At 63.0% G+C, this 57,671-nt stretch carries 47 protein-coding genes and 1 pseudogene (1 of these 48 running past the window's edge); 20 read left to right on the top strand and 28 right to left on the bottom strand.

Annotated features, from left to right (window positions below):
* The 5 genes from F0185_RS25515 to aptA form a co-directional block, all read right to left on the bottom strand.
* Positions 1 to 599, bottom strand: partial view of an NCS1 family nucleobase:cation symporter-1 gene (locus tag F0185_RS25515; RefSeq protein ID WP_167229244.1) — the beginning only. 883 nt of this gene lie to the left of the window's left edge; only the first 599 of its 1,482 coding nucleotides appear in the window; its start codon is at positions 597 to 599; its stop codon lies beyond the left edge, outside the window.
* Positions 600 to 643: 44 nt separating this feature from the next.
* Complete coding sequence (gene preA / locus F0185_RS25510) at positions 644 to 1,921, bottom strand: NAD-dependent dihydropyrimidine dehydrogenase subunit PreA (RefSeq protein ID WP_167229242.1); 1,278 nt, start codon at positions 1,919 to 1,921, stop codon at positions 644 to 646.
* Complete coding sequence (locus tag F0185_RS25505) at positions 1,914 to 3,287, bottom strand: NAD(P)-dependent oxidoreductase (RefSeq protein ID WP_167229240.1); 1,374 nt, start codon at positions 3,285 to 3,287, stop codon at positions 1,914 to 1,916. Before F0185_RS25505 ends, preA begins: the two co-directional genes overlap by 8 nt.
* Before the next feature lie 196 nt (positions 3,288 to 3,483).
* The gene (locus tag F0185_RS25500) at positions 3,484 to 4,986 is read right to left on the bottom strand and encodes a CoA-acylating methylmalonate-semialdehyde dehydrogenase (protein WP_167229239.1); all 1,503 of its coding nucleotides are present in this window, start codon (positions 4,984 to 4,986) and stop codon (positions 3,484 to 3,486) included.
* Between the two features lie 4 nt (positions 4,987 to 4,990).
* Positions 4,991 to 6,307, bottom strand: a complete 1,317-nt coding sequence (gene aptA / locus F0185_RS25495) for an omega-aminotransferase AptA (protein ID WP_167229237.1) — start codon at positions 6,305 to 6,307, stop codon at positions 4,991 to 4,993.
* 173 nt (positions 6,308 to 6,480) lie between these two features.
* Here aptA and F0185_RS25490 point away from each other — a divergent pair, with 173 nt between their 5' ends.
* From F0185_RS25490 to F0185_RS25475, 4 genes are read left to right on the top strand one after another with little or no spacing between them, the layout of a single operon-like run.
* Positions 6,481 to 7,947, top strand: a complete 1,467-nt coding sequence (locus F0185_RS25490) for an aminotransferase-like domain-containing protein (protein ID WP_167229235.1) — start codon at positions 6,481 to 6,483, stop codon at positions 7,945 to 7,947.
* An 8-nt stretch (positions 7,948 to 7,955) separates the two neighbouring features.
* Entirely contained in the window at positions 7,956 to 8,624 is a 669-nt protein-coding gene (locus F0185_RS25485) for a TetR/AcrR family transcriptional regulator (RefSeq protein ID WP_167229233.1), read from the top strand.
* Positions 8,625 to 8,671: 47 nt separating this feature from the next.
* On the top strand, positions 8,672 to 9,370 hold the full coding sequence (locus F0185_RS25480; RefSeq protein WP_167229231.1) for an SIMPL domain-containing protein: 699 nt from the start codon (positions 8,672 to 8,674) through the stop codon (positions 9,368 to 9,370).
* Positions 9,367 to 10,059 carry a hypothetical protein gene (locus F0185_RS25475; protein WP_167229229.1) on the top strand — a complete coding sequence of 231 codons (693 nt, stop codon included), beginning with the start codon at positions 9,367 to 9,369 and terminating at the stop codon, positions 10,057 to 10,059. Before F0185_RS25480 ends, F0185_RS25475 begins: the two co-directional genes overlap by 4 nt.
* Positions 10,060 to 10,128: 69 nt before the next feature.
* Here the strand turns inward: F0185_RS25475 and F0185_RS25470 are convergent, their stop codons facing one another.
* Positions 10,129 to 10,641, bottom strand: coding sequence for a hypothetical protein (locus tag F0185_RS25470; RefSeq protein ID WP_167229227.1), 513 nt, complete (start codon positions 10,639 to 10,641; stop codon positions 10,129 to 10,131).
* Between the two features lie 205 nt (positions 10,642 to 10,846).
* Here F0185_RS25470 and F0185_RS25465 point away from each other — a divergent pair, with 205 nt between their 5' ends.
* The 7 genes from F0185_RS25465 to F0185_RS25435 all read left to right on the top strand — a co-directional run bounded on the left by F0185_RS25465 (position 10,847) and on the right by F0185_RS25435 (position 15,149).
* The gene (locus F0185_RS25465; protein WP_167229226.1) at positions 10,847 to 11,401 is read left to right on the top strand and encodes a GNAT family N-acetyltransferase; all 555 of its coding nucleotides are present in this window, start codon (positions 10,847 to 10,849) and stop codon (positions 11,399 to 11,401) included.
* A complete protein-coding gene (locus F0185_RS25460) occupies positions 11,401 to 12,141 on the top strand; it encodes a carbon-nitrogen hydrolase family protein (RefSeq protein ID WP_187362649.1) in 741 nt (246 codons plus the stop codon). The genes F0185_RS25465 and F0185_RS25460 overlap by 1 nt, the downstream gene beginning before the upstream one ends.
* Before the next feature lie 131 nt (positions 12,142 to 12,272).
* Positions 12,273 to 12,554 carry a hypothetical protein gene (locus F0185_RS34320; protein ID WP_187362648.1) on the top strand — a complete coding sequence of 94 codons (282 nt, stop codon included), beginning with the start codon at positions 12,273 to 12,275 and terminating at the stop codon, positions 12,552 to 12,554.
* A 4-nt stretch (positions 12,555 to 12,558) separates the two neighbouring features.
* Positions 12,559 to 13,449: a sensor histidine kinase gene (locus F0185_RS25450; RefSeq protein WP_167229224.1), complete on the top strand. Its 891-nt coding sequence runs from the start codon at positions 12,559 to 12,561 to the stop codon at positions 13,447 to 13,449.
* Between the two features lies 1 nt (position 13,450).
* Complete coding sequence (locus F0185_RS25445) at positions 13,451 to 14,209, top strand: LytR/AlgR family response regulator transcription factor (protein ID WP_167229222.1); 759 nt, start codon at positions 13,451 to 13,453, stop codon at positions 14,207 to 14,209.
* Between the two features lie 81 nt (positions 14,210 to 14,290).
* Positions 14,291 to 14,722 carry a VOC family protein gene (locus F0185_RS25440; RefSeq protein ID WP_167229220.1) on the top strand — a complete coding sequence of 144 codons (432 nt, stop codon included), beginning with the start codon at positions 14,291 to 14,293 and terminating at the stop codon, positions 14,720 to 14,722.
* Between the two features lie 34 nt (positions 14,723 to 14,756).
* Positions 14,757 to 15,149 carry a VOC family protein gene (locus tag F0185_RS25435; RefSeq protein ID WP_167229218.1) on the top strand — a complete coding sequence of 131 codons (393 nt, stop codon included), beginning with the start codon at positions 14,757 to 14,759 and terminating at the stop codon, positions 15,147 to 15,149.
* Positions 15,150 to 15,165: 16 nt separating this feature from the next.
* Here F0185_RS25435 and F0185_RS25430 read toward each other — a convergent pair whose 3' ends face one another.
* From F0185_RS25430 to xapA, 7 genes are all read right to left on the bottom strand, one after another.
* Positions 15,166 to 16,386, bottom strand: coding sequence for a nucleoside deaminase (locus F0185_RS25430; protein ID WP_167229216.1), 1,221 nt, complete (start codon positions 16,384 to 16,386; stop codon positions 15,166 to 15,168).
* Positions 16,387 to 16,389: 3 nt separating this feature from the next.
* Positions 16,390 to 16,794, bottom strand: a complete 405-nt coding sequence (locus F0185_RS25425) for a cytidine deaminase (RefSeq protein WP_167229214.1) — start codon at positions 16,792 to 16,794, stop codon at positions 16,390 to 16,392.
* Between the two features lie 125 nt (positions 16,795 to 16,919).
* Entirely contained in the window at positions 16,920 to 18,242 is a 1,323-nt protein-coding gene (gene deoA, locus F0185_RS25420; protein ID WP_167229212.1) for a thymidine phosphorylase, read from the bottom strand.
* Positions 18,243 to 18,283: 41 nt separating this feature from the next.
* On the bottom strand, positions 18,284 to 20,662 hold the full coding sequence (locus F0185_RS25415; RefSeq protein ID WP_370664062.1) for an aldehyde dehydrogenase family protein: 2,379 nt from the start codon (positions 20,660 to 20,662) through the stop codon (positions 18,284 to 18,286).
* A gap of 17 nt (positions 20,663 to 20,679) precedes the next feature.
* Complete coding sequence (gene deoC, locus F0185_RS25410) at positions 20,680 to 21,636, bottom strand: deoxyribose-phosphate aldolase (protein WP_166892934.1); 957 nt, start codon at positions 21,634 to 21,636, stop codon at positions 20,680 to 20,682.
* A complete protein-coding gene (locus tag F0185_RS25405) occupies positions 21,633 to 22,826 on the bottom strand; it encodes a phosphopentomutase (protein ID WP_167229210.1) in 1,194 nt (397 codons plus the stop codon). Before F0185_RS25405 ends, deoC begins: the two co-directional genes overlap by 4 nt.
* Before the next feature lie 195 nt (positions 22,827 to 23,021).
* On the bottom strand, positions 23,022 to 23,864 hold the full coding sequence (gene xapA, locus F0185_RS25400; protein ID WP_167075734.1) for a xanthosine phosphorylase: 843 nt from the start codon (positions 23,862 to 23,864) through the stop codon (positions 23,022 to 23,024).
* A 286-nt stretch (positions 23,865 to 24,150) separates the two neighbouring features.
* Here xapA and F0185_RS25395 point away from each other — a divergent pair, with 286 nt between their 5' ends.
* The 3 genes from F0185_RS25395 to F0185_RS25385 are packed head-to-tail and all read left to right on the top strand — an operon-like array spanning position 24,151 to position 27,146.
* Positions 24,151 to 25,296, top strand: coding sequence for a carbohydrate kinase (locus tag F0185_RS25395; RefSeq protein WP_167229208.1), 1,146 nt, complete (start codon positions 24,151 to 24,153; stop codon positions 25,294 to 25,296).
* Positions 25,297 to 25,298: 2 nt separating this feature from the next.
* Positions 25,299 to 26,228 carry a pseudouridine-5'-phosphate glycosidase gene (locus tag F0185_RS25390; RefSeq protein WP_167229206.1) on the top strand — a complete coding sequence of 310 codons (930 nt, stop codon included), beginning with the start codon at positions 25,299 to 25,301 and terminating at the stop codon, positions 26,226 to 26,228.
* 18 nt (positions 26,229 to 26,246) lie between these two features.
* Positions 26,247 to 27,146: a LysR family transcriptional regulator gene (locus F0185_RS25385; protein WP_167229205.1), complete on the top strand. Its 900-nt coding sequence runs from the start codon at positions 26,247 to 26,249 to the stop codon at positions 27,144 to 27,146.
* On the opposite strand, the gene pcp is transcribed toward F0185_RS25385, so the two are convergent.
* From pcp to F0185_RS25350, 7 genes and pseudogenes are all read right to left on the bottom strand, one after another.
* Positions 27,143 to 27,787, bottom strand: coding sequence for a pyroglutamyl-peptidase I (gene pcp, locus F0185_RS25380; RefSeq protein ID WP_167229203.1), 645 nt, complete (start codon positions 27,785 to 27,787; stop codon positions 27,143 to 27,145). The genes F0185_RS25385 and pcp overlap by 4 nt on opposite strands.
* Complete coding sequence (locus F0185_RS25375) at positions 27,784 to 28,743, bottom strand: DUF979 domain-containing protein (RefSeq protein ID WP_167229201.1); 960 nt, start codon at positions 28,741 to 28,743, stop codon at positions 27,784 to 27,786. Before F0185_RS25375 ends, pcp begins: the two co-directional genes overlap by 4 nt.
* Positions 28,740 to 29,432, bottom strand: a complete 693-nt coding sequence (locus F0185_RS25370; RefSeq protein WP_167229199.1) for a DUF969 domain-containing protein — start codon at positions 29,430 to 29,432, stop codon at positions 28,740 to 28,742. The genes F0185_RS25375 and F0185_RS25370 overlap by 4 nt, the downstream gene beginning before the upstream one ends.
* Positions 29,433 to 29,517: 85 nt before the next feature.
* Positions 29,518 to 31,161, bottom strand: a complete 1,644-nt coding sequence (locus F0185_RS25365) for an ABC-F family ATP-binding cassette domain-containing protein (RefSeq protein WP_167229197.1) — start codon at positions 31,159 to 31,161, stop codon at positions 29,518 to 29,520.
* Between the two features lie 524 nt (positions 31,162 to 31,685).
* Positions 31,686 to 31,898, bottom strand: a pseudogene (locus F0185_RS25360) (5-oxoproline transporter, DUF969 family subunit); the annotation flags it as partial.
* Between the two features lie 60 nt (positions 31,899 to 31,958).
* Positions 31,959 to 32,438: a hypothetical protein gene (locus F0185_RS25355; RefSeq protein ID WP_167229195.1), complete on the bottom strand. Its 480-nt coding sequence runs from the start codon at positions 32,436 to 32,438 to the stop codon at positions 31,959 to 31,961.
* Positions 32,439 to 32,506: 68 nt separating this feature from the next.
* On the bottom strand, positions 32,507 to 34,798 hold the full coding sequence (locus F0185_RS25350; RefSeq protein ID WP_229477185.1) for a TonB-dependent receptor: 2,292 nt from the start codon (positions 34,796 to 34,798) through the stop codon (positions 32,507 to 32,509).
* Positions 34,799 to 35,273: 475 nt separating this feature from the next.
* Between F0185_RS25350 and tal the strand changes: the two genes are divergently transcribed.
* From tal to F0185_RS25320, 6 genes are all read left to right on the top strand, one after another.
* Positions 35,274 to 36,353 carry a transaldolase gene (tal, locus tag F0185_RS25345; protein ID WP_167229193.1) on the top strand — a complete coding sequence of 360 codons (1,080 nt, stop codon included), beginning with the start codon at positions 35,274 to 35,276 and terminating at the stop codon, positions 36,351 to 36,353.
* 79 nt (positions 36,354 to 36,432) lie between these two features.
* Positions 36,433 to 37,428, top strand: a complete 996-nt coding sequence (locus F0185_RS25340) for a BMP family lipoprotein (RefSeq protein ID WP_167229191.1) — start codon at positions 36,433 to 36,435, stop codon at positions 37,426 to 37,428.
* A 97-nt stretch (positions 37,429 to 37,525) separates the two neighbouring features.
* Positions 37,526 to 39,055 carry an ABC transporter ATP-binding protein gene (locus F0185_RS25335; protein ID WP_167229189.1) on the top strand — a complete coding sequence of 510 codons (1,530 nt, stop codon included), beginning with the start codon at positions 37,526 to 37,528 and terminating at the stop codon, positions 39,053 to 39,055.
* Positions 39,052 to 40,134 carry an ABC transporter permease gene (locus F0185_RS25330; RefSeq protein ID WP_166894293.1) on the top strand — a complete coding sequence of 361 codons (1,083 nt, stop codon included), beginning with the start codon at positions 39,052 to 39,054 and terminating at the stop codon, positions 40,132 to 40,134. Before F0185_RS25335 ends, F0185_RS25330 begins: the two co-directional genes overlap by 4 nt.
* A 3-nt stretch (positions 40,135 to 40,137) precedes the next feature.
* The gene (locus F0185_RS25325) at positions 40,138 to 41,106 is read left to right on the top strand and encodes an ABC transporter permease (protein WP_166894292.1); all 969 of its coding nucleotides are present in this window, start codon (positions 40,138 to 40,140) and stop codon (positions 41,104 to 41,106) included.
* A 16-nt stretch (positions 41,107 to 41,122) separates the two neighbouring features.
* Complete coding sequence (locus F0185_RS25320; protein ID WP_167229187.1) at positions 41,123 to 41,998, top strand: alpha/beta hydrolase; 876 nt, start codon at positions 41,123 to 41,125, stop codon at positions 41,996 to 41,998.
* Positions 41,999 to 43,220: 1,222 nt separating this feature from the next.
* Here F0185_RS25320 and F0185_RS25310 read toward each other — a convergent pair.
* From F0185_RS25310 to F0185_RS25275, 8 genes are all read right to left on the bottom strand, one after another.
* On the bottom strand, positions 43,221 to 45,317 hold the full coding sequence (locus F0185_RS25310; RefSeq protein WP_167229183.1) for a peptidase domain-containing ABC transporter: 2,097 nt from the start codon (positions 45,315 to 45,317) through the stop codon (positions 43,221 to 43,223).
* Between the two features lie 20 nt (positions 45,318 to 45,337).
* Positions 45,338 to 46,723, bottom strand: coding sequence for an HlyD family secretion protein (locus F0185_RS25305; protein ID WP_167229181.1), 1,386 nt, complete (start codon positions 46,721 to 46,723; stop codon positions 45,338 to 45,340).
* A gap of 231 nt (positions 46,724 to 46,954) precedes the next feature.
* A complete protein-coding gene (locus F0185_RS25300; protein WP_167229179.1) occupies positions 46,955 to 47,785 on the bottom strand; it encodes a MipA/OmpV family protein in 831 nt (276 codons plus the stop codon).
* Between the two features lie 68 nt (positions 47,786 to 47,853).
* Complete coding sequence (locus F0185_RS25295) at positions 47,854 to 48,906, bottom strand: S1/P1 nuclease (RefSeq protein ID WP_166894310.1); 1,053 nt, start codon at positions 48,904 to 48,906, stop codon at positions 47,854 to 47,856.
* Entirely contained in the window at positions 48,906 to 50,120 is a 1,215-nt protein-coding gene (locus F0185_RS25290; RefSeq protein ID WP_167229177.1) for a phospholipase D-like domain-containing protein, read from the bottom strand. The genes F0185_RS25295 and F0185_RS25290 overlap by 1 nt, the downstream gene beginning before the upstream one ends.
* On the bottom strand, positions 50,117 to 51,805 hold the full coding sequence (locus F0185_RS25285) for a bifunctional metallophosphatase/5'-nucleotidase (RefSeq protein WP_167229175.1): 1,689 nt from the start codon (positions 51,803 to 51,805) through the stop codon (positions 50,117 to 50,119). The genes F0185_RS25290 and F0185_RS25285 overlap by 4 nt, the downstream gene beginning before the upstream one ends.
* 136 nt (positions 51,806 to 51,941) lie before the next feature.
* Positions 51,942 to 55,361 carry a TonB-dependent receptor gene (locus F0185_RS25280; RefSeq protein WP_167229173.1) on the bottom strand — a complete coding sequence of 1,140 codons (3,420 nt, stop codon included), beginning with the start codon at positions 55,359 to 55,361 and terminating at the stop codon, positions 51,942 to 51,944.
* A 662-nt stretch (positions 55,362 to 56,023) separates the two neighbouring features.
* On the bottom strand, positions 56,024 to 57,523 hold the full coding sequence (locus tag F0185_RS25275) for an amidohydrolase family protein (RefSeq protein ID WP_167229171.1): 1,500 nt from the start codon (positions 57,521 to 57,523) through the stop codon (positions 56,024 to 56,026).
* Positions 57,524 to 57,671: the final 148 nt, after the last annotated feature.

Here is a 57,671-nt window from a genome sequence, read left to right as displayed (position 1 = left end):
TGGACCCAGCCGAGCAGCACGAAGCAGATCAGGATCTTGAGCGGCGCGGTCCAGGTTTCGAGCTTGCGGATCGACTCCATGCCGTGCACGATGTAGTAGAACTGGATCGCCCAGAAGGCGAGAAAGCACAGCAACTGCATGCCGTTGATGCCGAGGCCCACGATTTTGGCGCCGCCGATTTCGGCTCCCATCATCACGCCGAGCAGGGTGTAGATCATGCTGCCGCCGAACCAGGTCTGGATGCCGTACCAGCCGCAAGCCACGATGGCGCGCATCAGGGCGGGAATACGGGCGCCGGTGGTGCCGAACGAGGCGCGCGCGAGGACGGCATAGGGAATGCCGTATTTGGTGCCGGCGTGGCCGATCAGCAGCATGGGCAGCAGCACGATGGCATTGGCGATGAAGACCGTGAGCACCGCCTGGTAGCCGGACATGCCGCCTTCGATCAGGCTGGCCGACAGCGTGTAGGCCGGGATGCACATGACCATCCCCACCCACAGGGCGGCGAAGTGATACCAGCGCCAGGTACGCTGCGCGTCGGAGGTGGGCGCGAGGTCTTCGTTCCAGAGCTGGGTGTTGGCGGACAGGTCGTTGCTCACAGTGGGGATCTCCTATTGATGACACGGGAACGACGGCTCAAGGGCTAACTAAGCACTTCCGCCCTCGGATTACGCGGATCCTGCGTCCAGTTCATGTACGCCTTCCCGGTCTCCTGCGGCACCATCGTGATGCACGCTTCCACCGGACAGGTAATCTCGCACAGATTACACCCGACGCACTCGGATTTGATCACTTCGTACGTGCGCGTGCCCGCCGCGTCGATCAACTGGGAGATCGACTGGTGCGACGTATCTTCGCACGCCACATAGCATTTGCCGCACTTGATGCACTTGTCCTGGTCGATCTGCGCGATCACCTGGTAGTTCATGTCCAGGTATTTCCAGTCAGTCGTGTTGGGTACCGCCTTGCCCGAAAACTCCGCAATGGTCTTGTAGCCCTTCTCGTCCATCCAGCGCGACAGGCCGTCCTTCATCTCCTCCACGATCCGGAACCCGTGCAGCATCGCCGCCGTGCACACCTGTACCGAGCCTGCGCCCAGCGCGATGAATTCGGCCGCATCGCGCCAGTTGCCGATGCCGCCGATGCCAGAAATCGGCAAGCCATGCGTCTCCGGATCGCGCGCGATTTCGGCGACCATGTTCAGCGCAATCGGCTTGACCGCCGCGCCGCAGTAGCCGCCGTGCGTGCTCGCATTGCCCACGATCGGCAGCGCCACCATGCGGTCCAGGTCAAGGTGGGTGATCGAGTTGATGGTGTTAATCAGCGAAACCGCATCGGCCCCACCGGCCTTGGCGGCGCGCGCAGGTTTACGCACGTCGGTGATGTTCGGCGTGAGCTTGACGATCACCGGCAGCTTCGAGTGCTTCTTGCACCAGCGCGTGACCATCTCCACGTATTCGGGCACCTGACCCACCGCCGCGCCCATGCCGCGTTCCGGCATGCCGTGCGGGCAGCCGAAATTGAGCTCGATGCCGTCCGCGCCGGTTGCCTCGACCTTGGGCAAGATTTCGGCCCACAGCGCTTCTTCGCATGGCAGCATGAGCGAGACGATCATGGCGCGGTCCGGCCAGTCCTTTTTCACCTGCGTGATTTCGCGCAGGTTGATCTCCAGCGAGCGGTCGGTAATGAGTTCGATGTTGTTAAAGCCGATCACCTCGCGGTTCTTGCCGTACAAGGCGGAGTAGCGCGACGACACGTTGACCGCGGCCGGGTCTTCGCCGAGCGTCTTCCAGACCACCCCGCCCCATCCCGCCTCGAAGGCACGCACCACGTTGTAGGCCTTGTCGGTCGGTGGCGCGGAGGCCAGCCAGAACGGATTGGGGGACTTGATGCCGCAAAATTCGATGCTCAGGTCAGCCATGGGAAGCCTCCACCTTGAATTGGATGTCATTGTGAATGGCCATCGCCGCCAGCTTGCCATGCTGGACTGCTTGAACCGTCAAGTCCTGCCCCGGCGCGACGCAGTCGCCGCCCGCGTAAATGCCCGTCAGCGCCGTGCGGAACTGCGCGTCGACGTGGATCTTGTCGCCCTCGCGCGTGATCTGCTGCGCCATCTGGTCCGACAAACCCACCGGGTCCATGCTCTGGCCGATCGCCTTGAACACGGCATCGGCGGCGATCTCGATAAAGGCGCCGGTGCCGTTCAGGCGTCCGCCATCCAGGCGCGTTTCTTCAAAGCGCATGCCGCGCACGCGGCCCGCATCGTCGAGCAGCACTTCCAGCGGCGCCGCCCAGGTGCGGATACGCACCATATTGGCCTTGGCGATATCCTGTTCGTGGTGCGTCGCGCTCATCGACTCCGCACCGCGCCGGTAGACCAGCGTCACGTCTTCCGCGCCGAGGCGCTTGATCTGCACCGCCATGTCGATTGCCGTGTTGCCGGCGCCGATGACGATGGCGCGCTTGGGCACCGGCAGCGTCGCCAGGTCGGCTGCCTGGCGCAGGTCGGCGATGTAGTCGACCGCCGCCATCAGGCCCGGCGCGTCTTCGCCCGTCAGTCCAAGCTGGCGGCTGGCGTTCAGGCCCAGGCCAAGGAATATGGCGTCGTACTGCGCGTGCAGCTCGTGCAGGTGCAGGTTCACGCCGAGGATGCGGCCGTGCTGCACGTCGATGCCGCCGATACTGAGCAAGAACTCCACCTCGCGCTGGGCGAAGTCGCCGGTCAGCTTGTACTTGGCGATGCCGTATTCATTCAGGCCGCCGGACTTGGCGCGTGCTTCAAAGATGACGACATCGTTGCCCAGCATGGCCAGGCGATGCGCGCACGACAGGCCGGCGGGGCCGGCGCCGACCACGGCGATCTTCTTGCCGGTGCGCTCGGCGCGCTGGAAGGGATAGGAGGTAAAGGAGGCGTGATCGAGCGCATGGCGTTGCAGCAGGCCGATTTTGACGGGCTGGCCTTCTTCATCGTGATTGCGCACGCAGGCGTCTTCGCACAGGATCTCGGTCGGGCACACGCGGGCGCAACTTCCGCCCAGGATGTTCTGCTTGAGGATGCCCGCCGCCGCACCGTTGATGTTCTGGTCGTGGATGTTGCGGATAAAGCTGGCCACGTCGATTTCGGACGGACAGCTGCGCGTGCACGGCGCGTCGTAGCAGTACAGGCAGCGCGCGCTTTCGATGGCGGCCTGGCGGCTTGTCAGCGCCGGTGCGAGGTCGGTGAACTGTTCGGCCAGTGCGGTGCTGGAACTGGCCGCGTGCGGCAGGTGCTTGAGAGATTCGATCATTTTTACATCCCTGTTTTTGTAATGTGTTCACCCACTTTGCGGAGCGTCGACGCTAACCTGATCGCCGTCACCCCCGCGCAGGCGGGGGCCCAAGTCCGATGCTCAGTCGCTGGCTACGGAGCTAACTTGGGCCCCCGCCGGCGCGGGGGCGACGGTTTATCGGCTAACCGTACGCATCACCCGCTTACAGGGTCTTCTACTTCATCTGTGGAAAAGCAAATTCCACGCCAGCACTCGCCGTGTTCGGCCAGCGCTGCATCACCGCCTTGTGCCGCGTATAAAAGCGCACGCCTTCCGGACCGTAGGCGTGGTGGTCGCCGAACATGCTGCGCTTCCAGCCGCCGAAGCTGTTGAACGCCATCGGCACCGGCAGCGGCACGTTCACCCCCACCATGCCGACCTGGATCTGGCGCACGAACTCGCGCGCGGTGCCGCCGTCGCGCGTGTAGATCGCCACGCCGTTGCCGTACTCGTTGGCGTTAATCAGCTTGACCGCCGTGGCGACGTCCGGCGCGCGCAGCACGCACAGCACCGGCCCGAAAATCTCTTCCTTGTAGATCGTCATATCGGGCGTCACGTGATCGAACAGCGTGCCGCCCACGAAGAAGCCGTTCTCGCGCTCCGGCACCTTGCAGTTGCGCCCATCGACCACCAGGGTCGCGCCCTGCTCCACGCCTTCGCCAATCAAACGCTCGATGCGTTCCTTGGCTGCGGCACTGACCACCGGCCCCATTTCGGCATCCGATGCCATGCCGTCGCGGATCTTGAGCGCGGCGGTGCGCTGGCCCAGCGCGCCAATCAGTTTGTCGCCGGCGTCGCCCACCGCCACCACCACCGAAATGGCCATGCAGCGCTCACCGGCCGATCCGAAGGCCGCGCCAATCAGGGCGTCGGTCACCATGTCCATGTCGGCGTCGGGCATGACCACCATGTGGTTCTTGGCCCCGCCCAGCGCCTGCACCCGCTTGCCGCTAGCGCTGCCGCGCGCGTAAATATACTCGGCGATCGGAGTCGAGCCAACAAAACTGATCGCCTGCACATCCGGGTGATCGAGCAGCGCGTCGACGGTGACTTTGTCGCCCTGGACCACATTGAACACGCCGTCCGGCAGGCCCGCTTCCTTGAGCAGCTTCGCATGCAGCAAGGAGGCCGACGGATCGCGCTCGGACGGCTTGAGTACAAAGGTGTTGCCGCAGGCGATCGCCACCGGGAACATCCACATCGGCACCATTACCGGGAAGTTAAACGGCGTGATTCCCGCCACCACGCCGAGCGCCTGGCGCATCGACCAGGCGTCGATGCCGCGCGAGATCTGGTCGGTGAATTCGCCCTTGAGCAGTTGCGGAATCCCGACCGCGAATTCCACCATCTCGATACCACGTGCCACTTCACCCTGCGCGTCGGAAAACGTCTTGCCATGTTCGCGCGTGAGCATGGCCGCAAATTCGTCGGTATGCGCCTGGCATAGTTGCAGGTACTTGAACAAGACCCGCGCGCGCGTCAGCGGCGGCGTGGCCGACCACGACGGAAAGGCCGCGGCGGCCGCGGCGACGGCGGCATTCACATCGTCCGCCGTACCCAGCGCCACGCGCGCGCATGGTTCGCCCATGGCGGGATTGAACACGTCGGCGTAGCGGCCGCTGGCCGTATCGACCTTGGCGCCGTTGATGAAATGCGTGATGGTATCGAGATTGCTCATGGGGTCAGTCCAGGTTTTTGAGGATGGTTGCCAGCTTGCCGAACAACTCGTCGATGTGCTTCTTCTCGAGTACCAGCGGTGGCGACAGGGCGATGATGTCGCCAGTGGTGCGAATCAACACGCCATCGGCAAACGCTTTTTTGAAGGCGCTGAACGCGCGCGCTCCCGGTTTGCCGTCGATCGGCGCCAGCTCGATGCCGGCCACCAGCCCGATCGTGCGGATATCGATCACGTGCGGCAGGCCCTTGAGCGAATGCACCGCGTCGGTCCAGTATTCCTGCACGGCCTTGGCGTTATCGAGGATTTTCTGCTCTTCGAACACTTCCAGCGTGGCCAGCGCGGCGGCGCAGGCGAGCGGGTGACCCGAATAGGTATAGCCATGAAACAGCTCGATGCCGGCCGGGCCGTCCATGAAGGCGTCGTGGATATGCTGTTGGGTGAACACCGCGCCCATCGGCACCATGCCGTTGGTCAGGCCCTTGGCGGCGGTAACCATATCCGGAATCACGTCGAAGTAATCGAACGCGAACGGCGTGGTCAGGCGTCCGAAGCCGGTAATGACTTCATCGAAAATGAGCAGGATGCCGTGCTTGGTGCACAGTTCGCGCAGGCGTTTCAGATACCCTTTCGGCGGAATCAGCACGCCGGTGGACCCGGCCACCGGTTCCACGATGACGGCGGCGATGGTCGATGCATCGTGCAGCGCGACGATGCGTTCCAGTTCATCGGCCAGGTTGGCGCCGTGTTCCGGCTCGCCGCGCGAATATGCGTTCTTCTCAAGGTTGTGCGTGTGCGGCAGGTGGTCGACACCCGGCAGCAGCGGCCCGAAGGTACGCCGGTTGCCGCCGATGCCGCCAACCGAAATACCGCCGAAACCGACGCCGTGATAGCCGCGTTCGCGCCCGATCAAGCGCGTGCGCCCCGCTTCACCACGTGCGCGGTGGTACGCCAGCGCCATCTTCAGCGCCGTATCCACCGCCTCCGAACCGGAGTTGGTGTAGAAGACGTGGCCGAAACGGTGGCCGGTGTAGTCCATCAGCTTTTCGGCCAGGTCGAAGGCGGCCGGGTGGCCCATCTGGAAGGTGGGGGCGAAGTCGAGCTGGCCGACCATCTCGCGCACGGCGGCCACGATCTTCGGCTGCGCATGCCCGCAAGGCACGCACCACAGGCCGGCGGTGCCGTCGAGCACGGTGTTGCCGTCGACATCCTTGTAGTACATCCCCTCGGCCGAGACGAGCAGGCGCGGGTTGGCTTTGAAGTCGCGATTATTGGTAAATGGCATCCAAAACGACGACATCGATGCGGGTCTGGACTCGTTCATGCGACTCTCCGATAGTTTTTACAACTAAAAAAATAATTTACCAGTTGGCAAAATGATGATGCAATAATAGTCAGCAGATCAACTATGGCACATATACACAAATCGCAAAACCCGCCAACCGTATCGGTAGCGCAAACAATACAGTTTGCGGCACCGCAGCAAAGGACATGTGGATGGATGAGAGCGACGTTCTGCGTGACGAAGTGCCTCCTGGCAATTGCGGGGATGGCTGGCCGGTGCTGGCGATCGAGCGCAGCAAGCGCGGCGGCCTGGTCGACCAGATCGTGGCGGCCATCACGCTGATGGTAAACCGGCGCGAACTGCGCGTGGGCACAAAGATGCCCTCGGTTCGACGTTTCGCAAAGTGTAATGGCGTGAGCACCTTCACGGTGGTGGAATCGTACGACCGCCTGCTCACCCTGGGGCTGTTGAGTTCGCGCCGTGGTTCCGGCTTCTTCGTGGCGCGCAGCGAGGCGGCCAGCGCGCCGCAGCAACTGGCGCTGCAGCCCACGCCCGCCGCCATCGACGCCCTGACCCCGGACCTGTATTCCGGCGTGTCGGACGCGCTGCCGGTCGGCGCTGGCTGGCTGCCGCCCGAATGGTATGGCGACGACACGGTGCTCGACGCGGTACGCCACGCGATGAAAATTCCGGCCAGCCGCCTGCGCGGCTACGGCCATCCGCTTGGTTTTCCCACGCTGCGCCAGCACTTGGCCGGCACCCTGGCCGATGAGCTGTTCGCGGCCAGCCCGGACCAGATCTTGCTCACCAACGGCGCCACCCACGCGTTCGACCTGATCCTGCGCACGCTCACCAAGCCGGGCGACACGGTCTTTGTCGAGGACCCGGGCTACAGCAACCTGCTCTCGCTGATCCGCCATCACGGCTGCATTGCGGTCGGCATTCCACGCGGCCCGGACGGGCTGGATATGGACGCCCTGATGGCGCAGGCGGCAAGCACCCAGCCCAAGCTCATGTTCGTCAACACCGTGCTGCAAAATCCGCTCGGCACCTCGCTCACGCAGGCGCAGGCGCACCGCCTGCTGCTGGCGGCCGAGCAGTTCGACTTCTGGCTGGTGGAAGACGACATCTACCGCGAACTGGCAGCCGGCGGCGACGCCTCGCTGGCCGCCATGGATGGACTGCGGCGCGTGATCCGGGTCGGCAGCTTTTCCAAGACCCTCTCGCCGGTGCTGCGGGTCGGCTCGATCTGCGCATCGAATTCGCTCATTCCCGAACTGCTGCGCGTGAAGATGCTGACCGGGCTGACCACCTCCGAAATCAACGAGCGCGCGGTGTACCACGCCATTTCGGCGCGGCCTTACAAGCGCATGGTCGAACGCCTGACCGATCAATTGCGCTCGGGGCGCGAACGCACCATCGAGCGCTTGCAGGAGGCGGGCATGGAGCCGCTGGCCCGGCCGCGCGGCGGCATGTTCGTCAGCGCCGGCTGGCCGCTCGCGCCCACGCCGGAGTTCAACGGCAAGGTCATCGCCGACCGCGCGCTGCGCGCCGGCATCCTGCTCTCGCCGTACGAATTTTTCATGCTGCGCCCTTCCCCGAGCATCTGGTTCCGCTTCAACGTGGCGTACGCCGCCGATGCGCCCGCGTTGATCGGCTTCTTGCAATCGCTACGCTGAAAGTGACCATGGCCGCCACCAAGACTCCCGCCGTCAAGCGCCGCATCCTCAATCGCGACAAGCTCGAAGCCGACATCGCCGGCGTGGCCGTGCGCGTGTTCGCCGAATGCGGCTACGAAGGCACCTCGATCGCCACCATCGCCGAGCAGGCCGGCCTGTCGAAGCAAAACCTGATGTACTATTTTCCGACCAAGCAGGCGCTGTACGAACGCGTGCTCGATGGCGTGCTCGATGACTGGCTGGCGCGCATGGCTACCCTGGCCGATCCGACCCAGGAGCCGCACGACGTGCTGCGCGCGTACATCCAGGCCAAGCTGCGCTTTTCGCGCGACCAGCCGTGGGCTTCGCGCGTGTATGCGATGGAGGTGATCAGCGGGGCGCAGCTGTACGGCCAGCAGATCCAGAGCCGCGTGGTGCCGCTGCTGCGCAAGGATATCGAGGTGTTCGAACGCTGGATCGGCGAAGGCCGCATCGGCCCGATCAACGCCACCCACCTGCTGTTCGCCATCTGGGCCATGACGCAGTCGTACGCCGATTTTTCGGCGCAGATGGCGCTGGTGCTGAACCGCAGGCAGCTAACGCGCAAGGACTTCGACGACGCCGAAGCGATGATCACGCACATGGTGCTGGCGGCGGTGTCCATGCCCGGCACGGCCGCCCGCGCCGATGCCGTATGATTCTCATCGGGACAAGCCCATTTGAAAACAACGCCCATAAAGACACCATGACGGAATCGTATATCGAAGTAACCGGCGAGTCTTCGCTGATCGAACAAGTGACCACCTACCGCGCCGACCTGTCGATTTCGGTGCGCGCCACCACCACCGACAACGCCATCACCGAAGCGGGCGCGCTGCGCGACGACTGCATCCGCGTGCTCAAAAGCTCGGGCATCGCACCGGACGAAATGAGCGAGGGCGGCAACGCCATCTGGCAGCCTTGGTTCTGGAAAAAGAACAAACCGGGGCAGGAACGCACCTTCAAGATTTTGCTCGCCTGTGCCGAAGCGAAGCGCCTGTATGTTGCGCTCGACGCGCTGCAGCCGATTTTCGAACACCAGCGCTACACCCTGAGCGTGTCCATGCTCGCGCCCAAATTTGACGCGTCCGAGGCCGAGCGCACAGCCGCCCATGCTGCGGCGATCGCCAACGCGCGCAATGCGGCCAGCATCATCGCGGCGGAAGCGGGCGTGCGGCTGGCGTTCGTCTCGCAGGTCGAGTCCCTTGGAGCGCACATCGAGCATTCCGGCGCCTTCGGCGACCAGGGCTGGGCCAGGGCCGGCGCCATGCGTTCGATCGGAGGCGCTTCGGGCGACGATAACGAACCGGCGTACATCGAACTCGAAGGCGCCAGGCGGGTCAGCATGCTGCGCTACCGGGTGCGCTTCGGCATTGCCGCTGTCGCGCCGGCCGATGGCGCATGACAGTACCCCGGTCGCGCCGGCTGCGCCAGAAGGGCAAGCGTGTACGCAGCGCGCAAGCGCAGGTGGTAAAAGCGCAGGCGGTGGCAGCGCGCAAGGCCGTCAAGAAGCCTGCACCGCCCGCCGCCCCTGTCATACTGGAATGGTGCGCCGAGCACCACGATAAAAACGCGCCGGAAGACGCGCCGCCAAGGTTTCCGGCCTTGTCGTTTATCACTGAACGGCCCTACAAGACGACTTTCGTGCTCATCCATGTATTCTTTTTCGGGGCGCTACTGGCCAGCGGCAAAACCCAGGCCTGGTTTGCGAACAATTCGGGTGCGGCCGTGGCGTGGTTCATGGTTGCGGGAATGATAGGACTTGGCATGATCTGCGGGCAGTCGCTCGGGAACGTGACGTTTTACCAGATCGACCTGGAGGGGGAGCGGATCGTGCTGCATCTTCCAGGCTCGGGCGACCGGATCAGGATCATGAGGCTGTCGTTTGACGCGATCACGTCGGTTTGCCCATTTCAATACAGCAGTTACAACAACCCTTGCGGCATCGACATCAGCTATCTCGATGATCGGCTCAAGCTGCGCAAAGTGCGGGTGCCCAACCTCGTGCCTGAAGCACTGGTCGATGCGCAGATGGATGCGCTGCGTCCGGCACTGGGCTTCAAGATCGAAGAAACGGTCTGTCACGACACCTGACCGTACCGTACATGCCACCGCCGGGAACACCGTAGCCGGCGTTCCTGGCGGCGTGCTCGCCAGTTGAAGTTACCTCACTGGCGGCACCGCCGATTTGTCGGTCGACCCCGTGGCAGGGCCGGCTCCGGACATGCCGCCGGTGCGCGGCGAAGGCACATCGCCATTGCGGGCCGGTTCATTGGTGCTGGTCGTGCCGTTGTTATTGACGCCATTGGTGCCGGTGGCGCCGCTGGCGCCCGACGAACCGCGCATCTCGCTGCCGCCGCTGGTCGACGAGCGGTCGGCATCGCGCGTCGCATCGCGGGCGGCAGTGTTGCCACTGTTGGCGCCAGTCCCGGTGGCCGTGGTGCTATCGCGCGGATCGTTCGCCACGTCGCGCTCTTCCGGCGCCTTGTCGCGGTTTTGCGGCGCTTTGGTGCGGTTGCGATTCTGCCGGTCCGGATTGGCCCTCGACGCATCGCCGCGTGCGGCCGTGCCGGTATTGGTGGCGCTCGATCCGGTCGTGGCGCCGCCCTGGGTTTGCGCCAGCGCGGCGCCGCCGACCATGAGTGCGACGAGCGTCATTGCGATCTTGGTTTTCATGCCTGTCTCCTGATGAGGATATCGAACAGACATTCTTACATTGCAAGCTATGCATGCGAGTAGGACCATGCCTTGGGTGCGCGTGGGATCAGGTCGTGCTGTTTTTGTCACGTGGAAACAATCAATGCCGCAAGACGACGCAGCGGCATGCCCGATTTGCGACATTGGTGTATTCTTGTCAATTACCCATCCAGCAGGCTGTCCCATGTCCGAAATTGCTCCCATCACCCTCCAGACCGAACGCCTGACGCTGCGCTTCCTGCACGCCAGCGACGCGCAAGCGCTGTACACCATCCACTCCGACCCGCTCGTGATGCGCTACTTCAGCGGCACCGCCTGGACCGACCCGGCCCAGGGCGACGCCGAAATAGCGCGCGCGCTGGACGGCTACAGCGACGGCAGCAGCATGAAAATGGCGCTGGTCCTGCGCGAGACGGGCAAGCTGATCGGCACCATCAACCCGCATGCCTTCCATGCGCAGAACCGCCGCTGCGAAATCGGCTACGCGCTGGCCAGCGCCTTCTGGGGCCAGGGCTACCTGAGCGAAGCGATGCGCGTCACGCTCGATTACCTGTTCAAGGAAATGAACATGAACCGCATCGAAGCCGATATCGACCCGCGCAACCTGGCCTCGGCCAAGCTGCTCGAACGCATGGGCTTTCAAAAAGAAGGCTACATGCCGGAACGCTGGATCGTCAACGGCGAAATCTGCGACACCGCGTTCTACGGCCTGCTGCGGCGCGGCTGGGAGAGCATCTGATGGCCGGCCTGCGCTACGCGGCGGCGCAGTATGCCTGCGCGCCGCTCGATATCGCGGCCAACGTCACGCGCCATCTGGCCTTCATCGACGCCGCCGGCGCGGCCGGCGTGCAGCTGCTGGTGTTCCCCGAACTGTCCCTGTGCGGCTACGAGCTGGCCGGGATGGGCGCCAGCGCGCTCAAGGCCGACGACATCCGCCTTGCGCCGCTGCGCGAGCGCGCCGCCAGCGCCAATATGACCATCGTGGTTGGCGCGCCGCTGACCAACGCCGGTGCGCTGCCTTCCATCGGCGCGATCACCTATCATCCGGTCGGGCGCACATCAAGCTACCGCAAGCACTTCCTGCATGCGGGGGAGGAACAGCACGTCACGGCCGGCAGCGCCATCAGCCAGTTGCACGATGTGCGCGGCACCAGGGTGGCGCTGGCGATTTGCGCCGACACCGGCCAGCAGCAGCACGCGCACGCCGCGGCGGTGGCCGGGGCCGAGCTGTACGCGGCCGGCTCGCTCATTTCCGCAGGCGGGTACGACAAGGATACCGGGCAGCTGGCCGGCTATGCGAAGCTGTTCGGGATGGCTGTGCTGATGGCCAATCACGCGCACGCATCGGGCGGATACCAGAGCGCCGGCCGCAGCGCGATCTGGGCCTCCGGTGGAGAGCTGATCGTCGCCGCGCCAGGTCCGGGCGAGATGCTGGTGATCGCAGACGACCATGGCGGCAAGGTCGTGGCGCTGGCGTAGGGATGCCGGCCCGCTTATCGCCCCTCCACGCCAATCACCCCCCATTTCATGCACTTCGTCGGACAATCGTAGAGCATTCCCCGTACGCTTGCTACAGTCTCTCCATCGACAACCCTCCCCTGGAGAAGCAAATGAACAACCCTGCCTTTACGTCCTTTTTTGCCAGCCTGGAAGACCTCGGCCGCACCCTGGTCAAGGCAGCCAAATACGCCGTCGGCGCCATTTCCACCATGTCCTGGCCGACCCTGATGCTCAGCGCCGTCGGCCTGGCCTTGCTGCTGACCATCGTGCCGCTGGTGCTCACCTTGTTCGTGTTGTTCATGGTCATCAAACTGGTGAACGGCTACGTGAGCGACCGCGCCACGCGCGGCCCGGCCACGCCCTACACCCCGGTCAAGACCGAAGGCGAATAACAGCGTGAAAGCAAGCCAGCTGAACAAGATAATGGATTTCCTGCGCGATTCACTTGCGCAAGCCACAGTGTTATGGTGGAACTTCTTCGACTGGCTTGCCTTGGTGGAATGGCGGCAACTGTTCATCACCTGGTTCCTGGCCATGGCCTTCGGCCTGATCCTGACCCTGCCCGAACCGGCGATCTGGTACATCATCATCTCGTACGGCGTAAAAGTGCTCGCCGGCGGCAAGCGCAAGGCTGAACTGGTGGCCAGGGAAGCGACCGCCGAAGCCAATGTCGCCGTGCTCGAACGGCGCCTGCTCGAAGCGCAGATGGCAACCCTGCAGGCGCAGGTCGAGCCGCACTTCCTGTTCAACACCCTGGCCCTGATCGGCCAACTGATCGAAACCGATCCGCCGCAGGCCGCGCGCATCCACATGCACCTGATCGAATACCTGCGCTCCACCCTGCCGCAGATGCGCGCGACCGGTGGCGGCACCCTGGGGCGCCAGGTACAGCTCTCGCGCGCCTACCTGTCGATCATGCAGGCGCGCATGAAGGAGCGGCTGGCGGTCAGCTTCGACGTGCCCGCGCACCTGGAACACACGCCCTTCCCGCCGATGATGCTGCAGATCCTGATCGAAAACGCCATCAAGCACGGCCTCGAACCAAAAATCGAGGGCGGCCGCATCGACGTCGGCGCGCGCCTGGTGGGCGACGCCATGCACGTCGATGTGCGCGACAATGGCGTTGGCTTTAACATGCATGCCGGTGACGGCGTGGGCCTGGCGAATATCCGCGAGCGCCTGTTCCTGCTGTTCGGGTCACGCGCGGAACTGGTGATCGAAATGCCGCTCGAGGGCGGCGCGCTGGCGTCGCTGCGCGTGCCCTATTCATCTCAAGAGGTCAACTGACATGGCAAGCGCCCTCATTGTCGACGACGAATCGCCCATGCGCGACCAACTGCGCGCGCGCCTGGCCGAGGCCTGGCCCGAGCTGGTCATCGTCGGCGAGGCAAGCAACGGCCTCGATGCCGTTACCATGGCGGAACGGCACCAGCCCGACATCGTCTTCCTCGACATCCGCATGCCGGGCCAGGGCGGCATCGAAGCGGCGCGCCGGTTGTACAACCGCTGCCACATCGTGTTCGTAACCGCCTACGACCAATACGCGCTGGATGCCTTCGAGCAGGGCGCGATGGATTACCTGCTCAAGCCCGTGGTGGCCGAGCGCCTGCGCGTGACGTGCGAGCGCCTGCGCACGCGCTTGACCCAGGCACCCGATAACATCGGCGAACAATTGCGCCAACTGACGCAGATCCTGCAACAAGGCGAAACCAAAAAACCCGCTTACCTGCGCTGGATCCAGGCCCAGGTAGGCAGCAACCTGCGCATGATCAGCACCCGCGAAATCCTGTATTTCCAGTCCGACGACAAGTACACGCTAGTGCAGACGGCGCAGGCCGAACTGCTGATCCGCAAAACGCTCAAGGAACTGGCCGACGAACTCGATCCCGACGAATTCTGGCGCATCCACCGCTCCACGCTGGTGCGGGTCGACGCCATTGCCGAGGTCACGCGCGACGAGCGCGGACGCCAGATGCTCAGGGTGCGCAACCACCCGACGCTGCTGGAAGTGAGCCGCAATCACGCGCATCTGTTCCAGCAAATGTAAGCGCCACGGCCCCGATAATCCAGTACCATAGGGAGCTTGAAAAACCCTGCTTTTCCCGATTACCTACCCAGGAGAAGGAATATGTCAGCAACTCCCAAGCAAACCCGCGCCAACGTCATTCCGTGCCTGCGCTACCGCAACGCCCCGGCCGCCATCGAATGGCTCTGCAATAACTTCGGTTTCGAAAAGCAACTCGTCGTCCCCGGAGACAACAACACCATCCTCCACGCGCAATTAACCTTCGGCAACGGCATGGTGATGCTGGGCTCGACCTCGGCCATCGACTCCGAATACAGCAAACTGATGAAGCAGCCCGACGAGATCGGCGGCGCGCAAACCCAGACCATCTGCGTGGTCGTGGCCGACGCCGACGCCGTCTACGAGCGCGTGCTGGCGGCGCGCGCGCAGATCGTCATGGACCTCAAGGATGAAGACTACGGCGGGCGCAGCTTTACCTGCCGCGACCTGGAGGGCCACGTCTGGACCTTCGGCACCTACGACCCGTTCGAATAATCGAGCCACATAAGCAGCCATCGAGGAGCACACCATGTCACGTGCAGTCCACTTCGAAATCCAGGCATCCGAGCCGCAGGCCATCATCGACTTTTATCAGCGCCTGTTCGGCTGGACCTTCAACAAATGGGCGGGCGGCGAGTACTGGATGGTGCACACCGGGCCGGAAGACCAGCCGGGCATCAACGGCGGCCTGCTGCCGCGCCGCGGGCCGCTGCCCGAGAGCCAGGCGGCGGTCAACGCCTTCGTCATCACGGTCGATGTGGAAGATATCGACGCCTCGCTCGCGAAAGCCGCCTCCGGCTCGCCGCATGGCGTGGTGTGCGTGCCCAAGGTAGCGGTGCCGGGGATCGGCTGGCTGGCCTACGTCAAGGACCCGGACGGGAATATCTTCGGGATGATGCAGGCAGATATCACGGCTGCATGAAGGTCCGCGGCTGTGGCTATGGCTGCGCCAGCGCCGCCACCAGCGCCCGGTCGGCCACCTGGTGCGGACGGATGCGGATGATGTCGCGGTACAGCGGCGGCATGTGCGCGCAGATCGCGGCGAGGTCAAGCTCGTCCAGCGCTGCCGTCACGTACTGGAACTGGGCCGGATTATCCTCCGGCAGCGGGCCTTCCATGGTCGATCCGTAGGCGCCCAGGTTCATGTAGCTCTGCGCGCTGGCGTTTGGCCCGCGCGCGAAGACGAACGTGCCTTCGCGGGGGTGGGCGAGGTACTGGCGCACCTCGGCCTGCGCCTGTGCGTCCAGGCCCTGCATCAGGGTGTAGCGCAGCTGCGCATACTGGCGCGTGCATTCCATGAACGCGGTGCAGATGGCCGACAGCGCGCGCCGGCCCGGTGAACACAGCAGCAGGTTGCCGAAAGAATCGAGCAAGGCCACCGCATCGCCCTCCCCGCCCTGCTGGCGGTCGCGTTCCATGGCTGCGCGCAGATAAGGCGCCAGGCCCGCATCGGGCTTGTGCGGCGCGCAGCGGTAGGCCAGCGCGTCGGGGTACAGGGTTTTGAGCTGGCGTACCAGCGGGTGGCCGGGTTCCAGCAGCGCTGGGTTTTTCAACTGTGCGCGCGGACGGTCGCCATTGAGCAGCAACTGGACTTTTTCGGAGGTCGCTTCGAACACCAGCGAGCAAAGCGCCTGGGTGGCTTCGGCGATGGTTTTCCCGATGAAGAAAGACTTGGGCGCGGCGCCGGCGCTGTCGCGCGCGAACGGGGATGCACCTTTCACGGCCGGGTAAAAGAAGGTGGCGGCGGCCTGGCCGCGCAGGCCGGCGGGCAGGCAGTCGAACGTGAAGCTGGCGTCGTGATTGATGCCGGCGCTGGCGTCGCGCGCGGCGACGACCACGTTGAACCCGGCCGACAGGATCGCGCCGGTGCACATGGCGCAAGGGTCGAGCGAGGTGACGAGGGTGATTTCTTCGGGCGGCGGCATGGCGCGGCCCTTGGCGCGCTCGGCGAAGTACCAGTCGATCAACTGGCGTTCGCCGTGCGCGGTCGGGTCGAAGATCAGGCCTTCGCGCACCACGTTGTTCTGTAGTGATTTCAGCACGTTGCCATGCTGGTCGAGCAGCACGCCGCCGACCCCGAACGTTCCCTGGGTCTTGGCGGCGATGGCTTCAATGGCCGCAAGTGCTACCGCGGCCTGTACATCAATGGTTTTTTTCAAAGCTTACTTCTTCAGGTCCCAGCTTCCGAACGCGTTCGGAAGCTGGCCGGCCGCCGTCGTTTCGAGAATGTCGCCATTGAGGTTGGTGAGTACGATCGGCAGGTCGTTGCCGCCCAGTTCCAGGATCACCTGGCGGCACGCGCCGCATGGGGCGATCGGGCCGTCGGTCTGGCCGATGACAGCGAGCGCGGCGAAGTCGCCCGGTTTGTAGCCGTGCGCGATGGCGCTGAAAAAGGCAGTGCGCTCGGCGCAGTTGCACAAGCCGTAGGACGCGTTTTCGACGTTACAGCCACGGAAGATGCGACCGTCCTTGCATTCCAGGGCGGCCCCGACCTGGAAGTTCGAGTATGGGGTGTAGGCCAGCAGGCGGGCTGCGGTGGCTTCGGTGATGAGTTTTTCGTAGTTCATGGGTGGTCCCTGTTAATTCTTACGCACTCAAAACCGTCGCACCCGCGCAGGCGGGCGCCCAAGTTTTCAGCGTAGCCGTTGGCGTCGGAACGAACTTGGGCACCCGCCTGCACGGGTGCGACGATTTAAGGACGGATCGTACGGTAAATGATCGGATTCGCAGCCGGCTTCGTATCGCCAACCTTGTACGCAGCCTGCACCTCGCGCACCGCCTGTTCGGCCGCAGCCTGCGTGCGCGCGTGCACCATCGCCAGCGGCTGGCCAACGGCAATCGCGTCGCCCAACTCCACCAGCCCGGTCAAGCCCACCGCGAAGTCGATTGCGTCTTCCGGACGACGACGACCGCCGCCCAGGCTGACCACCGCCAGGCCCAAACCACGGCAATCGGTCGCCGTCGCAAAACCCGCCTGCAGCGCCGGCACCGGCACCACGATCGGCGCCTTTTCCAGATACGCATCCGGACGCTCGACCAGATCGGCCGGGCCGCCCAACGCCGCCACCATGCGCGAAAAGCGCTCAGCCGCTTCGCCGGAGTCCAGCCCCGCCTGCAGCTTGGCGCGCGCCTCGGTTTCGTTGGCGGCCAGTTTGCCCAGCACCAGCATCTCGGCGCACAGCGCCATGGTCACTTCGTGCAGGCGCGCCGGACGCGAACGGCCGGTCAGGTAATCCATCGCCAGGCGCACTTCCAACGCATTGCCGGCTACCGGACCGAGCGACTCGTTCATCTCGGTCAGCAGCGCCGAGGTGCGCGTGCCCGCGCCGTTACCGACAGCGACGATACTCTCGGCCAGTTCGACCGACTTGTCGTAACTCGGCATGAAAGCGCCGGTGCCGACCTTGACGTCCATCACCAGCGCGTCCAGGCCAGCGGAGAGCTTCTTCGACAGGATCGAACCGGTGATCATCGCCACCGATTCCACCGTCGCGGTGGTGTCGCGGATGCTGTAGAAACGCTTGTCCGACGGCGCCAGTTGCGCGGTCTGGCCGATGATGGCCACGCCGACGTCCTTGACGACGTTGCGGAACAGTTCCGGATCGGGCACGGTGCAGTAGCCGGGAATCGAATCGAACTTGTCGAGCGTGCCGCCGGTGTGGCCAAGGCCACGGCCGGAGATCATCGGCACGAAGCCGCCGCAGGCGGCGATCATCGGTCCGAGCATCAGCGAAACCACGTCGCCCACGCCGCCGGTGGAGTGCTTGTCGACCACGGGACCGGGCAGGTTCATCGAACGCCATTCCATGACCTGGCCGGAGTCGCGCATGGCCAGGGTGAAGGCGACGCGTTCATCCATGTTCATGTCGTTGAAGAAGACGGCCATCGCGAGTGCCGCGATCTGGCCTTCGGTGACGCTGCCGTCGGTGATGCCGCGTACGAAGAACTGGATCTCTTGAGCTGAGAGAGCCCCGCCATCGCGTTTTTTGCGGATGATTTCCTGATTTAAGAACATGTGCTGCCTTTACTTGATATTGTTGTCACTGAGCCGCAGGCTTACACGCCGTACGGAATCCAGACATTCTTGACCTGGCTCGCGTGCGCCAGCACTGCGCGTCCCCCGGCCTGTTTGGTGTCGTACCAGTCGCGCCCTTTGCCGCCGCCCACCCAGGTGCGCTTGAGCGATTCGGCCGACAGGCGCTCGACTTCGGCGCAGCCCTCAAGCGAACCGTCGTGGCGCCACACGGCGTCCACGTCCGAGTGCGTCGCCAGCGTCTTGGCCAGTTCGTCGGCGCTGCCGGTGATGATGTTGAGCGCACCGCCCGGCAGGTCCGACGTGTCGAGTACCTGATACAGGTCGGTCGCCGCCAGCGGATACGCTTCCGACGGCACCGCGATCACGCGGTTACCCAGCGCCAGCGCAGGCGCCACCAGCGAGATGAAGCCGAGCAGCGGCGACTCGTTCGGGCAAATGATGCCGATCACGCCAACCGGCTCGTTCAGCGCCACGGTGATGCCGTGCATCGGTGGCTGGTGCGCCAGGCCGTCGTACTTGTCGGCCCACGCCGCGTAGTAGAACAGGCGTTCGATCGAGGCCTGCACTTCCTTCTCGGGATTTTTGGCGCCGGTCATGGCCGCCAGGCGCGCCGCGAATTCGTCGGCGCGGATCGCCAGGTTCTCGGCGATGTAATACAAGACCTGCGCGCGGTTGTGCGAGGTGGCCTTGGCCCAGCCGGACGCCTTGTGCGCCGCTTCCACGGCGTTGCGGATGTCCTTGCGGCCGCCCTCGCCCACGTCGCCGACAAACACGCCATTGGCCCCGGTGATCGCGCGGGTGTAAGCGCCGTCAGGGCGCGCCTGCTTGCCGCCGATGTACATCTTGGCGGTGCGGTCGATGGCGAACGGACCTGGCGCCTCGGCCGGCCTGGCCTTGCCCTTGGCTTCCACCACGGGCAGCGCAGGACGCGCGTCTTCCGACAGCGCCGTCATGTATTCATACATGCCTTCCTTGCCGCCTTCGCGCCCGAAACCGGATTCGCGGTAGCCGCCGAAGCCGCATGCGGCGTCGAACTGGTTGGCGGTATTGATCCACACCACGCCAGCCTTGATCTGCGGCGCCACGTCGAGCGCGAGGCTGATCGACTCGGACCACAAGCTGGCAGCTAAGCCATAGACGGTGTTGTTCGCCAGCTGGACCGCTTCGACCGGCGTGCGGAAGCTCATCGCAACGAGTACCGGTCCGAAGACTTCGGTCTGGGCGATGCCGGCCGAGGTGGATGCGCCGGTAATCAGGGTCGGCGGGAACCACGAGCCGGTCGCCGGAATGTCGCACGCTGGCTGGTAAATGGTGCAGCCTTCGGCGCGGGCCGCTTCGACCAGGCCTTCGATGCGCTGGCGCTGGATCGGATCGATCAGGGCGCCGATGTCCACCGATTTTTCAATCGGGGAACCGAGACGCAGATTGTCCATTCGTGCGCGCAGCTTGGCGAGGAAGCGCTCTTCGATCGATTCCTGCACCAGCAGGCGCGAACCGGCACAGCAGACCTGGCCCTGGTTGAAGAAGATCGAATCGACCACGCCTTCGACGGCGGCATCCAGGTCGGCATCTTCGAACACGATGAAAGGCGACTTGCCGCCCAGTTCAAGCGAGAGCTTCTTGCCGCTGCCGGAGGTGGCCTTGCGGATGATGCGGCCAACTTCGGTGGAGCCGGTGAAGGCGATCTTGTCGATGCCCGCATGGTTGACGATGGCTTCACCCACGCGGCCGTCGCCGGTGACGATGTTGACCACGCCGGCCGGCACGCCGGCCTGCTGGCAGATTTCGGCGAACAGCAGCGCGGTCAGCGAGGTGAATTCAGCCGGCTTGAAGACGACCGTGTTACCGGCGGCCAGCGCCGGTGCGATTTTCCAGGCCAGCATCAGCAGCGGGAAGTTCCAGGGGACGATCTGGCCCACCACGCCCACGGCGCGGTAATCGGCAAATTCTTCCGATTGCAGTTGCGCCCAGCCGGCGTGATGGTAGAAGTGACGCGCGGCCAAAGGCAGGTCGGCGTCGCGCGTTTCGCGGATCGTCTTGCCGTTGTCGAGCGTTTCGAGGACCGCGAACAGGCGCGCATGCTTTTGCAGCAGCCGCGCCAGCGCGTACAGTACGCGCGCGCGGCCATGGCCGCCCAGCGCCACCCAGCCCGGCTGGGCGCGACGCGCCGCTTCCACTGCGCGATCGACATCGTCGCCGCTGGCCTGGGTTACTTGGGCCAGTTCCTTGCCGTCGGCCGGATTGGTGGACGCAAAGGTGTCGGCGGGTGCAAGCCAGGCGTTATCGATGAACAGCCCAAAACGGCGCTCATGCTGGTCCAGCCATGCTTGCGCTTCTTTGGTGCTCTCGGGTGCAGGGCCGTAGTCCATAGTTTGAAGAATCTCGTTAATTGTTGGCATGACGAATCCGTTGAGGTTTATGGTTGCGCGTGGCGATGGTTGGCCGAGTAGTTCCCGGTGACGTAATGTTCGAGCTGGCGCTCGATGTCGGTCAGCAGGCTCGATGCGCCGATGCGGAACAGATGCGGCTCCAGCCACTCACGTCCCAATTCCTCTTTCATCAGGGTCAGGTACTGCAACGCGCTCTTGGCGCTCGACACGCCGCCGGCCGGCTTGAAGCCGACCTGGAAGCCAGTCTGCTCATGGTATTCGCGGATCGTGCGCACCATCGTCAGGGCCACAGGAATGGTGGCGTTGACGCCTTCCTTGCCGGTCGAGGTCTTGATGAAGTCCGAGCCCGCCATCATGCACACCCACGAGGCCTTGGCCACGTTTTCCAGCGTGAGCAGGTCGCCGGTGGCGAGAATGGCTTTGACGTGCGCCTCGCCGCAAGCTTTGCGGTAAGCGACCATTTCGTCGTACAGGGCCTGCCAGTTACCCATCAGGACATGCTGGCGGGTGATGACGATATCGATTTCGGTGGCGCCGGCGGCGACCGACAGTTCGATCTCGCGCACCTTGGTTTCCATGCTGGCCAGGCCGGCCGGAAACGCGGTCGATACCGCGGCGATCGGCAGGCGGCCTTGCAGGATCTTCGCCGCAGGGGTGATCATCTCGTGGTACACGCACACCGCGCCGGTGGTCAGGTTGGACACGCCCAGCGCTTCCATCAAATCGGTGCGCAGCGGACGCATGGCCTTCATGCACAGGCGCTCGACGCGGCCCGGCGTGTCGTCGCCGCCGAGGGTGGTCAGGTCGATGCATTGCAGCGCCTTGATCAGCCACGCGGCCTGGTATTCTTTTTTGACGGTGCGGCGATTGGCCAGGCTGGCGGCGCGGCGGTCCGACGCATTGCGATTGACTTTGATCTGGTTGACCCAGCCGAGATCGAGGCCAACCACCTCGTTGCGTTTGAATGCGGAATTGTGAGTCATAGCAGAGCGGTTCCGTTGGAAAGGGGTTTGACGCCGAGGTGCTTGGCCAGGGTGGCGCCGATGTCGGAGAAGGTGTTCGATACCGGCAGCGCGCGCGCGCTAACGCCCGGCCCGAAGAAGATCATCGGAATGTGCTCGCGCGTGTGGTCCGAGCCCGGCCAGCTTGGGTCGCAGCCATGGTCGGCGGTAATGACCACCAGGTCGCCCTCTTTGAGCTTGGCCATGAATTCGGGCAGGCGCGCGTCCATTTCGTGCAGCGCGTTCGAGTAACCCGCCACGTCGCGGCGATGGCCGAAGGCCTGGTCGAAGTCGACGAAGTTCACGAACGTGAGCGACTTGTCGCCGGCTTCGTCGGCCACCTTGAGCAGCGCGTCGAACAGGGCCATGTTATCCACGCCCTTGACCACGCGCGAAATGCCCTGGGTGGCGAAAATGTCGCTGATCTTGCCCAGGCCGATGACTTCTCCGCCTTCGTTTTTGACGTGATCGAGCAGCGTCGCGCTTGGGGGCGGCACGGCGTAGTCGTGGCGGTTGCTGGTGCGGCGGTAGTTGCCGTTCTCGCCCAGGAACGGTCGCGCGATCACGCGGCCGATGTTGTACGGCTTGACCAGCTCGAACGCCGCTTCGCAGACCGCGTACAGGCGCTCCAGGCCGAAGTGTTCTTCGTGCGCGGCGATCTGCATCACCGAGTCGCCCGAGGTGTAGACGATGATTTTGCCGGTGGCGACATGTTCGTCGCCGTGCTTGTTGATGATGTCGGTGCCGGATGCGTGGCAGTTGCCGAGGTAGCCGGCCACGCCGGTCAGTTCTTGCAGCTTGTCGGTCAGTTCGGCCGGGAACGATGGCACGGTGCGCGGGAAGTAGCCCCAGTCGAATTCGACGGGGACGCCGGCGATTTCCCAGTGGCCGCTCTGGGTGTCCTTGCCGGTGGAGCGCTCGCGCGCCACGCCGTAGGCGCCGGTGAAGCCGTCGCGCTGGTTAAAGCCGGCAGCCCATTCGCCGCTGGCCAGGTGGGCGGCGGCGGCGAGGCCGAGGCGTTCGAGGTTCGGCAGCTGCATAGGCTTGCCTTGTTCGGCGGCCCAGGCGGCGATATGGCCGAAGGTGTTGGCGCCAACGTCGCCGAATTTGTCGGCGTCTGGCGTGGCGCCAAGGCCGAAGGAATCAAGCAGGAGGATAAATGCGCGTGACATGGGATCGCTCGCTTCAGAAAGGTTCAGGTACGGGAAGAGGGACGCACCATCCGCCAACGCTAACTTGCGAGCCGTCTCCCCCGCGCAGGCGGGGGCCCATAGCACCGGTGAGCAGAGGTGCTATGGATCCCCGCCTGCGCGGGGACGACGGCCTTGGGGCTAGTGGCATCGGGACAGCGACAGCGACAAATCGAATCAGGCAGCGGCGCGCGGTTGTTGCGCAACGCGCTCCAGGAACGCCGGAATCAACTCAACCAGGTCCTTGGCGCCGATGGCGGCGTACTTCAAGGTCTGCTCGTGCGACAGCGGGAACGGCGACATCCCTTCGGCCAGGTTGGTAATGACCGACACGCCAACCACCTTCAAACCGCAATGACGCGCCGACACCACTTCCGGCACCACCGACATGCCCACCACGTCCGCACCCAGCTTGGCCATCATGCGGATTTCGGCGGCGGTCTCGAAGTTCGGGCCCGGATACGCAATGAACACGCCTTCGTGCAAGGTGATGCCCTTGGCCGCCGCGGTCTCCTTGACCACGTTGCGGATATCGCTGTCGTAGGCATTAGCCATGCTGAAAAAGCGCGGGCCGAAACGGTCGTCGTTCGGGCCGACCATCGGCGTGCCGGGCAGCCAGTTGATATGGTCGGTCAGGGCCACCAGGCTGCCCGCATCGACTTCGGTGCGCAGCGAACCGGCGGCGTTGGTCACGAACAGCATCTCGCAACCGAGCAGCTTCATGGTGCGCACGGCGCTGGTCATCACGCCCATGCCGTAGCCTTCATAAAAGTGGCCGCGGCCCTTCATGCACACCACATTCACACCTGCCAGGGTGCCCAGGACCAGCTCACCGGCGTGACCGTGCACGGTGCTGATCGGGAAGCCAGGCAGTTCGTCGAAACCGATCGAGACCGCGTCGGTCATCTGCTCGGCCAGTACGCCAAGGCCGGAACCGAGGATCATCGCCACGCGCGGCTCAAAACCAGGTTTGCGGGCGCGGATGATATCGGCGGCTTCGAAGGGGGTGTTGTTCGACATGTGGATTCCTTATCTGTTCGGGGAGGGCGCTGCCGCGCGGCGTGCATGCTGCAAGCGGCGCGGAGAATGAGTTCGCTGACTATTATAACTATGCATGATCGGTGATATGTATGGCAAATACCATTTTTCTTCCTCATTTATACGCGCAACATATAAATCCACGCTAGAATCAGTTGAACCCCAGCATTCGTTCGAGCGCACTATAGGAGAGCAGGACACAATCATTGATTGACAGCACTAAGACATTTGTCTACTATCAAAAACAATTGTTTAATGATTGCTTATTGTGACCGAACTCTCCAAAAAAGACCAGTTGTACGAACTGATCCGCGCCAATCCTTTCATCTCGCAGCAGGACTTGGCCAGCGTGCTCGGTTTGTCGCGTTCCGCCGTGGCGGGCTACATCGCGGGCCTGATCCGCGACCGCCGCCTGCTCGGGCGCGCCTACGTGCTGCCCGATAACCGGCCCATCGTCTGCCTCGGCGCGGCCAACCTCGATCGCAAGCTGCGCTCCATCGCCACGCTCAAGATGGGCACCTCGAACCCGGCGCGCCAGGACGAATCGTTCGGCGGCGTGGCCCGCAACATCGCGGAAAACCTGGCGCGCCTGTCGGCCCCCGTTGCACTGATCACCGCCATCGGCGACGACTCGTCCGGCAAGGCGCTGCTGGCGCATGCCGAGGCGGCCGGCATCGACACCCGCGCCACCCTGCACCTGACCGGCGTATGCAGCGGCACCTATACCGCCGTACTCGACGACCATGGCGAAATGCTGCTGGCCCTGGCCGACATGGCCTTGTACGACGCCATAACGCCGGCCTTCCTGGACACGCGCCAGCCGCAGCGCGCCGTCGGAGCCCTGATCGTGGCCGACCTGAACCTGCCGCGCGAGACCCTGCGCGCGCTGCTCGACGACGCCGCGCGCGGCTCGGTGCCGCTGGTGCTGGTGGCCGTATCGCAGCCGAAAATGGCGCACCTGCCGGACGACCTGCGCGGCCTGCGCCTGTTGATCCTGAACCAGGGCGAACTCGAAACGCGCATTGGTGCGCGGCTCGTGACCGACGCCGATTTCCTGGCCGCCTGCCGCACCATCCAGGCGCAAGGCGCGCAGGACGTCATCGTCACGCGCGGCGCCACCGGCGTGGTCTACACCACTGCCGGCGGCATCGCGCAGCTGGACGCGCCGCCGGCGCAGATCGTCGACGTCACCGGTGCGGGCGACGCCTTTGCCGCTGCGGTATGCTGGTCCCTGTTCCATGGCAGCGACGACATGACGCTGGCCTGCAGGCGCGGCCTGCAATTGTCGGCCATGACGCTCGCCTGCGAAGAAACCGTATGCCCTTACCTGACGGCGGAAGTGCTCGCCGAGATTCCGAATCCCGACGCCCTGCCCGGCGCCCAGCAACCGTTCAACGCTCTTTACCAGGACTGACCATGCACCAATACCTCTTGTTCTCGCCCGAAGTCGCCGCCGCCCGCACGGCCGGCAAACCGATCGTCGCCCTCGAGTCGACCATCATCTCGCACGGCATGCCGTACCCGCAAAACGTGACGATGGCGCAGGAAGTCGAGCATGTCATCCGCGCCGCCGGCGCGGTGCCGGCCACGATTGCCATCATCGAAGGCAAGATCTGCATCGGCCTGGTGGCCGAGCAGCTCGAATTACTGGCCACGTCGCCCGACGCGATGAAGGTCTCGCGACGCGACCTGCCGTACGTGCTCTCGCAAGGCCGTCTGGGCGCCACCACCGTGGCCGCCACCATGATCTGCGCGCAGCTGGCCGGCATTCACGTTTTTGTGACCGGCGGCATCGGCGGCGTGCACCGCGGCGCCGAAACGAGCTTCGACATCTCGGCCGACCTGCAGGAGCTGGCCCGCACCAACGTGGCGGTGGTATGCGCCGGCGTGAAATCGATCCTCGACATCGGCCTCACGCTCGAATACCTGGAAACCCACGGCGTACCGGTGATCAGCGTCGGCCAGCCGGCCTTCCCGGCCTTCTTCACGCGCGACAGCGGCTTCAAGGCCGACTTCCAGCTCGATTCTGCGCTGGAGCAAGCCGCCTTCATCCAGACCAAATGGCAGCTTGGCCTCAATGGCGGCATCGTCATCAGCAATCCCGTGCCGGAAGCGTTTGCGATGCAAAAGGATGAAATCGACAGCATCACCGAACAGGCATTGCGCGAAGCGCGCGATGGCGGCGTGGCCGGCAAACTCGTCACCCCGTTCCTGCTGGCCCGCATCAAGACCTTGACCGAAGGGCGCAGCCTGATGACCAACATCGCGCTGGTCAAGCACAACGCGCAGGTGGGCGCCGAACTGGCCGTGGCCATGCGCGACCTGCCAGGTTTGCAGCCGATCTAACCCCCGACCCCATACGCCATGTCCATCGACCTGAAACAGCTCAAGTACTTCCTCGCGGTAGCTGAAGAAAAGAGCTTCAGCCGCGCCGCCGAGCGGCTGCACATCTCGCAGCCGCCTTTGAGCCAGCAGATCATGAAGCTCGAAAGCGAATTGGGCGTGCGCCTGTTCGCGCGCACCACCCGCACCTTCGAGCTGACGGTGGCGGGCAAGGCGTTGATGGGGGAAGCATCGGACCTGCTGGCCAAGATGCGCATGACGATCGACACCATCCGCCAGATCGACCGGGGTGAAGTCGGACGCCTGCGGGTGGGCATCGTCGGTTCGGCCATGTGGGGGCCGATTCCGAGCCTGCTCGAAGAATTCCAGACCAAGTTCCCGCGCGTGACCTGGACCCTGCACGAGTCGGGACCGAACGTGCAGTACGAGGCGCTGCGCGCCAAGCAGATCGACGTGGGTTTCTGGCGCGAGCCCAAGCTCGATGAAGATGAACTCAAACACGACAACCTGCGCCAGGAGCTGTGCTTCCGCGAGAACGTATGCGTGGCCGTCAACGAGCACCATCCGCTGGCCACGCAGCCGTGGATCGAACTGGCCGACATTGCGGACCAGCCGATGCTCACGCTGGCGCTGGACAAGTCGGCCTTTCCGCGCTACCTGATCCAGTGCTGCATCAAGGCCGGGTTCCAGCCGACGATTTTCCAGGAAGCGTCCGAGCCGCAAACCTTGCTGGCGATGGTGGGCGCTGGCCTGGGCGTGGCCTTGATGCCGGAGACGACCAGCCGCATCGGCTGGCCGGGCGTGATCTTCTTGCCGATCAAGACCAACCCGCCATCGGCCAATCTGTACATCACCTACACCACGCAGGACGATGCGCCGGTGGTGCGGGCGTTCCTGAATATCCTCAATCCGACCGCCTAGTCGACTGCCCCGCCGGCGACGCAGATGTCGTCGCCGACAAGCAGCGCCGCTTCCAGCGCCATCGTCAACCCCCGCACCACCTCGGCCAGCGCCATGCTGGGCGCACCCGGGTGCGCTGCCGCCTGCTGCGGCAAATACGGAATGTGAATGAAGCCGGCCCGGATATCGCGGCCCACCGTCTGGTGCATCAGGCTATAGAAAACGTGATTGCATACAAAAGTGCCGGCCGTCTGCGACACCGACGCCGGCAAACCACTGTCGCGCAAGCGCGTCACGATGGCCTTGATCGGCAGGGTCGAAAAGTACGCCGCCGGTCCGCCTTCGACCACCGGCTGGTCGACCAGCTGGCACTGGGCGTTGTCGGGAATGGGCGCGTCGTCGATATTGATGGCGATGCGTTCGACCGACAGGTCCACCCTGCCCCCGGCCTGCCCGACCGCGATCACCACCGCCGGCCGCAGCTCGTCGATGGCCGCGCGCAGCACCTCGCCGGCGGCGCCGAACACGCAGGGCAACTGGCGCACTTCGACGCGGTAGCCATCGCCCTCGACTCCGGCCAGCGCGCGCACCGCCTCCCACGCCGGGTTGATAGTCTCTTTATTGAACGGCTCGAAGCCCGTCAGCAGCACTGTTCTCGTCATTTCTGACCCATCAAAAAATACAGCAGGAAGATATTTGCCACCAAGAGCGGCAGCGCGGTCGGTATCTGCGCCTTGATCACCGCGTGCTTGTCGGGCAGTTCGAGCAGCACCACCGGCACCACGTTGAAGTTGGCCGCCATGGGCGTCATCAAGGTGCCGCAGTAGGCGCTGAACATGCCGATGGCGGCCATCACCGCCGGGTTGGCGCCGTACTGGCCGATCAGGACCGGAATGCCGACGCCGCCCGCCATCACCGGAAAGGCCGCGAAGCCATTGCCCATGATGATGGTAAACAGCGCCATGCCGACGCAGAACACCACCACCGCGACAAACCGCGAATCCATGTTGATGTAGGAGGTGGTGATGTGCGCAACCGCCTTGCCCACGCCCGCTTCGGCGAACAGCAGCCCGAGCACGGCCAGCATATGCGGCAGCACCACCGCCCAGCCGACGGCATCGGTCAGGCGGCGCCATTCGCGCATGCCCTGCAGCGGCGTGGAACGGGTCAGCCAGCAGGCCGCGCCGACCGCCAGCACCGAGGCGCAACCCAGGCTGACCAGCGTAATGTGCTTGGTTTCGAGCAGCAGCAGGCCGCCGATCTGCACATCCTTGAGCAGGGTCGAACCGATCATGGTCACGACCGGGATGATCAGCGCGGGGATGAACAGCAGGTGGCCGAGGCGGCGCGCGCTGGAGGTCTTTTCCTCAGTCGTGCGCACGCCGTACTTGCCGAGGGTGACGCCGCCGCAGCCGGCGATGAGCGCCATCGTGATCATGATCACGCCCACCAGCGCTGGCGGCAGCCGTTCGCCAACCAGGTAGACCGCGGCGTACAGGCCCCAGAACAAGGCGCTCGAATAGCGGCGCGGATTGTCCTTGTCGCGCAGCGACATGACAGCCGACGCGGCCAGCATGGCGCCCAGCGCCAGGTAGAAGTAGTCGAGCAGGATGATCATGCGGCCCCTCCGTCGCGCGCGATCTCGGCGTCGAAGCGGTGCAGGCGCCAGGCATGAATGATGAAGGCGGTGATCGCGGTGGGAATGCCCCACAGCGCCATGTGCAGCGGATTGACCAGGATGCCTTCGGCCGCGAGGATGGTTTGCATCAGCACGATAGCCCCGAAGGCGACAAAGACATCTTCGCCGAAAAACAGGCCAACGTTGTCGGTGGCGGCCGACATGGCGCGGATGCGGTAGCGCAGCTTGTCGCTGATGCTGCCCTTGCGCGTTTCGGCGGCCGCTTCGGCCATGGGCGCGACCAGCGGGCGCACCATCGACGGGTGCCCGCCAAGACTGGTCAGCCCGAATGCGGCCGAGACTTCGCGCACGGCCAGGTAGACGATCAGCAGGCGGCCGGTGGTGGCCGATTTGATCTTGGCGATGCTGGCCTGCGCGTGTTCCTTCAGGCCGAAGCGTTCGAGCAGGCCGATGGCGGCCAGCGGCAGCAGCAGGATCATCGGCAGGTTGCGCGTTTTGATGAAAGCGGTGCCGAGCGAGGCGAAAAGCGCTTCGACCGGCATCGACACGGCCAGGCCGGTGGCCCCGCACGCGGCGACGACCACCAGCACGGGATGCACGCGCAGCACGAAGCCGACGATGATGACGGCGACGCCGATGAGCGGCCACAGGTTGACTGCTGATTGCATGAACTCTCCGGCGGTGAAGCGCCGCCCCTGCGGACGGCAGGAACGGCGGCGGTATGGTGGCGCCACATACGAGGGCCGGCCAATCTTACCCGATGTCGCTGCCGCTGCGAAGGCCGTCTTGCGCCAGTGCCGGCAACGCCACGTAACGCTCCACGTTCACCCTTTCCAGGAACGTGGCGTCGTGCGACACCACCAGCAGCGCGCCCCGGTACTGGTTGACGATGTCTTCCAGCGCCTCCAGGCTCGCCATGTCCAGGTGATTGGTCGGTTCGTCGAGCAGCAGCAACTGCGGTGGGGTGCTGGACATGAGAACGCACGCCAGGCCCGCGCGGATCCGTTCCCCGCCACTGAGCTGGCCGGCCAGTTTTTGCGCATCCTTGTTGCGGAACTTGAACTGCGCCAGCGCATGGTGGCAATCGTTGTGCGACAGGTCCGCGTTGAGACGCTGGAAATTGTCGAGCACCGTTTGCCCGGCCTGCAGCATGCCGATATCCTGACTCAGGTAACTGTATTGGCCCACGCCGATGGTGGCCGTGCCGCCCACCGGCGCCAGCTGCGCGCAGATCAGCTTGAGCAGCGTCGACTTGCCGGCGCCGTTGCGGCCCACCAGCGCCACCCGCTCCGGCCCGAACATGCTCATCGAAAAATCCGAGAACAGGCGCTGCGCGCTCCCGGGATACCGGTACGCCAGGCGCTCGACCATCAAGACCATTTTCCCGTTCGGGACCGAGGTCTTGTCCATGACCACATTGATTTCCTCCTTTACTTCGCGCAGTTGCCTGGCGCTGTCGAAGCGGCTGTTGGCGGCGGCCAGCAAGCGCTCTTGATGGGTGCTCATGCGCCCCAGCGTGCGCTCGCTGGTGCCGCGCTTGGCGTTCGCTTCATTGCGGTCGATCCGGCCTTCGCTAAACAGCTTGCGGCCTTTGGCGCGCTTCCTGTCGAACGCTTCGAGCGCCTGCTGGGCGGCGCGGCCAGCCTTCTTGCAGCCTTTTTTGGCGTCCTCGTAGTGACGCTCGATGGCATCTTCGCGCAGCTTTTTCTGTTCGCTGAAAGCGTCAAAATTCCCACCGTGGACGTGGATGCCGTTAGCGGTCAATTCGATGATCTCATCGCAATACCCCAGCAGCGTGCGGTCATGGCTGACCATCAGCAGGCCGGTCTCGGTGGTGGCGACGAAGTCGTAGAGCGCCTCCCTGGACTGGCTATCGAGGTTGTTCGTCGGTTCGTCCAGCAGCAGGAAATCGGCCCCGCTCAGGACCGCGCGGATCAGCAGCAGCCGGGTTTTCTGGCCGGCGCTGAGCGTGCCGAAGGAGCGCGCCAGGCCGAGCTGCGCCAGGCCATGGCGCTCGAGCTGCAGGCGCACAGTGCGCTCCACATCCCAGTCGTCATCCAACGCGGCGAGGTCGGCCTGCTCCACGCTGCCGGCGCCGATGCGCGCGAGTGCGGCGATCTTGCCGGCCACGCCGAGCACGCAAGCGACGCTGTCGCCGTCGAACGCGCCGCTCTCCTGCGGGCAGTGGCAGATGCTGCCCGTGACCGCGATCGATCCAGCCTGCGGAAGCAGCGTTCCGGCGATCAGCTTGAGCAAGGTGCTCTTGCCGATGCCGTTGTCGCCGATGATGCCGATTTTGCGTTGGTAAAAAGTATGCGTGAAGCCGGCGATATTGAGCGCCGTCCCCTCGATCGTGTAGCTGGTGTTGTAGGTGGCGATACAGCGGGTAGTGTGCATGCGGTCGATTCGATCTGTTCAACGGAAGGTGGGCGAAGGCGTAGCGCGTGGACCGCATGCGGCGCCGCGACGCGGCAAGTGCGTCTGGCGGGGCTGGAAAGGCGGTTTCGCCGGCTGTTACGCCGCGCGTCGACACACTGGCGCGCACCCGGGATCGGTGCGGCACCGTTCGGGCGCGGAAACAAGCTTGCTGCGGCCGCAGTGGTGACTGCGCGGCCGCACACGGATACGCCGCTGGTCGTGAGGGTCACGAGGGCGGTCGGTACATCGGGCGGAGGGGAGTTATTGCTTGTACATGGCGTGCGCCGGAACGGGTGGGAAGGAGGACTATTAATCCGCTGTCAAGATTAGTTTAACATCAATAGTTCTCAAATTCAACCCTGTGCGAGGGGGAGGCATCCTGGGCCACCACGCGTGACATAGTGTGGTCCATGAACTCGAACGAGCTGTTCTTTATCATCCACTCGCAGATTGCGCGGCCTTGCGCATCCATCGCGGATGGCTTGCGGCTCTTCGATGCTACCTGCCAGTGGCAGCAGCAGGATCATCGGCAGCTTGCGCGTCTTGATGAAGGCGGCGCCGAGCGAAGCAAGCAGCGCTTCGACCGGCATCGCCACGGCCAGGCCGGTGGCCCCGCAGGCGGCGACGACCACCAGCACGGGATGCAGGCGCAGTACGTAGCCGACGATGATGACGACGACGCCGATGAGCGACCACAGATTGACAGCTGTTTGAATGGTTTCTACGGTAGACCCGTCAGGGGGCCGGGGAATCTTACCCGATACCGGGGCGGCGCCCTAGTCTTCTTCGGGCTCCACGCCCTTGATGCGAATGGCGAAGAAATTGCGCTTGTCATGCGGGGAATTGAACTGGTATGTCACCTGGATGTCGGCCTGCGGCCGATAGACCGAGAATTCACCGGACAGCGACTTGACGTAGACATCTTTGCGGATCAACTCCATGCCCTTGGTCACGCACTTGACGACACGCGAGATGTTATGCTCCATGAACTCGAACGAGGTGTTCTGCATCATCCACTCGCAGATTGCCCGGCCTTTCGCATCCATGACGGATGGCTTGCAGCTCTTCGATGCGATCTGATTGACGCTACCACCATATTGCGTCTCCAGTTCCATCGAGCGCGTTTCGCCGACTGCGATGCCTTCGGCAAAACTGTCGATCACCGCGCACATTGCATCTGTTTTGGTCTGCGCCACTGCGACCGAGCATATGCCGCACAGCGCTGCGCCGGCGACCAGGGCATGGATCGATTTCATGTTCTTCCTAAAAAAACAGCCCCGCACATCTTGCGACATGCGGGGCAGGTTGCGGCATCAGTCGATGCTTAGAACGTCGCTTTCACCTGCACGCCCAGGGTGCGTGGCTCGTTGACGATACCGGTCAGGTTATCGAAGTCGATCGCGCCGACCGACTGTACCTTGTCGGTGATGTTGCGCGCGAAAGCCGCCACTTCGTAGTTATCCCACTTGTAGCCCATGCGCAGGCCACCTTCGAGCAGCGACTTGGCCTTGTATTCCTTGGCTTCGTACAGGAACATATTGTAGGTGCTGCGGTACGCCCAGTCGGTGTACGCAAAGAATTCGCCATTCGCCACCGGCACGCTGTAGCGCAAGGTGAAGTTACCTTGCCACTTCGGTGCGCGCGGCAGCGGATTGCCGTTCAGTTTTTGCGTGTACGCAAACGGGCCTGGCACGCCGGTCGGGGTGCAACCATTTACACCCTTGGTGTTCGGCTCATTGCCGCAGGTCTGGACGAACAGGTCCGAATCCTTGATCTCGGTGTTGTTGTAGCTGCCGCCCAGGGTCATGCGCAGTGCATCCGACAGGTTGGCCTGGAAGTCCAGCTCCACGCCCTGCCCGGTCACCTTGTCGGCGTTGATCAACTGGTTCATGTTGATCTGGCCCGAACCGGCGGTCAGCTGCTTGTCCTTGACGCGGTACTGGAACACGCTGGCCGACAAACGCGCGCGGCGGTTGAACAGGTCCTGCTTGATACCGGCTTCGTACGACAGCACTTTTTCGGCTTCGGCGAACGATGGACGATCGGCCAGGCCGTTCAGGCGACCCTGCATGCTCGGTGCGCGATAGCCGGTGGCGATGCGGGCGAACAGGTTGGAATCGGCGCTCAGGGCGTAGGTGCCGGACATATCCCAGCTGACGTTCTTCGAGTCGTTGCTGATGCCGAAAGGACCGGCAGTGGTCAACTCAACCCGCTTGGCGGCGAAGTTCTTCTTGTCGTTGGTGTAGCGCAGGCCGCTGCGCAGCTTGAACTTGTCGGACACGGTGTAGTTCAGCGAACCGAAAGCCGCCCACGATTTGGTGTCCTGGGTCTGGGTCGCGAAGAACGGGTTCTGCGGATTGCCGGGCGCGAGCGAATCGAAGCTGATGCTGTCGATCTGGATGTCTTCGTTGAAGTAGAACAGGCCGGCGATCCACTGCAGCGGGCCGCTGTTGACCGACTCCGCGCGGAACTCCTGGGTGAACTGGCGATGCTTCGGCAGCACATCCGCGGTTTCGACCACGAACGGGATGAACGCGGCCTGGTTGGCGTAGCTCGGACCCATTGGCTGCGCGTACACGGCGCCGTAGCCGCCGTCGACGTCGGCGCGGCTGTAGAAGTCGGCCGACTCGTAACCGGTGATCGAGTGCAGCGTCACGCCGGAGAGGTCCAGGCGCAGGCGCATGCTGGCGCCTTCGGTGCTGAGGCGCTGTTCGTTCACGCCGTCGGTGTCGTAACGGCCGTATTCGAAGCCGTCGACCAGTTCATTGCTGCCCTTTTTGAGGATATTCGAGCGGAACAGGGTGGCGCTGCCATCCATGTCGCGCGCATGCACGTTGAACAGGGCGCTGAAGGCGCTGGTCGGCTTGACCAGCACTTGCAGGCGCAGCGCGTCATCGTGGTAGCCTTCGAAATTCTTGGTGCCGTTGCCCGGACGGCCGTTGTGAACGCGGTCGTCGCGGTTCTGCGACTGCACCGAGATGCGCGCGGCGACAGTGTCGCTGATCGGCAGGTTGACCGCGCCTTCCAGGTTGCGCGCGCGGTAGTTGCCGATGCCGATGGTGGCGTAGCCGTCGGACTTGCCGATCTGCGGCTTGGCCGAGTCGAACTTGATCACGCCGGCCGGCGAGTTACGGCCGAACAGGGTGCCCTGCGGGCCGCGCAGCACTTCGACCTGGTCGACGTCGAACACCGGGAAGCCCTTCAACATCGGGCTTTCCTGCACGATGTCGTCGACCACCAGGCCGACCGGCTGCGATGCGTTCAGGTCAAAGTCGGTATTGCCCTGGCCACGGATGTAAAAACGCGGGAACGAACGGCCGTAGTCGGATTCGATGTTCAGGCTTGGCGTGCGGCCCGACAGGAAGCGGATATCCTGCCCGCCCGAGGTCAGCACGTCGAGCTTTTCGCCTTTGAGCGTGGTGATCGCCATCGGCACATCCTTGATGTTCTCGGAACGGCGCTGCGCGGTCACGATGACGGTTTCCAGCTGGCCGGCTTGCGGCCTGGCTTGTTCGGCTGGCTTGTCCTGTGCCATCGCAACGTGCAACGGAAAGGCGCTGGCGACGGCCAGGGCGATCAGCGAACGGGTGGCGAACTGCTTGCTCTTGATTGTCATGTAGGTAATTCCTTAGGTCGATGAACCATTTGATGAAACCTGCGTCCCGGTTCGCATCGGCATGGGCCAACCCTGGCTTTCAAGCGCCTTGCAGCGCACAAAATGGCCCTGATCACCCTGCTGCGACTGCGCTCCCGTCCGTATTTTGTTGCTGCTTGGGCATCGTAGCATGAAAAGAATTGACCCGAAATCATGGCAATTGCGTTTTCATTTATATTTCGATCATATAAATGACGAAGCAAAATCGTATTTGCCATACATATTAGTGCTGATGCATAGTTCTAAAACTGTGCCTGTGCCATTTGGCGCAGCGCAATATTCCCTAGCCATACGCAATCCCGGGCATAGCGAACATGGCGATACCACCGGCCCGGCCAGAGGGGGCCTGGCGAGCAAGGTTCTGCACAAAAAGACGCGTAATTTTCGCCACATGAGTTGTTGCAACAATACGACATAGTTCGCCAGGAAAATTGCCATGAACCAACTTAGTGCATCCGCCAGCCGCCTGAAGGCCGTTGCCGGCCTCGGCCAGCAAATCTGGCTCGACAACCTCAGTCGCGATTTGATCGCATCGGGCCAACTGGCGCGCTGGATTGCCGACGACGGCGTTCAGGGCGTGACCTCGAATCCCGCCATTTTCTACAACGCGATCCGCAGCGACCCCGCCTACCGGGCCGCGCTGCCGGCGCTGCGCGCGGCCTTCCCTGAGCCGGAAGCGCGTTTCGAAGCGCTGGCGCTGCCCGACGTGCAAGCCGCGTGCGACCTGTTCGCGCCCCTGTATACCGCCAGCGGCGGCCGCGCCGGTTTTGTGAGCTTTGAAGTCGCGCCGCGCCTGGCGCACGATTGCGCTGGCACGGTGGCCGATGCGGTGCGCCTGTGGGCGGCCATCGGCCGGCCGAATGCGATGATCAAGATTCCCGCCACCGAAGCGGGCATCGCGGCGCTCGAAGAAGTGATCTATGCCGGCATCAACGTCAACGTCACCCTCATTTTCAGCGCCACCCAGCTGGCCGCCGTGCGCGCGGCGCACCGGCGCGGACTGGCGCGCCGCCTGGAAGCGAAACTGTCGGTGCAGCGCATCGCCAGCGTGGCCAGCATGTTTATCAGCCGGGTCGACGCCGCCGTCGACGCGCTGCTGCCGCCAGCCGCGGCGGCCCTGCGCGGCAAGGCGGCCATTGCCGCCGCGCGCGTGGCGTATCACGAGTTCAGGAACGACGCCGGCTTTGCCATCTTCACCGCCTTCGGCGCCACGCCGCAATGGCTGCTGTGGGCCAGCACCGGCGTCAAGGATCCGGCCATGCGCGACGTGACCTACGTTGAAGAATTGATCGGCGCGGACACCGTCAATACGGTGCCCGATGCGACCCTGACGGCCTTTCGCGAGCACGGCGAAGCGCGCCTGTCGCTCATTGAGGACGTCGACCAGGCGCGCGCCGTATTGACGCAACTGGGGCGGCACGGCATCGCACTCGATACAATTGGTAACGACCTCTTGCGCGCCGGCCTGACACAATTCGAGCAAGCACACGCCAATTTGCTGGCTTTGCTTGCTTAGTGTCGTTAAGCTTACGCATTCCTTTCGCCCCATCGCAGCCGGTGTGCCGGGTACAATATCGCTTTCCAGGAGTTAAGTCATGAAATTAAAGCAACTTAGTATCACGATCGCGGCGCTGTGCGTCGCCGCCAGCGCCACGGCTGCCGACCCGAAACTGGGCATCGTGTACGACGCCGGCGGCAAGTTCGACAAGTCGTTCAACCAGTCCGCTTTCGAAGGCGCCGAGCGCTTCAAGAAAGAGACCAACATCAAATACATCGAGGCGCAGGCCAGCAGCGATACCCAGGCCGAACAAGTGCTGCGCGGCCTGGCGCGCAAAAAGCTCGACCTGATCGCCGCCGTCGGCTTCTCGCAGACGCAGGCCGTGCAGAAGGTCGCGCAGGAATTCCCGAACGTGCGCTTCGTGCTGATCGACGCCGTTGCCAAGGGCGCGAACGTCAACTCGATCCTGTTCAAGGAAGAAGAAGGCTCGTACCTGGCCGGCGTGGCCGGCGCCATCGCGTCGAAGTCGAAGAAAATCGGTTTCGTGGGCGGCATGGACATTCCGCTGATCCGCACTTTCGCCTGCGGCTACAGCCAGGGCGCAAAAGCGACCAATCCGAAAATCGAAGTCATGCAAAACATGGTCGGCACCACCAGCGCGGCCTGGAACGACCCGGCCAAGGGCGGTGAGCTGGCGCGCGCGCAGTTCGACCGCGGCGTGGACGTTGTCTTCGCCGTTGCCGGCGGCAGCGGCATGGGCACCCTGCAAACGGCCAAGGAAAAAGGCAAGCTGGCCATCGGCGTCGACTCGAACCAGAACTACCTGCATCCGGGTACCATGCTGACCTCCATGGTCAAGCGGGTCGACCTGGCGATCTACGATTCTTTCATGCAGATGAAGAACAACACCTGGAAAGCCGGCGTCACCTACAAAGGCTTGAAAGAAGGCGGCGTCGATTGGGCGCTGGACAAGGATAACCGTGCGGTCGTCACGCCGGAAATCGAAAAGCGCGTCAACGAAGCCAAGGCCAATATCATCAGCGGCAAGGTCAAAGTGGTCGACTACCGCGCTGGCAGCAGCTGCCCGGTCTAGATTCTCCCCCGCTTCTCAGAAAAGCGCGCCGCACCAGTCTTGACTGGTCCGGCGCGCTTTTGAACTCATTTACCTTTATCTCTTACCACTGACCGCTATGCAGCCAGCTGTAGAATTTCGCAATATCTGCAAAGCCTTCGGGGCCGTGCAGGCGAACGCCGACGTCAGCTTCTCCATCGCCAAGGGCTCGATCCATGGCGTGATCGGCGAGAACGGCGCCGGCAAGTCGACCCTCATGAGCATCCTGTACGGCTACTACAATGCCGACAGCGGCGAACTGCTGATCGACGGCCAGGCGCAGGATATCCGCACCAGCCAACAGGCGATCGCCCTCGGTATCGGCATGGTGCACCAGCACTTCATGCTGGTCGAGAATTTCACGGTGCTCGACAACGTCATGCTGGGCGCCGAAGGCGGCTTCAAGCTGGCCTCGCAGCGCGCCGCCGTCGAAGCGAAGCTGCGCGAGATCTGCACCCGCTACCGCCTCGACGTCGACCCGCTGGCCAAGATCGAAGACCTGTCGGTCGGCGCGCAGCAACGCGTCGAGATCCTCAAGCAGATCTACCGCAGCGCCAATATCCTGATCCTGGACGAGCCGACCGCCGTGCTGACCGCGCAGGAGACCGCGTCGCTGTTCGAAATCCTGCGCCTGTTCAAGGAACAGGGCAAGACCATCGTCCTGATCACCCACAAGCTGGGCGAAATCATGGACATTACCGACCAGGTAACCGTGATGCGCGCCGGGCGCGTGGTGGGCGCGGTACAAACCGCGACGACCTCGAAAGAGGAACTGGCCAACATGATGGTGGGCCGCCCGATCCAGGGCGAACTGCCGCGCGCCCCCTACAATCCCGGCGCCACCGTGCTGGAAGTGGCGGGCCTGCAGTTGCAGGACGCCGCTGGGGTGCGCCTGCTGGCCGATATCGACTTCACCCTGCGCGCGGGCGAAATCGTGGCCATTGCCGGCGTGTCGGGCAACGGCCAGAGCGAATTGATGCAGATCTTGTCGGGCATGCGCCTGCCGAGCGGCGGCAAGGTCGCCTTCCTCGGCGCCGAACTGCCGTTCGCCAGGCGCGCCGACGCCGACGGCTTGCCGGCCACGTTCCGCAAGCTCGGGATCGGCCATGTGCCGGAAGACCGCCTGCGCGATGGCGTGATCAAGGATTTTTCGGTCATGCAGAACACCGTGTTCGGCTACCAGGACCGGGTCTGCAACCGCTGGGGCCTGTTCGACTTCAAAGCCATCGCGGCGCGCTGTGCCGGCCTGCTCAAGGCCTTCGACGTGCGTCCGGCCAATCCGGACCTGCGTATCGGCCTGCTCTCGGGCGGCAACCAGCAAAAGGTGGTGATCGCGCGCGAAGTGTCGGCCAAGCCGAAGCTGATGCTGGTCGGCCAGCCGACCCGCGGCGTCGACATCGGCACCATCGAAAGCATCCACACCCAGTTGCTCAAGATGCGCGACGAAGGCGTGGCGATCCTGCTGGTATCGGTGGAACTGGAAGAAGTGCGGGCGCTGGCCGACCGCATCATCGTCATGTCCGGCGGACGCATTACCGGTGAACTCAAGATTGAAGAATTCGACACTACCCGCATCGGGCTGCTGATGGGCGGGATGCACAAAACATGAAAACGACCGAACTCCCACGCTGGGCAAGCGCGTTTGTCCTGCCTGTACTGAACCTGTTATCGGCTTTGCTGGTGGCCGCGCTGGTGATCCACCTGCTCGGCGAAAGCCCGACCGAATCGCTGCGCATCCTGATCGACAGCGCCGTCATCAACCCGGAGGGCCTGAGCTACACGCTGTTCTACGCCAGTACCTTCATCTTTACCGGCCTGTCGGTATCGATCGCCATGAAGGCGGGCCTGTTCAACATCGGCAGCGAAGGCCAGATGTACGTCGGCGGCCTGGGACTGACCGTGGTCATGCTCACGCTCGACCACTCGCTGCCCGCCTGGCTCCTGATTCCCGCCGCCATGCTCGGCAGCGCGGTGTTCGGCGCGGCCTGGGCCTGGCTGCCCGGCTATCTGCAGGCCAAGCGCGGCAGCCATGTGGTGGTCACGACGATCATGTTCAACTTCATCGCGGCCAGCCTGATGAACTTCATCATCGTCAAGTACCTGATCCCGGAAGGCCAGCAAAACCCCGCCAGCCGCGTGTTCTCGGACGCCGGCGCCATGCCGCGCCTGAACGAATGGTTCCCGGTCCTGGGCGATACTCCGCTCAACGTCAGCTTCCTGATCGCCATTGCCGCCCTGGTCATCTACGGCGTGATGGTGTGGCGCTCCTCGTGGGGCTACCAGCTGCGCGCCACGGGTCTGAATCAAAGCGCGGCGCATTATGCGGGCGTCTCGATCAGCCGCATGATCATCGTGGCGATGCTCATTTCGGGCGCGCTGGCCGGCCTGGCCGCGGTCAATTCGGTCATGGGCTCGACCCATTACCTGAGCCTGAACTTCCCGGCCGGCGCCGGTTTTATCGGCATCGCGATCGCGTTGATGGGACGCCAGCACCCGGTCGGCATTTTCCTCTCGAGCGTCTTGTTCGGTGCACTGATCCAGGGCGGCTTCGACCTGTCGCTGGAAAAACCGAACATCCCGCAGGAGACCTTCATCTTCATCCAGGGGCTGATCATCCTGTTCTGCGGCGCGATGGAAAATCTGTATGCGCCCGCTGTCCTGAAGCTGCTTAACATTCGCAAAGGATAAGCCATGTTCGAAGACCTCCATTTAGCCAGCATTGTCGTCTCCACGATCCGCAATGCACCCGTCCTGATTTTTGCCGCCATGGCCGGCCTGTTCGCCGAACGCAGCGGCGTGGTCGACATCGCATTAGAGGGCAAGATCCTCGCCAGCGCGTTCGTCTCGGCCGCTGTCGCCTTCACCACGCAGAACGCCTGGTACGGCGTGGCTGCCGGCGTGGCCGTATCGGCCGCACTGGCGCTGTTGCAGGGTTACGTGAGCATCACCCAGAAGGGCAACCAGCTGGTGGGCGGCATTGCGATCAACATCGCCATGAGCGGCCTGACTTTCGTGCTGGCGCAGTTCTTCTACCAGCAGGGTGGCCGCACGCCGGACCTGGGCCAGGCGCGCCTGTTCGACATCGTCTTGCCTGGCACCCAGGCGCTCGAAGGCATTCCTTTCATCGGCTGGTTCTACGGGCACGTGATCGGCGGCCATTCGGCGCTGGTGTACCTGGCGTTCGCGCTGATCCCGCTGGTGCACTGGGTGATCTACCACAGCCGCTTTGGCCTGCGCCTGCGCGCCTGTGGAGAAAACCCGCACGCGGCCGACGCGGCCGGCGTCAGTGTCGCCACCACGCGCTACATGGCGATGCTGGTGGCCGGCATCCTGTGCTCGTTCTCGGGTGCTTACCTGGCGATTGTGCAAAGTGGTTTCTTCCTGCGCGATATGTCGGCCGGCGCTGGCTACCTGGCGCTGACGGCGCTGGTGTTCGGTAACTGGCGTCCGATGTACACGGCGCTCGGCTGCATGATGTTCGGCTTTTTCAGCGCGGTGCAGATCCAGATCGAAGGCGTGGACTTGCCGGGCATCGGCCGCATTCCGGGCTCGCTGATCCAGATGGTGCCGTACGTGGTCACCGTGATCGTGCTGGCCGGCCTGATGGCCAAGTCGGTGGCGCCGAAAGCGATCGGCAAACCGTTCGTCAAATCGCGTTAATGTGCTGACAAGGCGCATGGCGAAGCGCAGCCTGGCCGCCTTCGCCTGTCTGCTCTCACTGGGATTCGGGGCGCTGTTCGGCGCTGGCGAATACCTCAGTTCTCCCGCGCGGCGCCAGATCGGCGCCGCGCCGCCCGACTTCCCTGCTTCCTCGGTTACCATTCCCAGCGCCGCCGGTCCTGTGCGCGGCTGGATGGTGCGCGGCATGCCCGGTGCCGGCACGGTCCTGCTGCTGCACGGCGTGCGCGGCAACCGCCTGCAGATGCTGGACCGGGCCCGTTTTCTCTCTCGTCTGGGCTACGGCGTGCTGCTGATCGACCAGCAGGCGCATGGCGAAAGCGCCGGTGAGCGCATCAGTTTCGGCGTGCGCGAGGCCGAGGGGGTGCGCGCGGCGCTGGGGTACCTCAGGCGCGAACAGCCGGGAGAGCGGATCGGCGTCATCGGCATGTCGCTCGGCGCGGCCGCGCTGGTGCTGTCGAAACCCGGTCGCGCCATCGATGCGCTGGTGATCGAGGCGATGTATCCGACCATTGAAGAAGCGATCGAAAACCGGCTGCGCCTGTATATGGGCGGCGCGGGTGGTGCGCTGGCGCCGCTGTTGCTATGGCAGGTGCCGCTGCGGCTGGACCTGACCCTGGAGCAGCTACGGCCGATCGACGCCGTCGGCGCGCTGGCCTGCCCTACCCTCGTGGTGGGCGGAGAGTTCGACCGCCATACCAGCGAAGCCGAGACACGCCGCATCTACGCCGCCGTGCCGGGACCGAAGCAGCTGTGGATCGTGCCCGGAGCGGCGCACACCGACTTCCATGGGCTGGCGAAGTACGAGTATGAGGCGCGCATCGGCCAATTCATGGCGCAGCACCTCAGAGGCATTAACCCGCTCAAAAAATGAGCACTCGCAGGACAGGGACTGATGGCGTTTCGTTATTGATTCGGATAAAAATTCTCAAGTAAAGCGCCTGCGATAAAGGGAGGAAGTAACGCAAGCTTCGGAAGTCAGAGGTCATTCTCGGTTCTTAAGTCTCCTTCATTAACTTCTCTCTCACCCTGCCTAGAATGGCACGCGGGCCGTCTATAACGATAACCCCGGGGGTTGGACGAACCACTACTTCCCCCTCTCTCCAGCGAAGAAACCTAGGCAGTTTCTGGCGATAGACAATGGAATCGGGTGTCCGATGGCTTTCAACATAGTGCATACCTTCAATGACCCTATACAAGATTACAATAGAGTTCATAGTGTTAGCGTCCACTCTAAATCGTGCGGGCACAACCATAAAGACGGACACTAGTGAACCCAGTGCGACACCAAGCAAGAGTCCCTCAACTGGTAATGACTCCTTAAGCCCCCCAAAAAAACCATACATCAACAGAGTCGTTAACAAAACAATGATTAGCCATGAGCTCAACTGGGACCATGACTGAAAAACCAGCATATAGCGCCAGGGCGGCTGAGGATAGGAAATTGTCGAAATATTGCGGCTGGTTTTTTCGTTAGGCGACATTTAATCCCCCAATATTGAAAAATTTAAGTAAACCCGGGCGGGGCGATTTCAAATTGCCGCCGCCCGGAAAATTTTTCCGGCAATAATATTTACAGTTATTACGCGGCAAACGTTATGCAACTCTCAACACGTTCAGTTCCGAGCAAACCCTAATTTTTTGTTCGAAGATATGCGTAAGTCACTCCACCACCAACCATGGCGCCTATAACTGCACCTATAGGGCCGGCTGCGGAACCGAACATTGCCCCTAGTCGTGCACCGCCAAGAAACGCACCAATCTGCGCTGAGCCTACTGTCGTGCCTGCTGTGACTACTGCTTTGGAAATGTCTCCGCCAGATACATGATCAACTTCACTGGTTGTCAGGGCTCTCATACTTTCTCCTTTAAGTACAATACGCACCGCTCGCTACTTACGGTGGGCTAGCAGACTTATCAATAAAGGCTGTTCAAACCGATTTCAGTTCCCCTCCCGTATCGATCGTTGACTTTCTACAATCAACATCTTTTTCTTATCTAATTTTTTTGATTGTTCGGCCTGAGTCACGATGAAATTTCTATCTTATCAGTCGCGTAATGGCTGAATGGTTACCAAAAACCGCAGTTTTCCTGAGTTATAAGAATGAGGAATTAACTGTTCGCAAATCCGATGCCTTACCAGCATTTAAGCCAACAACCCGATCCGCAGAGTTGATCGTTTCCGGGCGGTGCGCCACCATGATGCGCGTCAGTGCCATTGCACTCAGCGCTGCATTGACGAGCTGTTCATTTTGAATATCGAGATGACTGGTCGCTTCATCCAAGGCCAGGACTTTGGGAGATTTGTATAACGCGCGTGCCAGGAGAATGCGCTGTTTCTGCCCCCCGGACAAACTGCTCCCCATATCGCCAACGAGCGTCTGATACCCCATCGGCATGGAAGCGATTTCCTCGTGTACAGCCGCCATACGGGCGCACCGCTCGACATCCGCGTATTCACATCTGCTGTCGAAAAAACTGATGTTGTCGATGATGGAACCTGCCAGGAGAACATCATCTTGCATGACTGTGCCGACGAGTTGTCGATAGGCCTGCAAACCAAGCTGCTGAATCGGGATTCCATCGATCATCACCTCCCCTTCGGTGGGCGCAAGCAGTCCGAGAAGGATCTTGCACATTGTCGTCTTGCCACATCCGCTGGGACCGACGAGCGCCACGTTCTGCCCTGCCGGGATGTGCAGATTCACCCCATCCAGAATCCAAGGTTCGCCGTCCGCATAGCGAAACTTCACATCGCGCAGGGTGATGCTGGGAGAAATGCGGCTTAGGTCGCTTTCCGACATGGTCGTGGGCTCCGCCGGCTCAAGAACGATATCGGACAGACGTTCGGCGTGCAGCCCAAGCATCTTCAGGTTGATCAACATATCCACGAGGCTGACCATACGGCCTGCGAATGTCGTCGCGTAACTGATGAATGCCATCAGCATACCCACCGTCAGCGCATTTCGCAGCACCAGCCCTGCCCCAATGTAGAAAACGATGAGACTTTGCAAGCCGATGATTGTGCTGTTCCCCGCCTTGATCAGGATGATGAGTTTTTCGGTTCTGGCGTCACGATTGACGACATCCTGTTTGAGGTTTTGCCAGCGCGCCTTGCGCTCGGTCTCCCGCCCGAACAATTTGAGGGGAACGATGGCGCGTACGGTTTCCACAAAATGCGTATTTTCCTTTGCCGCGAGGATCAGGCGTTCCTGCGATGCGATCCTGAGCGGCTGGTAAAAAATCCACCTCAATGCGGCGTACAGAGCGACGCTGATGGCGACGATCAGCGTGAGCTCAGCGCTGTACATCAGCATCATCCCCACGGCCAGCAACGCCATCAAACCATCGAGTGCGCTTTCCACAAAGACACTGGTTAACGTTTGCTGGATCGCGGCGATACTGCCAAAACGAGAGAGCACGTCGCCCAAGTGACGTTTTTCAAAAAACACTGTCGGCAGACTGACCAGATGCGAGAAGACACGGGCCGACCATTGCAGGCCAACGTCGATGCTCCATCTCATGAGCACCAGGCTGCGCGCGATACCAATCAGCGTCTGCGTGACCAGCAAGAGAGCAAAGCCGACAACCAAAATCTGCAGCAGTTGATGATCGCCGCTGACGATCACCTCATCGATCACATATTGATTGAACAGCGGCGATACAAGCGCAAACACTTCCAACGCAAGTGCCAGCGCAAACACTTGCAATAAGGCCCGGCGCAATCCCACGACCGGCCCGGTCAACTGCTTGATCGACATCTTGCGGGTGGCGTCCTTCTGCTCAAATTGCGCCGTCGGCACAAGTTCCAGTGCGACACCGGTGAAATGATCCGACACCTCAGCCATCGTCAGAACACGTTCGCCAACAGCGGGATCGAGAATAACCACAGTCGTCATGCCGCGCAAGCTGCGCTTGATCTTTTTAAGTACGACAAAATGATTCAGGTTCCAGTGCAAGATGCAAGGGCACTTCAAGGCACCCAACTCTTCCAGCGCCAGTTTTAAAGGCCGCGGGGCCAAATGCATCGAGCCGGCGTGACGCATCAATTGAGCCAGGCTTGCGCCCTTGAGGCTGATCGAAAAACGCCTTCGTAAATCCGCAAGGTCCATATGACTGCCGAAGTGGCTTGCCACCATGGCGAGACACGCAAGGCCGCATTCGCTCGATTCGGTCTGCAGAATGGTTTTCATCACCGCCTCCTCAGATTGACTCAGCGCTGCGTCGCAGCCAGCAACGGGGCCGCGATCCATTCCCAGATGCGTCGCCGGTCCTGGACGATATCGGCATCCAGCGTCATCCCGGCAGGCAGTGGCTGCGCTACGCCATAGACATCGATGCTCTGGCGCGACAACTGCACTTTGATTCGGAACAAGGCCTCGTTGCTGTTTACACCCGGCATGCTCTGCAGGGCATTGCTTAATATCGTGCTGGCCAAGTGAGGGGGAAGATCGTTTGGCGCAAACGGCGCCTTGCTGATATCGACAATGCGCCCCCGATGCAGGCCGAATTTCTGATAGGGATAGGCCTGATAACGAATCAAGACCGTTTGGCCGGTAGCGACAAAGCCCATCATCCGGCTGGGCGCGTAAAGTTGCACCTCCAAAGGTTCCATGTTTTGCTTGCTGCTCGCCTGAGGTATCAACACCGCAAGAGACTGAGCCGCCGCGACCGCTTGCCCGGAACGGTAAGTAATCGTCGCCACAACGCCTGCCTGCGGTGCGAGTATCAGACTGGTTCTCCGGCTGTGGTTTTCGGCTATATCCTTGTCGACGATAGCCTCTGAGCGCTGCAATTGACTCATCGTATTATCCAGCTCGCCCACGCTGGCGGTACGTTCGGCAGCCAGGTTCAGCTTGGTGGCTTGGAGTTGCAGCTTTGCCCTTGTGAGCGTACTCATCCTTGCACCAAGATCGATCAGTTCTTCCTGCTTTTGCTGCGTCTGCGCAGCTGAAACAAAGCCGCTGCCTTGCAGGGTTTCGTACTTGACCAAGCTCGACTTTGCGAGGTCGAGGCGCCGCTGCGCTAGCGCAATTTCCTGATCGAGTTCCAGCGTCTCCGCATTGACATTCACCAGGCGTTCATCGATTGCACTCGCCTTGTCGCGATGCTGCGCGACGCGGGTGCGGCGTTCGGAGGCCAAGGTGTTTTTCTGGATTGTTAACTGTTGAGCCACCAGCATGGAAATTTCTCCGCTGCTTCCCTGGCGTTCCGTCGCCACCTCGAACAGCGGCTGCCCGGCGATCACAGCTTGACCTTCGGTCACGAAGCTACGGGTCAGAATTCCCGGGTTCATCGCGGAGATCGTCAAGCTTCCTCCGGCAGGCAAAGTCATGCCAGTCACCCGCGCCTTTCTGGTCACGGTGCCGAAGAAAATGTAGGCGAGGACGCACAGCGCAATGACCATGGCAAAACCCGCCACGATTCTGACCGACATGGGCTGGGCGAGCCGAATGGTACCCATCCATTGATCGGAATGCGCTTGTGCCACTTCTTTGCGGAAGAATGTATCGTTGACTGCCGATTGATATTCGGGAGGGGCGGCCTGCCTTACATCCGGCGAGGCGGTATTGAGCGTGTTCTGACAAATGTTCGACATTGGACAAGTCTCATTTCACGATGGGCAGCGCGCATCGCCTTGCAGCGACGCGGTTTGCGTGAAGAAACGGAGTCTTACAGGCTATCGAACATGCAGCGTCATCTAATGACTTAACGTAAGTTTTCCCGACATTAGCTTATTGCAATTCAGCTTGCGGTAAAACAAAACCACACGCACAAGATCGTGCGCTTATCGCGCTGCCCTGATGAGTGGCTGCGCTTGCAAAGCGGATCAGTCGCCCGCCAAGCGCGTTGAGCGGCCCAGCGTCCATGCAAACGCCACGCCAGCCGAGGCGCCGGACTTCTTCTTCATCAGCGGACTGTCTTCGTTGGCAGCGCCCGCGTAACTTTCAAGGCGCACAAAGCCGAACACGCGCACATCCTCGTTGATCATGCGCGAGGCGCTTGCGCCCACACGCGTGAGCATCAGTCCCGCGGCGGACCGGTAAGCCGGCCGCGCGGACGTGGCGTACTGGGGCTGCACTTCGTAGAAGTAGCGGTTCACCTTCTTGTCGCCGATGACGACGCCCGCGTTGGCATCGAACGTCCACAGGCCATCGGCGCTGCGCATCTCGTACACCACTTTCGGTTCGAACGTGAAGCCCTGCGTGCGCACCCCGGCGCGCGCTTCGATCACGGCGCGCAGCGGGATGTCGAGGCGGATCCGGCTCGACGCGCTCGGCTCGGCGATGCGCACTTTCAGGCGCGGCCCGAATTCGAGCAAGGTGCCGAGATTGGGCATGCCGGAGCGCGCCGCCACGTCGTCGGAGCGGGCCGGCAGCGACGCCGCCAGGCCGACGTCGAGTTCCACAGCTTCGCGCTTGACCAGGCGTGCGCCGATGCCGGATTGATCGGCGCGAAATACCTTGCCGCGATAGATCAGGAACGGCAGCAGCAAGCCGCGCGTGGAGCGGTCGGCCGCGCCGGGGTAGGCTGGGGTGGAGGCGACGCCGCCGAGGACGCCGGCTTCCCACAGGGGGAGCGGTTTGCTTTGGGCGGGTGCGGCGCGGGCCGCAATGGGGAGGGCCAGGAATACGACGGCGACTATTGCGGCTGGTTTCATGAGGATGCTCACGGGTGGATCTGCGAACTTGGGTACCCGCCTTCGCGGGTACGACGGTGGGGGAAGATTTACGGCCAGATGGTTTGCAGCAGCGACGCCAGATGGTAGCCGCCTTTGATCAGCTGCGTTTTGGCCAGCGCGGAACTCGGCACCGGGTAGTTCGATCCCATCTCCAGCCCGAAGGTGTAGTAGGTCTCGCCTTTGCGGTTGGTCTGCTTGCCGATCGCACCCGGCGTTACATCCGAATACGCCAGCTTGGACGCGGCCAGCGCGTCGTCCGCCCACTGGTACGGCCAACTGGTCGCATCGCCCGTGTTCATCGCCACCACCGGTTTGCCGTCGATGACCTTCTGCGCGAACTGCTCCGGCGTCTTGGTGCTGATGCGGCGCATCGCGTAATCGACCACGGTGCTGTCCCAGTACGAGTGGAACGGCCGCGTGGTCCACTTCTGCGCACCCGGCGGCAGGGGCTTGGCTTCGCCCTCGATCAGCTTCGCGCTGAGCGACGTGAGCTTGTCGTCGTCGAGCAGCAGGCTGTTGCCGCCGCGCGAATCGTAGATATTCAGGCTGTCGACATCCTCGTGCTTTTTCGGCACAACGAACTTGCCATCCTTGCCGACAAACGCCGCGCCAACGTGCAGCGGCTGGTGGATGTCGCCGGTCATGTGCGCCACCAGCAGCAAGGCCTGGCGTCGGGTCAGTTTGTTGGGATTGAGCGCCGGATCGGTCTTGCCCTGCAAGACGGCGATGGCCTGCTTGAGCGTTTGCACGATGTCGACATCGGCCGTGCCCACCGCACCGTCATGATAGTGCTCGTTCTGGAACGGGATGTCGGTGTAGTGATATTCACTGTGGCGCGGATTGACCGCCGTGTAAGCGTTCATCTCGGCGGTCGGCGGCGTGTAGCCGACGCCGCCCTTGGCGCTGTCGGCCCATACCGTGATCGATTCGAGGCTCTCTCCCGGCAGCAGCAAGGCCGCCACCTGCTTTTCGGCGTTGCTGCCCTTGATCAGTTTTTCGGCGATGGCGCCGACCGCGCGGTGCCCCTCGGCGCCCCAAGCCAGCGCCTCGGCCGACACGAAGGCGGCGGACAGCGCCAGTACACAAGCCAGTTTCTTCATCATTCATTTCCCTTGTTCGGTTTTGGATAGTCTTTGCCAATCTCGATCGGCGCCGCGTACGAGGAGCTCCACGCCTGCTCGTGCAGCGCGCCGAGGCGCTGCGCCATTTTCTCGTTGCGCAGCACGACTTCGAGATTGCGCGACTTGTCGAAGTAGCCGCCGGCCCAGTTGCTGGTGCCGACCCAGGCCAGCTTGCCGTCGATCGTCATGGTCTTGCTGTGGATGACGCGCGCGAACGGAATCGGCCCGCCCGACGCCACCGGCAAGGTGACGATGCGCACCTCCACGTTCGGCAGCAGCGCCAGGCTTTTGAGGTAGGCGATGCCGGGTTGGTCGGTGTTCCAGTTCGATACCATCAGCTTGATTTTCACGCCGCGCGCTGCGGCCGCGCGCACCGCATTGTCGATCACGCCATAGTACGGGCGCGTGTTGTCAGGTCCGTAGCCGAGCGGCGCATAGTCGAGCAACTGGATACGCACCTCGCTGCGCGCATCGGCCAGCAGCGCCGGCAGCACCACTTCGGAATCGGCCACGCCGGGCGGGTTGTACGCCGCCGGGCTGGCGACCAGTTGCGCAGCTTGCGGCGATACCGCAACGGCCAGCGCGCGCGGCACCGCCAGCTTGGCCGCCAGCAGCGACTGCGCCTGCCAGTCACGTTCGAAGACCGCGTGCACCTGCGCCACCATGGCCGCGTCGGTAATCAACAGGCCCGTTTCGTGAATGTGGGTAAAGGCGCGCCAGTCGAAATTCTGGCTGCCGATAAAGGCGGCCTTCTTGTCCACCGCGAGGTACTTGGCGTGGATGATGCCGGTGCCGGTCAGCTGCGCGTAATCGAGCACGCGCATCTCCAGATTGGGGACCTTGCGCAGCCGCTCCAAGGTGGCCGGATCGGACAGGCCGATACCTTTCTTGTCGAGCAAAAAGCGGATCTTCACACCGCGCGCGCTGGCCGCCTCCAGGCGCTCCACCACCTTGTCGAACGGCGTGCCGGCCTTGCTGATGGCGTAGAACTGGCCGATCACGATCTCGCTGCGCGCCTCGTCGAACAGCTGCGTCCAGACCGCGGCGCTGCTGCGCAGGTCGGCGTTGACGAGCGTCGTTTCCACCGGCGCGGTCTGCACCAGTTCATAGCCGGGGATGGAAAAACCGGCCTGCGCATGCGGTCCCAGGACCAGCGCAAGCAGTGCGACGAGGCCGCGCCGAAGGGGCGTCATTGGACCGTCCCGATGCGACCCGGCGGCGTGTCGCTGCCCGCCGGCTTGCCGGCCTTGTCCTGCTTGACCAGGAATTGCACCACGGCGTCGATATCGCGGATCTGCGTATCGCGCTTGTTGGTGGCGGCGGCAAAGGCGGGGAAGCTGTCGCCGCCTTCGGCCAGGAAGTTATTCCCGGCCACGCGATAAATGGCGGCGTCGTCGATCGCCTTGCCGTTCAGGGTGACGCTGTCGCGCACGACGCGCTGTCCTTTCGGCGCGGCCTTGTTCCAGCGATAGCTGAAGCCATCCGACACCTGCAGCACCGAGACGCTGCTCGCGCCCGGACGCGCCCATTGCTGTTCGAGCAGCGCGCGCAGTTGAGCGCCGCTCATGTCCATGACCACGATGGTGTTCCCGAACGGGAGCACGATCTGCACGTCGCCGTAGGTGGCGGTGAGGTTGGCTTCGACGTCGAGATCCTGGCGCATGCCGCCCATGTTCATGAAGCCGATCTGCACGCCCTGCGATTCGGTGGCGGACAGCACCGCGTCGGCGATCAGGCCACCCAACACGGTTTCGCCGCCCGCGCTTTCCTTGCGGTGGATCGAGCGCACAGCCACGCGCGCGACCGGGCGCCCAAGGGCCTGCTCGCTGCGATCCTTCGCTTGCTTGAGGAAAGCCGAGACGCGTTCATCCGGTGGATACTGGCCCGGTTTCATGATCACGTTGCGCACCGCGATGTCGCCCACCGCGCCGCTGGCCGGGTCGACCATCATCTTGATGCGCGAGAGGACATGGCCGCCCATCTCGCCCTGGGTCACCACGCGCCCGTCGACCTTGCACTGGAAGCCCGTGTGCGAGTGGCCGCTGACGATCACGCGAATGGCCAGATCGAGCTTCTTGACGATGTCGACCACCGGGCCTTTCAGCTTGCTGCAATCGGGCTTGTCGAACGGTTCCGGCGTGGTCCCGCCTTCGTGAATGAGCACCACGAACACCTGCGCTCCCTGCGCGCGCATGGCGGGGATGACGCGGTTAATCGCAGTCGCTTCATCTTCGAACGTCAGGCCGACGATGCCCGAGGCCAGCACCACGGAGGCGGTGTTGCGCAGCACGGCGCCGATCAGGCCGACCTTGACGCCCTTGACGTCTTCGATCCGGTAAGCCGGCAGGAACGGCTTGCCGGTGGCGTCGTCGATCACGTTGGCGGCCAGGTAGCTAAAGCCGGCGCCACGGAAGTCCTTGGTGAACTGGCAGGCCTTTTCGGGGCGCACCGACTCGCAGCCGCCGCGCTGCTGGCGCAGCAGTTCGGCGCGGCCGTTATCGAATTCGTGATTGCCGACCGAGGAGATGCGCATGCCGGCCATGGTCAACGCCTCCAGCGCCGGTTCGTCCGCCCACATCGACGACATGGCGGGCGAGGCGCCAATCAGGTCGCCGGCGCCGACGAACAGCAGGTCCTTGTCCTCGCGGCGCCAGGCCTGGACGGCGGCGGCGATGGTGTCGACCCCGCCCGCTTGCACGGTTTGCTGGCCGCTGGCGTGGATGCTGTTGTACTGGAATTTGGTGGCGTCGAGGTGGCCGTGGAAGTCGTTCAGCGCAACCAGGTTGATCTCGATCTGGGCCGTCGGGCGCGTGGCGCAGCCCGCCGACAGGAAGGCCGCGGCGAGCGCGGCGCAAAGGGGCCTTGAGAATAGTGTCATAGGTAGTAGGATAACCGAAGAGCGCGGGCCGCAGCGGACGCTACGCCCCTTGAAATGTATCGGGAATGTATCGCGCGGGACGAAAAAAAACGGCCAGTGTCGCCACCGGCCGTTCCTTGAGTTACTTAGCTAGGCATCAGAATTCGTACTTGACGGTCGCCTGGATGGCCCACTGCGATTCGCCCTTGGTCTGGCGAACGTCGAGCGATTCAACGTTGTCGCGTACTTTGTAGATGTACTTGTTCCCATCCATGCCGACGTAGTCGACGAAGCTGCGCGCCTGCGCGCCGGCGCCCTGGAAGGCCACTTCATTGATACGGCCCCATTTCTTGTTCAGCAGGTTGCCGACGTTGAAGAAGTCGAGGCTGAACACGGCCTTATTTTTCGCGAACAGACCTGGCAGTTCCTGGGCGATGCGCATGTCGAAGCTGTTGGTCCATGGCGAGAAGTCCGTGTTACGGCCAACCACGCCGCCAGCGGCTTTTTTCAGCACGCTGTTGCTGTTGACCACGCCCCAGAACTTGTCTTCGTTGGCATGGCTGCCTCCGACATCGCCAGCGAACACCACTTCGCCCGAACCTGGCGCCGACGGGATGTACATCAAGTCGTTACCACCGGAGCCGTCGCCGTTCAAGTCGTTGTTGATGGTCCAGCTGTAAGGTTTACCCGAACGGCCTTCGTAGAACATGCCGAAGCGCGTCTTGTAAGCACCGAAGAAGTTCTTCTGGAAGTTGACGATGGCGTTCACGCGGTTCTTGACCAGGTAGCTCGAATTGGCGTTGACTTCTTCATTCGGATTGAACACCGAACGGCCGGTGAAGTTCGAGTTCGAGGTCGACGAGGTCAGTGGCGAGACTTCCTTGGCGTCGGTGTAGGTGTACGCCATCGACCAGCCCAGGCCCGAGGTCATCGGACGGCTGATCGACATGGTGGCCATGCCGCTGCCGCCCTTGTCGGTCTTTTGCGCCAGCAGCACGTTGGCGAACGATTCGTTGCTCAGTGCTTTAGAACGCAGGCCGCCGCAGACGGTGCCGCTGTTGATCACGTTACCGTTCGAGCTCCAGCAATCCTTGTTGTAAGCCTGGTTGGTGTAGAACAGGTCGCGGCCGTCGCTGCCTTTACGGGTGGCGGCGCCGAGGTTCAAGTTCTGGTAGTAGATCGCATCTTTGGACTTGACGTGCAGGTATTCCGCGCTGAACACCAGGCCGTACCAAGGCAGTTCCATGTCGAAGGCGACGTTGGCCTTCCACACCGACGGCTGGCGCAAGCCTTGCGCCAGGATGTCGACGTTGGCCGCTGGCGTGGTCACGCCGACGAAGTTGGTCTTTTGCTGGTCTGGATCGGCATTGAAGATGGTCGCGCCGTTGCACGACGCAAAGTTGCCGGTGCCGCAACCGACCGTGGTGGTTGCCACGCCAGGATTCGAGAACGGGTTCGACAGCCACACAGCGGCGGCGTTACCCTGGAACAGGCCGGCGCCACCGCGAATTTGCATCTTGCGGCTGGTGTCGAGCTGGTAGTTGATGCCGAAACGCGGCTGCACCAGGTTCTGGCCGTCGAAGGTGTTGGTGTTGTCCATGCCATAGCCGCCTTTTTCGCGCGCGCCGGTCAGCACATTGCCTTCGATCTTCGCTGCGGCGATGGCGTTGTTGCGGCGCGGACGGTCGCTGATGCGGGCGGCGTCGAGACGCACGCCGGCGGTCACGGTCAGGCGTGGGCTGAGGGTCCAGGTATCCTGCACAAACGCGCCGTAGTTTTTCAGCGAGAAGTCGGCGACGGCGTCGGCCAGGTTCACGCCAGGTGCGGCAACCTGCACCTGGTACGAACTTGGACGGCCTTTGCTGAAGTTTTCCAGGATCGCCTGTTCAACCTGGGCAGGGGTCGCGCTGCCGCAGGTGATCTTGCCGAAGCTGTAGGTCCAGGTATCGCTGCTGTTCTGGCAGCTGAACGAGTAGTTGCCGAAAATGTTTTGCTGGAAAGCGTTGTAGACCTTGTTGTTGCTGTAGTCGGTGCCGAACTTGACTTCGTGATCGCCCAGGGCCCAGTTTGCGCCCAGGTAAATGTCGTCGGTCTTGGTGCCGAGAACGTTGCGGTGACGGCTGTTCTCAGTGCCGAAGGCGAGCGAGCGGTTGGTGGTTGGCACCGATGCCGGCGTACCGTCCGGATTACGACCGGTCATCGACAGGCTGATCGACGGCAGGCGCGAGTTCAGGGTCGGCACGCTGTCGTAGTCGCGCTGCGAAATCTTGAATTCGGTCGAGAAGTTCGGGCTCCAGTCGGACGTCAGCTGGGCCACGAAGGTTTCGATGGTCTTGTCTTGCGCGAACCACTGCGAATTGAGCGACAGGCCGGTGGCGGAAATGCCGGCAAATTGCGGCTCGGACTGCGACGTCTTCGAGTAGCGGAACATGGCGCGGTGGTCGTCGTTGATGTTCCAGTCGACCTTGACCAGCGCATCTTCCACATTCAGCTTGGCGCCGCTCGGCACGTCGGTGGTGCCGGCATTGAGGCCGTAACGGTCCTTGGCAATGCTTTGGGCCGACGAGATCAGCAGCGGCGAAATGCCGACGTTGGTCAGCGAGCTGCCCAGCGGGCCGAAGGCCGGCGCGGCGCGGCTCGACTCGAGCTTCTCGTAGTTGGCGAAAATGAACAGCTTGTCCTGGATCAGCGGGCCGCCCAGGGTGAAGCCGGCGGTGGTGTCCTTCGACGATGGCGGCGCGTAGTAGGTGTCGTTGGCGTTGTTGTAGCGATCGCCCGACATCTTGTCGTTACGGAACACGTAATACAGGCTGCCCTTGAGGGTGTTGGTGCCGGACTTGGTGACGGCATTGATGTTGCCGCCGGTGTAGCCCTTTTGCGTGACGTCGTAGTTGGCGACGTTGACCTGCACGGTCTGGATCGCTTCGATCGAGATCGGCTGCTTGGCGGTCGGGCTGCCGTTCGATTCCAGGCCGAAGGTGTCGTTCACGGCCACGCCGTCGATGGTCAGCGAGTTGTAGCGCGAGTTCTGGCCGGCCACGGAGATTTCGCCGCGTTCCTTGTCGGTCTGGGCCACGCGCGGGTCGGCGCGGGCGTAGTCCTGCAGATTGCGCTGGATCGATGCCTGGGTGGCGATTTCGGTCGAACCGAGGCTGGTGCCCGAGCCCATGTTGGTTTTCGAGAATTTTTCGGAACGGGCAGCCGAACCGGCGATGGTCACGGTCTGCATCGGCGCGCCCAGGGTGGCGTCGATGGAAGCGGTCTCGGCCAGCTGGATGAACACACCTTCGCGTTTTTCGGTGATGCCGTCTTTGGTGATGATGATCGTGTACGGGCCGCCCGAACGCAGGCCGCGCGCCACATAGCGCCCTTCGCCATCGGTGACGACATTGCTGACGGAACCGGATTCGGCGTGGACGATGGATACGGTCGCGCCGCTGGCTGGCTTGCCGTCGGCGGCGGAAATGCGCCCGCCGATGGCCGACGTGGTGTTCTGCGCCATGGCCGGCAAGGTCGCCAGCGCGATCGATAGCGCCAGCGCCAGCTTGGTGACCTGCATCCGATTATGTTTGATCATTGTGTAACCCCAAAAAAAGACATGTTATGGTGGGAAAGCGGCGGTGCTTTCCCTCTGTACTTTGTTGCAAATCTGCGCTGGCGGCGCGGGTGGCGCCGCCACGAAAAACCAGTCACATCAACGCGATGCCGTTCTTATTCTCATCGGCCAGGTCCGTCAAGCGAGCGCGCTCGACCGCGACAATGTCCTGCGCAGCGCGCAAGTCTACTGACTTAATATGTCACCAGCATGACCAAGTGGCGACTGGCAAGATTGCTTCGTGGATCATCCTCAGGCAACTATGCAGCACTGGCTGCGCGGCTGACAAATACCATTTCATTTATGCATTTATATATCGATCATATAAATTCATGCATAAAGTAGTGCTAGAAGGGGTTCCTGAGGCGTGTTTCCGGGCTTGTGGCCTTGGCGGGATTATAAATCCTACGTTCTGAGGTGAAATCCTTTCATACAGAATTTCGACAAACGTTTGCCCTGACGCGCAAATGTGTAGCGGGACGGCCACACACTTTCCATTACGTAAATCATTTTTTACAACTAAAGCGGGGAGATTTGGGCTAACTCAAGATTGCACGGACGAGCTTGTGCTGAGTTTGGGAGGTGGGAGCGGGAAAACGGCAAAACGCCATCGCCTCCGGCAGTGCCGGAGGCGATGCGGCAAGTCAGCGAGCGCGCGGCTTGGCGCTGGCGGCCGTCGGCCAGCTTGCCACCTGCGCTTCAAAGCGCGCAAAGCGCTCGTCGAGCTGGCGCGTCAGGCGCAGCTTTTGCTGCTCCGGCAAAAAGGCGTAGCGCACGCCGTTGTACGAGACCTTCTTGATTTCGGCGTACGAGGGCTGGTAGCGGCTGGCGAACAACGTGTATTCCTGCGACAGGTTATGGCGCGTGACACCGGCATCGTCGGTCGAAATCACATACGGCACGCCGAACTTGCGGTACAAGGTCACCGGATGATTGGCGCCTTCAATGCCGGAGATGAAGGCATTGCTGGTCAGGTTGATCTCGACCGGAATATCCTTCTCGCGCATGGTCTTCATGATCGCGGTCGCATTCGACTCGTGCGCCAGGTCGATGCCGTGGCCGATGCGGTCGGCGCCGGCCACGTTCAGGGCTTGCTCGATGTGGAACTTGAGCCCTTCCGGCGGCACGTCGCCCAGCGCCAGTTCGCCGGCGTGCAGGGCCAGCTTCACTTTCGGATACTGGGTCTTCAGGAAGCGGAACATCTTCATGTGCAGTTCATAGTCGCGCATCGACGGCGCCAGGCTTTCCTGGCCGACGATATTGACGCCGACGATCAACTCGCTCCGGCTGGCGGCCTTGAAGCCGGCCAGCATCGACGAAAACACCAGCGACGGGTTGACCAGGCGCAGTACATACGCCTGGTAGCGCATGGTGAACTGCGCGTCGTCGATGTTGGCGTGGTTGGTCTCGATGCGCGCGACGTAGTCGTCCAGGCCCTGGTTGAAGGCGGGGTCTTTGTCGAGCTTTTCCATCCAGTTGCGCATGGCGGCGGTGAGTGCGGCATCGTCGGCGGCCTTCCACATGGCCGTATCGGCGTCGGCGCTGCCGGTCATCGGCGCGAGCTTGAACATGGTTTCGATGTAGCCGACGTTTTCGGCGATGGCGCGCTTTTTCAGCTCCAGCAAGCCTTCGTTATAGTTGGCGTTCGAGACCGGGCCGAAAAAGCCGAAGGTCTGGAAGAACTGGCGGTCCGGCGGCGGCTGGATCGCGCCGTGGTTGGAGAAGTCCTTGCTCGACCAGCGCTGCAGCAGCTCGCGATAGGTCAGGTCGTCGGCCAGCACCTCGCTTGATGACAGGCAGGTGCGCTCGGCGGCGGGCAGCGCGCGCTGGGCGTCGATGACGGCCTTGCTGGTTTCGACGCGGTAGGTCTGCTTGTTGACGCACAGGCCCTGCTTGTCGAGGAAGTCGACGTATTGTTCGGCGTAGAGGGCGCCCGAATAGTGGTGGTGCAGGTCGGCGCCCTTGGGCATCTGCGAGAAGAACAGGGTCAGTTCGGACAGCTTTGGCTCGGCGCCGGCGATCAGGCCCGCGAGGTGGCGCGCGGTGGCCGCTTCGTTGGCTTTGGACTTGGCGGTGGGCGCGTCGGCGTGCGCATTGGCTGCCAGCGCCAGGGCGATCAACAGGCTGCTCGTTTTACGGATCATGGTTCATCTTCTCTCGTATAGTTGACAAGCCGTCGTCCCCCCCCCCCGCGGGGGGACAAAACCCCGCAGGGGGCAGGGGGGGATGGGACCCCCCCCCCCGGGGGCCCGCCCCCCAAAAGCGGCGGTTTAAAAAACAGGAGACCGCCGC

It is taken from the genome of Massilia rubra, assembly GCF_011682065.1.
In the GTDB taxonomy this organism is placed as follows: Bacteria; Pseudomonadota; Gammaproteobacteria; order Burkholderiales; family Burkholderiaceae_D; genus Telluria_A; species Telluria_A rubra.
This window is presented reverse-complemented; position numbering and strand designations above follow the sequence as displayed.

Bases quoted from the DNA above. Each gene is read 5' to 3' on its own strand.
- preA (WP_167229242.1), bottom strand. From the start codon at position 1,921: ATGGCTGACCTGAGCATCGAATTTTGCGGCATCAAGTCCCCCAATCCG.
- F0185_RS25505 (WP_167229240.1), bottom strand. From the start codon at position 3,287: ATGATCGAATCTCTCAAGCACCTGCCGCACGCGGCCAGTTCCAGCACC.
- F0185_RS25500 (WP_167229239.1), bottom strand. From the start codon at position 4,986: ATGAGCAATCTCGATACCATCACGCATTTCATCAACGGCGCCAAGGTC.
- aptA (WP_167229237.1), bottom strand. From the start codon at position 6,307: ATGAACGAGTCCAGACCCGCATCGATGTCGTCGTTTTGGATGCCATTT.
- F0185_RS25490 (WP_167229235.1), top strand. From the start codon at position 6,481: ATGGATGAGAGCGACGTTCTGCGTGACGAAGTGCCTCCTGGCAATTGC.
- F0185_RS25485 (WP_167229233.1), top strand. From the start codon at position 7,956: ATGGCCGCCACCAAGACTCCCGCCGTCAAGCGCCGCATCCTCAATCGC.
- F0185_RS25480 (WP_167229231.1), top strand. From the start codon at position 8,672: ATGACGGAATCGTATATCGAAGTAACCGGCGAGTCTTCGCTGATCGAA.
- F0185_RS25475 (WP_167229229.1), top strand. From the start codon at position 9,367: ATGACAGTACCCCGGTCGCGCCGGCTGCGCCAGAAGGGCAAGCGTGTA.
- F0185_RS25470 (WP_167229227.1), bottom strand. From the start codon at position 10,641: ATGAAAACCAAGATCGCAATGACGCTCGTCGCACTCATGGTCGGCGGC.
- F0185_RS25465 (WP_167229226.1), top strand. From the start codon at position 10,847: ATGTCCGAAATTGCTCCCATCACCCTCCAGACCGAACGCCTGACGCTG.
- F0185_RS25460 (WP_187362649.1), top strand. From the start codon at position 11,401: ATGGCCGGCCTGCGCTACGCGGCGGCGCAGTATGCCTGCGCGCCGCTC.
- F0185_RS34320 (WP_187362648.1), top strand. From the start codon at position 12,273: ATGAACAACCCTGCCTTTACGTCCTTTTTTGCCAGCCTGGAAGACCTC.
- F0185_RS25445 (WP_167229222.1), top strand. From the start codon at position 13,451: ATGGCAAGCGCCCTCATTGTCGACGACGAATCGCCCATGCGCGACCAA.
- F0185_RS25440 (WP_167229220.1), top strand. From the start codon at position 14,291: ATGTCAGCAACTCCCAAGCAAACCCGCGCCAACGTCATTCCGTGCCTG.
- F0185_RS25435 (WP_167229218.1), top strand. From the start codon at position 14,757: ATGTCACGTGCAGTCCACTTCGAAATCCAGGCATCCGAGCCGCAGGCC.
- F0185_RS25425 (WP_167229214.1), bottom strand. From the start codon at position 16,794: ATGAACTACGAAAAACTCATCACCGAAGCCACCGCAGCCCGCCTGCTG.
- deoA (WP_167229212.1), bottom strand. From the start codon at position 18,242: ATGTTCTTAAATCAGGAAATCATCCGCAAAAAACGCGATGGCGGGGCT.
- F0185_RS25415 (WP_370664062.1), bottom strand. From the start codon at position 20,662: ATGCCAACAATTAACGAGATTCTTCAAACTATGGACTACGGCCCTGCA.
- deoC (WP_166892934.1), bottom strand. From the start codon at position 21,636: ATGACTCACAATTCCGCATTCAAACGCAACGAGGTGGTTGGCCTCGAT.
- F0185_RS25405 (WP_167229210.1), bottom strand. From the start codon at position 22,826: ATGTCACGCGCATTTATCCTCCTGCTTGATTCCTTCGGCCTTGGCGCC.
- xapA (WP_167075734.1), bottom strand. From the start codon at position 23,864: ATGTCGAACAACACCCCCTTCGAAGCCGCCGATATCATCCGCGCCCGC.
- F0185_RS25390 (WP_167229206.1), top strand. From the start codon at position 25,299: ATGCACCAATACCTCTTGTTCTCGCCCGAAGTCGCCGCCGCCCGCACG.
- F0185_RS25385 (WP_167229205.1), top strand. From the start codon at position 26,247: ATGTCCATCGACCTGAAACAGCTCAAGTACTTCCTCGCGGTAGCTGAA.
- pcp (WP_167229203.1), bottom strand. From the start codon at position 27,787: ATGACGAGAACAGTGCTGCTGACGGGCTTCGAGCCGTTCAATAAAGAG.
- F0185_RS25375 (WP_167229201.1), bottom strand. From the start codon at position 28,743: ATGATCATCCTGCTCGACTACTTCTACCTGGCGCTGGGCGCCATGCTG.
- F0185_RS25370 (WP_167229199.1), bottom strand. From the start codon at position 29,432: ATGCAATCAGCAGTCAACCTGTGGCCGCTCATCGGCGTCGCCGTCATC.
- F0185_RS25365 (WP_167229197.1), bottom strand. From the start codon at position 31,161: ATGCACACTACCCGCTGTATCGCCACCTACAACACCAGCTACACGATC.
- F0185_RS25355 (WP_167229195.1), bottom strand. From the start codon at position 32,438: ATGAAATCGATCCATGCCCTGGTCGCCGGCGCAGCGCTGTGCGGCATA.
- F0185_RS25350 (WP_229477185.1), bottom strand. From the start codon at position 34,798: ATGACAATCAAGAGCAAGCAGTTCGCCACCCGTTCGCTGATCGCCCTG.
- tal (WP_167229193.1), top strand. From the start codon at position 35,274: ATGAACCAACTTAGTGCATCCGCCAGCCGCCTGAAGGCCGTTGCCGGC.
- F0185_RS25340 (WP_167229191.1), top strand. From the start codon at position 36,433: ATGAAATTAAAGCAACTTAGTATCACGATCGCGGCGCTGTGCGTCGCC.
- F0185_RS25335 (WP_167229189.1), top strand. From the start codon at position 37,526: ATGCAGCCAGCTGTAGAATTTCGCAATATCTGCAAAGCCTTCGGGGCC.
- F0185_RS25330 (WP_166894293.1), top strand. From the start codon at position 39,052: ATGAAAACGACCGAACTCCCACGCTGGGCAAGCGCGTTTGTCCTGCCT.
- F0185_RS25325 (WP_166894292.1), top strand. From the start codon at position 40,138: ATGTTCGAAGACCTCCATTTAGCCAGCATTGTCGTCTCCACGATCCGC.
- F0185_RS25320 (WP_167229187.1), top strand. From the start codon at position 41,123: ATGGCGAAGCGCAGCCTGGCCGCCTTCGCCTGTCTGCTCTCACTGGGA.
- F0185_RS25310 (WP_167229183.1), bottom strand. From the start codon at position 45,317: ATGAAAACCATTCTGCAGACCGAATCGAGCGAATGCGGCCTTGCGTGT.
- F0185_RS25305 (WP_167229181.1), bottom strand. From the start codon at position 46,723: ATGTCGAACATTTGTCAGAACACGCTCAATACCGCCTCGCCGGATGTA.
- F0185_RS25300 (WP_167229179.1), bottom strand. From the start codon at position 47,785: ATGAAACCAGCCGCAATAGTCGCCGTCGTATTCCTGGCCCTCCCCATT.
- F0185_RS25295 (WP_166894310.1), bottom strand. From the start codon at position 48,906: ATGAAGAAACTGGCTTGTGTACTGGCGCTGTCCGCCGCCTTCGTGTCG.
- F0185_RS25290 (WP_167229177.1), bottom strand. From the start codon at position 50,120: ATGACGCCCCTTCGGCGCGGCCTCGTCGCACTGCTTGCGCTGGTCCTG.
- F0185_RS25285 (WP_167229175.1), bottom strand. From the start codon at position 51,805: ATGACACTATTCTCAAGGCCCCTTTGCGCCGCGCTCGCCGCGGCCTTC.
- F0185_RS25280 (WP_167229173.1), bottom strand. From the start codon at position 55,361: ATGATCAAACATAATCGGATGCAGGTCACCAAGCTGGCGCTGGCGCTA.
- F0185_RS25275 (WP_167229171.1), bottom strand. From the start codon at position 57,523: ATGATCCGTAAAACGAGCAGCCTGTTGATCGCCCTGGCGCTGGCAGCC.